Consider the following 57,505-nt stretch of genomic DNA (forward strand, 5'->3'; position numbering starts at 1 on the left):
CGCGACGACTCGGCAGGAGACCCCACCGGCTAGACGCATCGAACGTTCCCACCGGCACACCGCACACCAGCACGCACCCGATCACCAGCACGCACCACTGAAGCACCACGGAGGCACATGTTCACCGGAATCATCGAAGGACTCGGCACCGTCGAGGCTATCGAGTACACAAACGATTCGGCCGCGATCACTATCGACGCGGGCGAACTCGTCGCCGACCTCGACCTCGGCGGATCCCTCGCCGTCAACGGGGTCTGTCTGACCTCGACACGGAGGGCCACCTCGGCGACGCCCGGTCATTTCACCGCCGAGGTGATGGGCGAGACCCTGCGCCTGACGGGACTCGGCACCCTGACCACGGGAGACCGGGTCAACCTCGAGCGCTGTACGCCCGCCTCGGGGCGCTTCGACGGCCACGTCGTCCAGGGCCACGTCGACGGGCGCGGCGAACTCCTCGACCGCATCGACCGATCAGACTGGTCGACGCTGCGCATCGCGATCCCCGCCGAGCTCGCCCCGCTGACCGCGGTCAAGGGCTCCATCGCCCTCAACGGAGTGTCCCTGACTCTGACCGCGGTGTCCGAACCCAGCGAATCGGCGTCCTGGGTCGAGGTCGGCCTCATCCCGGCCACCCTCGCCCACACGACCTTCGGCGAACTCGAGGTCGGCGCGGCTGTGAACGTCGAGGTCGATGTGCTCGCGAAGTACACCGCGCGCCTCCTGTCCTTCCGCGTCGGCGACGGCGCCCAGACCGACTCCGGGGTCCCCGCCGACCCCGGCCCCACCTCGGCGAACTCATCAGCGCCGACGCACAACCGCACACAGCAAGGAGCCGATCATGACTGACTCAGTCGCTCACGCCAGCCGCCTCGACCCGATCGCGGAGGCGATTGCCGCCTTCGCCGCGGGCAGGCCCATCCTCGTCGTCGACGACGAGGACCGGGAGAACGAAGGCGACCTCATCATGGCCGCCGAATTCGCCGATGCGGACACGATGGGATTCTTCGTCCGGCACACCTCGGGCGTCATCTGCGCCCCGATGACCGGCGACCGTGCCGCCGCCCTGCGGCTGCCGCCGATGGTCGTCGACAACGAAGATCCCAAGGGCACCGCGTACACCGTCAGCTGCGATGCCGTGGGAGTGACGACCGGGATCAGCGCCGCCGAACGCGCGCAGACCGGCCGGGTGCTCGCCGCCGCCGACCCGGACTCGGCGGCGATCTCGCGGCCCGGTCACATCTTCCCGCTCATCGCGAAGGACGGCGGTGTCCGCGAACGTCCCGGCCACACCGAGGCGGGAGTGGAATTCGCACGCCTGGCCGGTGCTCAGCCGGTGGCCATGATCGGCGAGGTGGTCTACGACGACGGATCGATGATGCGCTTCGACGCGGTCCGCGACTTCGCCGATGCCCATGGGCTGGTCATGGTCTCGATCGAACAGCTCATCGCGTATCTGGAGGAGCGGGATGCGCGCGGCGAGTCCGCGGGCGCAGCCGGCGAGTCTGCGGCTTCGGGCGGCGATCCCCTGAATGCGACGGAGGAGGTTCCTCTGCCGTCGGAGCACGGGAGCCTGCGGGCGCGCGCATTCACGATCGACGGGCACGACCACCTCGGCGTGTTCGCGGGTTCCCTCGATTCGGATCCGGCAGGCCCAGCTCCGCTCGTGCGGGTGCATTCGGAGTGCCTGACCGGGGATGTGTTCGGTTCGCACCGGTGCGACTGCGGGGAGCAGCTCGACCGGGCGCTCAAGCTCATCACCGAGCAGAGCGGGGCGGTCATCTATCTCACCGGGCATGAGGGGCGGGGGATCGGGCTGAGCAATAAGCTGCGCGCCTACGCTCTGCAGGATCAGGGGCGGGACACCGTGGATGCGAATCTCGACCTCGGGTTCACCGATGACGCCCGCGACTACCGGGCCGCCGCGTCGATTCTGCGCTCGCTCGGGCTCACGCGCATCCGCCTGCTGACGAACAACCCGGCGAAGACCGCGGCGTTGGAGGAACTGGGCATCACGGTCGAGGCGGTCGTGCCGCTCGAGGTCGCCGCCCGCCCGGAGAACACCCACTACCTGGCGACGAAGCGCGAACGCATGCACCATGCGCTGACCCTGCCGTCGGTCACGGGGACGCCTGCTTCGGGTACGGCAGTTCCAGGTGCGCCGGTTCCGGGTGCGGAGTCCTCCGAGGCAGTCTCCCCTGGAGCCGTCGCCAGCTGAGGCGGCTGCTCATCTTCCGGTCGCTCGCCACTTCTGCGCGCGCCGTTTCTGCGCACGCCGCTTCTGCGCGCACAGCCGCACGGACTCGCATCGACGACACCTCCGCGCACTGCCCATTCTTACAACGGACGCATTCGGCCCACCCGAATCGCCACAACCGGCTCTTCTGAGCCCTGAACAAAGGACACCATCATGGCCCATTCCGGAGCACCCGAACTCACCGTCGATGCCGCCGACCTACGCGTCGCCATCGTCGCCGCTTCCTGGCACACCCAGATCATGGACGGACTCGTCGACGGGGCTCAACGCGCCGCCGCCGAGGCCGGTGCCGACGCCACCCTCGTCCGCGTGCCCGGCAGCTTCGAACTGCCCGTCGCCGCGGCCCGGCTGGCCCCGCACTTCGACGCGGTCGTCGCTCTCGGCGTCGTCATCCGTGGCGGCACCCCGCACTTCGACTATGTCTGCCAGGCAGCCACCGACGGCCTCAACCGAGTGGCCATCGACTCCGGCAAACCCGTGGGCTTCGGCGTGCTCACCTGCGATGACGAACAGCAGGGGCTCGACCGCGCCGGGCTGGAAGGCTCGCAGGAGGACAAAGGCCACGAGGCGATGACCGCGGCGCTGGTCACCGCGCAGGCGCTGGCCCCGTACCCGCGAGGCTGAGGCTCGTTCGCCTGAGCTGAGTGGAGCTCCCCGCGCCAGGCTGAGCTGAGCTGAGAGGGCCGATCCGCCCTCTCAGCGCAACAAGTGGGTACAGAATGCCACTTTGGACCCCCAAATTGGCATTCTGTACCCACTTGTTGCTCTTTGGAACCGTCAAGCGGACTGACTGCGGTGAGGAAGCTCTGCCTCCGCACCTCGGCCCTCAGCCGACCGCCGGCTCAGCTTCAGAAGAGCTGGCGGAGGTTCGTGCGGGCGAGGTCGATGAGTTCATCGCCCTTGCCCGAGAGCACCGTGCGGATGGCGTAGAGGGCGAAGCCCTTGGCCTGCTCGACCGTGATCGACGGGGGCATCGACAGCTCCTGACGTTCCGTGACGACGTCGAGGACCGCGGGCCCGTCATAGGCGAGGAATTCCTTGACGACCTTCGGCAGGTCCTTGGACTTCTCGACACGGAAGCCCTTGATTCCGACCGCCTCGGCGATGGTGGAGAAGTCGGGGTTCTTCAGGTCCGTGCCGAAGGTGACGAAGCCGGCGGCCTTCATCTCGAGCTCGACGAAGTTGAGCGAGGAGTTGTTGTACACGACCGTCTTCACCGGCAGCTTGTTCTGGGTGAGCGTGATGAGCTCGCCCAGCAGCATCGTCAGCCCGCCGTCGCCGGCGAGCGCGATGGTCTGCCGATCCTCGAAGGCCGCCTGCACACCGACGCTCTGGGACAGGGCGTTCGCCATGGAGCCGTGGCTGAAGGAGCCGATGAGGCGGCGCTTGCCGTTCATCGTCAGGTAGCGGGCCGCCCACACCACGGGGGATCCGACATCGGGGACGAAGACCGCATCGTCATCAGCCATCTCGTCGATGAGTCGAGTGAGGTACTGCGGGTGGATCGTCCGCTTCGACGGTGTGGCCAGTTCGTCGAGATCCTTGCGGGTCTTCTGATAGTGCTTGGTCAGCGCCTTGAGATGTGTGCTGCTGCGGTTGGGCTTGATCTGCGGCAGCAGAACCTCGACGGTGTCGGCGACCGTCCCGACGAGCGGAATGTCGACCTTCGTGCGACGACCGATCTGAGAGCCGCGCACATCGACCTGGATAACGGTCGCGTCCTCGGGGTAGAACTGCTGGTAAGGCAGGTCGGTGCCGAGCATGAGGAGCGTGTCGCAGTCCTTGAGCGCGGCATAGCCGGAGGAGAATCCGAGCAGCCCGGTCATACCCACGTCATAGGGATTGTCGTATTCGACGAACTCCTTGCCGCGCAGCGAATGGACGATCGGCGCCTGCAGCTTCTTGGCGATGGCGAGCAATTCATCATGGGCGCCCTCGGTGCCGGCACCGGCGAGGATGGTCGTCTTCTTGCCTTTGTTCAGAGCCTTCGCCGCAGCCTCGATCTGGGAGTCGGCGGGGGTCATGTGCGACGGGTAGGCCCTGACCACCTCGGCGGCGGCATCGATCTCACTCAATCCGACGTCACCGGGGATCACGAGGACGGCGACGCCGCGCTTCTCGACGGCTTCACGCATGGCGATGCGCAGCAGACGAGGCATCTGCTCCGCCGACGCGACGTTTTCGACGTAGACGCTGCATTCGCGGAACAGCTCCGTCGGGTGGGTCTCCTGGAAGTAGTTCGAACCGACCTCGTCGCTGGGGATCTGTGCGGCGATGGCGAGCACAGGAACCCGTGAACGCTGAGCGTCGAAGAGGCCGTTGATGAGGTGCAGGTTGCCGGGCCCGCAGCTGCCCGCGCAGACCGCGAGTTCGCCGGTCAGGGCGGCCTCACCGCTGGCTGCGAAGGACGCAGCCTCCTCGTGGCGGACGTGGACCCATTCGAGCTGAGGGTTGACCCGCAACGCATCGGTGAAGCCGTTGAGCGAGTCTCCGGGGACTCCGTAGACCCGCTTGACTCCGCTGGATACGAGAGTATCGACGATGTTTCTGGCGACGGTGGGCATGTCATTCCTTCCGTTGAAACACGAGCGCCGGGGCGCTGCCACGGATCCCGGCAGGGGCTGCCCGCGATGGGGCCTTGACCTCGCCTTCAGTCTAGCCCCGCACACCCGCACCGAGGCTGTCCGATTCCTCACGCTTGCGTGCGGGAATACGCGGGAGCAACCTCACCGAGGTGGCCCGTCGGAACGTCCGCACCTGCACTCGATCAGTGCCGAAGAACATGACAAGCGATTTTCCATGTCTCCGAAACGCGTAAAGAATCCGGCAGATTCTTTACACGTTCAGCCGATGCGGCCACGGACTTGTCAGATCTGAGCGCGCTTTCACGTCCGCGCGGACAGCAGCGTCGCCAGGGTGAGCAGTCCTGCCATGGCCACCGCCATCAGCGGGTATCCGCCGAGCACTCCGGCCAACGCCGGACCCGCCACCGGGGCCAGTGCAGTGCCCGCGGTGATCGGTGCGACGAAGACGCCGTTGATGGCCCCGTAGTTCTCCGTGCCCCACCGGTCGGAGACCGCCGTGGCCTGCAGCAGCGTCATACATCCGCGCACTCCCCCGGTGACCATGGCGATGCCGATGAGCAGCCAGACCGGTCCCGGGATGAAGGCGAGCAGCCACAGTCCCACCGCGCCGGAAGCGAAGAGGATGACGGTGCGTGTGCGCGTCGAAGTGTGCCTCTCGAGGTTCGGGTACCCGAAGCGTCCGGCCACCTGTCCGAAGCCGACGAGTCCGAGTGCGAGGGCGGCGAGGCTGTAGCCGGCCCCGCGTTCGATGATGAGCGGGATGATGTTGATCGTCACCGCGAAGAGGGTGAACGTTGCGATCGCCACGGCGATCTGGAGGGTGATGAAGCGGGGATGGCGGGTGACCGTGCGCAGCTGGGTCCGGCTCGGTCGCTCGGCGCGTCCGGCAGCCTCGTCGGTCCATGTCCGGTTGAGGAAGAACAGGTGCATCGGCAGCGCCAGGACAGCGAGCAGCCCGGCGAGGACCGCATAGGTCCCCCGCCAGCCGAGTGCATCGATGAGCCAGGCGATGATCGGGGCGAACACCGTCGAGGCGAGCCCGCCGACGAGCGTGATCGTCGTCAGCGGCTTCGTCCGTTCCTCTCCATACCATCGAGTGATGATGGCGAAGGCCGGCGGGTAGAGAGTCGCGGCCTGAGCGAAGCCGGCGAGGACCCAGGCGGCGAAGAAGACGGGGAGGTTCGGGGCGATTGCGACGAGCCCGAGTGCGGCGACCCCGACGAGCGTGCCCGTGCCCATGATCAGCCGCGGGCCACGGTCGTCGAGCATCCGCCCGACCGTCGGTCCCATGAGCGCGGAGACGATGAGGCCGAGCGTCAGTGCGGCCGTGACCGTCGTGTGGCTCCACCCCATGTCCGCCGAGATCGGCGTGACCGCGACCGGCAGCGAATAGTAGAGCAGGCCCCAGCAGACCAACTCGGCCAGGCACAGCGCAGCCAGTCCCCCGCGTGGCCTATCGGTGATCATCGGATCCTTCGCCGAGGTGGCCCTGCGTGTCCGTGGACCCATCGTCGCGTTCACCGCGGTCGCGTTCCTCCTCGCCGAGGTGGCCCTCCGTCGCGTCGCCGGCAGCGGTCCGCAGCCGGCCCAATGCCGTCTCCCAGGGAATGCGTTCCTGTTCGAGGCGGACGTCGCCTTCGGTGCGGAGACGATCGAGTGTGCGGGCTTCGCTGCCGGTCAGCTGCGCGAACGTTCCTGTGTGCGGCTTCGGTTCGGGCACCCACAGGTCTGCGTGTGCGAGCAGGGACGCTTCGTCCATGAGCACGGATTCGACTCCGGGCAGGCGGCTGCGCAGGCGGTTGAGGATCGCGAAGCCGTGTGAGTCGAGGTCACCCCAGTAGAGGACGCGGGCGACGGCGATCCAGTCGAGTCGGGTCACCTGGTCGACGGCGTAGCCGGAGCCGTGGACGGCGACGGCCGAGGGCCAGGCCGGCATGGCGAGCACCGATTCGAGGTTTTCGAAGACGAAGACCAGCTTCGGGGCCAGAGGCAGGCCGCTCAGCTGCGAAATCGGTGCGGTGATGTCGTCGAGAACGCCGGTCGGCGCGGGGGCGGCAGTGGTGTCTGAGTCAGCGGCGGCCTCGCCAGATCCCGCGCCGGAGACCAACGCCGGGTCGAGGATGCGCAGCCGCAGTCGCGGTTCGGCGTCGAGGACACTCACCGCATCGGCGTGCCCGATCCCGGCCAGGAGCGCGATGACGAGGCTGCGGTGGCTCTCGAACCATTTCGAGTCGACGCCGCGGATCGGCAGCTGCCGTGGCCGCAGCGAACCGAGCCGGTGGGTTCGCAACCAGTCGACGACGGCGATGACGGTGGCGAAGGACGCGTCGCTGAGCCCGAGAATCCGCTTCGCCTGCGACCGGACGGCCGCAGCGAGCGCCTCGCCGACCAATTCCCCGTCACCGTCCCGACTCGCATCGACGTCCCGACCCGCATAGTCGTCCCGATCCGCGTCGCCGGCACGTCTTCCGCCGACCTCCCCAAACCGCTGTCGGATCGCGGCGGCGCGGTCACGCAGTCTCCGCCAGTCTCGGGCGGTGTCGCCGCCGGCGAAGGCGGCCACCACGTCGGGGGTGGTCAACCGAAGTCGGATGGGGACGCGTTGGCGACCGACCCGGGCCCAGTTGCGCTCCTCCCAGTCGATCTCGAGTCCCGAGGTCGGGATTCCGACGGACTGCGTCTCGCTGGCATTCGCCTCGGCGGCCGTCGTCGTGACAGCGTTCGCCTCGGCGGCCCTCGCCGAAGCTGCCCCAGCCTCCACGGCCCGCCAGCTCGCGGCCCAGTCGGCGGCGGCAGCCTGATCGGTCAGAACCTGCTTCTCCGTCGGCGGATGGAGGGCGATCTCGACTCGCACCTCAGCGACCGCCTCCGCCGCCCACTCAGCCATCGACGAGGTCAGTCGCTTGCGCGCCTTCGCTCTGGCCTCGGCGACGGAGAGCATGGTCATCGGCCCTCAGGCTCCTCGAATTCGTCCCACACCATCGTCGAGGTCAGGGTCTTCTGTCGGCTCGGGTTCTCGATCGAGGTCGCCGCTCCCACATAGGGTTCGATCGTCTGCAGCAGTTTCTGCGGGGTGGCGAGCACCATGTGGAACCCGAACTCGATGAAGATGTCGAGCGCCATCCGCGTGTACCGGGTGTCGGCCTTGTCGAAGGCTTCGTCGAGGATGATCGTGCCGTACTTCGAGATCGCCTCGTCCGGGTCCGCCAGCTGATAGCGCAGGGCCGCGGCCAGACAGAAGATCACGAGCTTCTGCTGCTGCCCACCGGACATCGCCGCGCCCGAATCGTAGGTCGCGTGTGCCCGCCCGTGGTCGTCGATCTCCTCGGCGAGGAAAGACACATGCAGTCGCGTGTCGAGGCACTGGGTCTTCCACACCTTGTCGACGTGCTCGCTCGAGGCGAATCGGCGCATCACCTCGGCCAACGTGTCGTACTTCCTCTCCGCGGTGACCATATCGTCGTCACCCCAGCTGCCGGCGGCGACGAAGCGCAGGTCGGCGATGAAGGCGTTGACGGTCTCCGACCTGCGGGTCTTGACCTTGAGCCGCAGATACCGGTCCTCGTCGAACTGCGACCGCAGCAGGGATGAGTTGATCGGGGCGACCCGGTCTTCGATCTCGCGCGGGGCCGCGTGGATCTCGTTGAGCAGCTCGCCGATGAGGTCGCGTGAGCGCTGCTGGAGGAGCTCCCGGAACCGGTTCTCGTGATCGGGCAGACCGTGCGCTTCGATCTCATCGAGCATCGCGAGATACGCTCGCCGATCGTCGACCTCGGCCGTGAGCTGGGAGGACACCGACGGCCATGCGGCCTTGAACTCCGCTGCCAACCGAGTCACGGACTGACCGGCCCGGCTCGCTTCGGCCTGTGCCCGGTCCTTCTCCTCCTGCAGAGTCTGCGAGACCTGCTGCCCCACCTCGGCGAGGTTCTCCCGTTTGATGCTGCGTTGGATCTTCCGGAACCGTGCATCCAATTCCTCGCCGAGGTGGCCGTCGACCTCCGCGATGCGACCGGCGTTGACGTCGTCCTCGATCCGGGTGATGCCCGAGCGCAGGCCCGTCGATTCCTCGTTGGCCCGGCGCAGGGCGTAGTCGGCCTCGGAACGTGCGGTCTCGGCGGCGTCCTTGGTCGTCTTCGCCTCGCGTTCGACACCGATCGCCTGCTGCAGGTCACCGTCGGCGTCTTCGAGTTCGGCCAACTGGCGTTCGAGTGTCGCGACCTTCTCGGCCGCACCGGCCCGGTCGACGTCGCGCCAGGCCTGTTCGCGGATACCGGCGAGGATGCCGCGGCGGCGGTGGGCCTGCGCGGTCTCGGCGTCAGCGGCGGCGACGACCTGTTCGGCTTCCGCCAGCTCGCCTTGCGCTTCCTTGAGCGATTCGATGAGGGCTTCGAGCTTGGCTTCCCGGTCGCCGAGGACCCATTGGCTGCGGTCGTCGATGCGACGGCGGTCGTCCTTCTCATACCGCGTGCGTGAGGTCTTGATCTGGCCTTTGACGGTGACGGCGCGGGGGTGGTCGTCGAGTTCGTCGGGGTCGTCGACGCACGCGAAGTCGAAGCGTTCGGACAGGGTGGACCTCACCCAGTCCCCGAACCCGGTGTCGGACACGTGGACCTTGTTGACCAGGGATCTCTCACTGCCGACGGGACGGGGGCCAGGCACGGTGTGTGGGATCTCCTCGAACACGAGGCGTCCGCGGATGTGGTGGGCGTCGACCCAGGTCCGCACGGCAGAGAGGTTCTCGGATCGGACGAGGACAGTCAGCGCCATGGGACGGAGTACACGTTCGATCGCTCCGGTCCATCGCGCCTGGTCGGGGTCGACCTCGATGAGTTCGGCGGCGAAGGGCAGGGACTTCTCGCTCAGTCCGGTGCCGGCGGCGAGTTCGGAGCGGATCGCCATGAGGTTGTTCGGCACGGTCGAGCCTGAGCGCCGCAGGGATTCGATCTCGCCTTCGAGTTCGCGGACTCGGGCGCGGGCCTGGGAGAACCGGTCGTGGTCGGCGTGGCTGGGTCCGGTGACCTGAGTGTCGTCGTCGAGGCTGGCGGCGATCTGGGCCTGGAGTTCGGCGAATTCCGCGGCTGTGGTCGGGGCGGAGTCGATGCCGGCCTGTTCGAGTTGGCGGGCCAGTGACGCCCAACGTTCGGCGATGGCGCGGCGCTCGGTCTCCGCGGTGTCGATGCGCTGCTGGAGATGTTCGGCCTCCGACCCGCCGAGTTCGAGGGTGGCTCGTCTGGCGAGGTCGTATTCGTCGACGGCGGCGGCGTAATCGCGCCCGGCCCGGTCGGCGGTGACTTCGAGTTCGACGATCCGTCTCGTCAGTGCCGAGAGGTCGGTGCGGAGGATGTCGAGTTCGCGGCGCTTCTGGTAGGGCAGCAGGGATTCGCTCAGCGCGATCGACTTCGCGGCAATGTCGTTGGCGGTTTCGAAGCTCGCGGCGGCCTCACGCAGATGCAGCAGGTGGTCGCGCTGTTTGCGCAATTGGACGACGTGGTCGTGGGCGTCCTTGAGGTCGCCGAACTGGGCGACGGCAGTGTCGGCGAGGTCGAAGGTCGCCGGGGTCTCGAGCATGTGGTCGCGGAAGAGCCGGTCGAGGCTGTCGAGACTCTTGGCCGACTGGGTCTTGTGCAGCAGCTGGAGGGCGGACTCGTCGGCCATGCCGAAGGTCTTGCGCATCCGTGCGTAGAACTTTCCGTGATGTCCATTGGAGGTGACCACGGCATCGGGCCGATCGGCCTTGAGTCTGCGGGTTTCGAGCCCGGAGCGGGCGTAGTGCTGGAGTTCGGCGAGGTCGAGTTCGCCGCGTTCCCACACGCAGGCGTCGGAGAGGTCGGTCGTCTTCGTACCCGATCCCTTGATGAAGAAGAGCCGGGCCAGGGACAGCGGGCGGTCGGTGCCGTTGTCGTAGCGGAGGATGATGCCCGACCAGGTGGCACGGGGACGCAGGTATTTGCTGACGACCCGGTCTTCCTCGGTGTCGGCGGTCCGGGTCCAGGCGCCGCGGACGTAGCTGACGAGGCTGCGCTGATCGAGCCTGGCTCCTGCGGTCTGGGCGGCGACGTTGAAGCGCAGCCACTTGTCCGGGGTGAGCACGGCGGCGATGCCGTCGAGGAGGGAGGACTTGCCGGACCCGGAGGGTCCGGTGATGAGGTGGCCTTTGTGGGAGACGGGGATGCGGTGGATATCGGAGTCGAAGGTGCCCCAGTTCGCGATCTGGATCTCGCTCAGCCGCCACTGGCTGCCGACGTCGGGACGGTTCGCCCCGCGGGCGCGCGCCTGATCGGCCACGAAGGCCGCATCGAGTGGGAAGAGTGCCTCGGTCACGCGTCGTCCTCCTCGGCGTCGGTCTTCGTGTCGGAGTCCGAGTCCGACTCGGTGACTGCCTCATCCTCGGCGCCAGCGCCATCATCAGCACCGGCACCCGTATCAGCGACGCCGTCGCCGAGATCCTCGCTGACATCGGTCTCACCTGCGGCGATGCGTTCGTAGACGTCGATGAGCTCACGCACGCGGTCCTCGTCGATGAGGAACTTCACCATCGGGGAGATCTCGAACCGATCTTCACCGGCCTTGTGCAGCACGCGCAGCCGGTTGCTCATCCGCGACCACGCGCCGTTGAGGTTGCGTTGGAACGTCGATTCATCGCCGGTGCGGTAGATCGCGAGCCTTTCATAGACCTCGTCGCGGTCGACGATGACGCGCTTCTCTCCGGGCGCGGCAAGCAGCAGCTGCCGCAGCACGAGGAGCATGGCCGTGTCGAGGAAGGTCAGCCGTTCGCTGCGTACCGCGGCGGGAGCGTCGATCTCGTCGGTGACGATCTTGCGGGTGAACGCGAACTCGTCGACGCGGTCGATGACGAGGTCGAGGAACAGGTCGTGCAGGCGCGAGCGGACGAGCCCTTCATCGGCCACGAGCGCCGCCCACAGCTGCGGGCTCTGCACTCCGGAGACGTAGGGGCCCTTGAGCAGCTCGAGCAGCACGCGCCGGGTCCGCTCCCCCAGAGTCCCGGTGTCACCGGACCACAGCCCGGACGGGTTGTGGTCGGCACCGTCCCCGAAAGATTCGCTCGCCGAGGCGGCTCCCACCTCGGTGGAGGTCCTGCCGTCACCGGCCGGTGAGGTCGGGTGGGCACCGTCGCCGGCGGTCGCCTCGGTGGTGGGTTCGACGTGGTCGGTGGGGCTCATAGGGTGATGCCTTCGATGAAGTAGTGGCGGCGGATCGCGGCGGTGCGGGCGATGCCGTCGATGCCGGACCAGGTGAGGATTTCGCGGTTGTCGTGATCGACGTGGCCGTACGTGCTGGCCAGGGACAACAGCCCGACGACGCTCGCGAGGCCCTGGGTGGCGGGGAAGGTTTCGAGCACCTCGGCGACGGAGGCTTCGTGGGCGGAGGTGACGACGGAGTTGATGTTCTCGGTGAGCTCGGCGAAGTCGATCTCGGATTCGCGGGCGACGGCGATGAGTTCGGCGAAGTCGATCTCGGAGTCGGCGGCCTCGCCGAGTTCGTCGCCGGCGTTGAACTCCTCGGGGTCGTGGAGGATGACCTCTCCGACGCTGCCGAGGGACACGCTCGAGAGTTCGAGGTCGATGCCGACCTCGTCGTAGGGCTTGAGTTCCTGTGACACCGGTGCCGCTGCGGCCAGGCCCTCTTGGAGGAGGGTGCGCATGACCCGGTCGCGCTGGAATTCGTGGGAATGGACGTAGCGGCGCAGGCCGCGGGCGAATTCGGTGAGGATGTCGGAGACCTCGTGGGAGCCGTCTTTCATCTGCCGCATCAGCGTGCGCAGGGAGCGACGGGTGGACAGGTCCAGGGCGGCGGAGAAGTCGCGGTCGAGGATGGCGGCGATGTCGTCGTCGAAGGCCGCGGACTGTTCGGGGTCGCGGACGAGGGCGGAGAATGCGGAGAACGTGCGGCCTTCGTCGGAGGATTCGATGAGGTCGACGCCGCGGAAGACTTCGTCGAGGACCTGGGATTGGGAGTCCTCGGCGGCGAGGATCGAGATCCGCAGCTCCTGGTTGAGGTCTTCGAAGCGGGCGCGCACGCGGGCGAAGTCGGCGGGTAGCCCCTGTGCCTGCTGCAGGATGTCGTTCACGCGTTCGTTCGCTCGCCTCCGGTCGAGGACGACGGAGCGGGGGTCGCCGCGGCGGACGCGGGCGATCTCGGCGTCGATGCGGTCGCGTTCGGCGCGCAGGGACGCAAGCCTGCGGGAGCTGTCGGGGTCGGTGTCGATGGCCAGTTGGTGCACGGATTGGGCGAGGCTGACCAGCCGGGATTCTGTCGCGGTCTGCGGTGGGGTGCGCAGCTGTTCGAGCATGCGGATGGCGTCGAAGCCGGCGGCGGAGAGTTCGTAGGTCTCGCCCCTCGCCCCGGTGGCGGGTCTGCGGACGAGGATCTCGGCCCGTCGCCAGTCGTCGCAGTACGCCTTCGCGGTGCGCAGCGAGAGGTCGAAATGGTCACGGAGCTCTTCGAGATCGGCGTCGATGCTCTCATGCAGGTCGTCGGTGTTCACCCGGGTACCGGGACGGCCCAGGTGGGCGTCGAGGGTTCCGGCCATGACGGCGAGGTTGTCGGCCCGGAGCATGCGCAGAGTGGCATTCGACTCGAGCAGTCGCCGGTAGGCGAGCGCGGAAGACAGGGCGGACATAGGAACTATTCTCAATGCCCGGGCGGGTGCGCGCCAATTCCCGGTCACTCGGCCCGCGCCGTGTTCAGGTCAAGGCATCCCTCTCGTCAGTCCATCGCGTTCTCCTCGTCGGCCCGTCGCCTGCCTCTCGTCAGTCCATTGCATCCCTCCCGCCGAAGGTCACGGGGTCGACGGGGCGATCCTTCCTCGGCATCTTCGCGACGACGAGGCAGTAGGACTCGAGAACGAGATCATGGAGCAGGTCGGAGTCGAACCGCTCCCCCGGCTCTTGTCCATTCCCATCCTCGTCGTCGGGCTCGTCCGCCGCTTCCCCTTCACTTCCGTCGTCCCCGCCGCCTGCCACGGTGATCCAGTGCTTCTTGTTCATGTGATAGCCCGGAGTGATCTCGGCATAGGCGTCTCGGAGCACCTCACCGTCGAGGGGATCGATCTTGAGATTGATGCTGGGGATCCCGCGCAGCCGAAAGGCCATCATGAACATCTTCCCGCGCACCTTGTACACGGTGTTCTCCGGCCCGAAGGGATGGTCGATCTCGACAGAGGGGTACTGCATGGCCTGCTCATGGGCCAGACGGAGCACGGTATCGGGATCCATGCGTGGAGGTTAGCAGACGGCTGTGACATGAGAACTGACGTTAGACTCGAATCATGCCTGAGACCTCTTCGCAGACCGCCCCTCACCTGCTGTTGGCCGCCCTCGGCGGAACGATCGCCTCGACTGCCAATGCCGCAGGTGGGGTTGCCCCTGCCCTCGGCGGCGCCGAGATCGCCGCGGCCGCTGGGCTCGATCAGGTGTGGCCGAATCTGCAGGCCGATTTCACGCAGGTCGCTCAGGTCTCGAGTGCGAATGTCACCCTCGAGATGCTCTTCGACGTCGTCGAGCTCGCCCGCACGAGCTCGGCCGACGGCATCGTACTCACGCAGGGCACCGACACCCTCGAGGAGTCGGCTTTCGGGCTCTGGCTGCTCAATGATTCGGGCACCCACATCGCCGTCACCGGGGCGATGCGCAATCCGACCCTGCCCGGTGCCGATGGTCCGGCGAACGTCCGTGCTGCTGCGCTCACCGCCCTGTCCGAGCAGGTCGCAGGTCTGCCGGCCACGCTCGTGTTCAATGACGAAGTCCACGATCCGAGGTTCGTCACGAAGTCGCACACCACCTCGACGGCGGCGTTCTCCTCCGGGCCCGTGCTCGGCGCGATCGGCTGGCTGAGCGAGGACGACCTCCACCTTCCTCACGCCCCGGGCGCCGTGCAGTCGCCCTTCGCGGGACTGACCCGTCCGGAACGTTTGGCGACGGTCGCCCTCGCCGAGGTGGGGATGGGTGAGCCGACAGAGACCCTTGATCTCTTCGCCGGGTCCGACTTCGCCGGTGCCGTGCTCTCGGGCGTCGGCGGCGGACATGTCCCCGCCGAGCTGCTGCCTGCAGTGGCCCGATTGGCCGAGTCGATGCCCGTCGTACTCGCTTCCCGCACCGGCTCGGGTGCCAGCCTGCACCGAACCTACGGTTACCCCGGCGGCGAGATCGGTCTGATCGAGACCGGACTCGTACCCGCCGGGATACTCGATGCCCGCAAGGCTCGCATCGTGCTCACTCTGGCGCTGAGCTTCGGCCTGACCCCCGCCGAGGTGTTCGCCCACTTCGGGTAGTCAGCGGGATTCGGCTCCTCAGATCGGACGGGTCGAGCCGCGAACGACGAGTTCGGGGGTGAATTCTCGATCGTGGTGCTCATGGGAAACAGAAGCGTTCTCCTGCAGCAGCGTCTCGACCGCCGTCCGCCCCAGCAGCTCGGCCGGCTGTCGCACGGAGGTCAGTGGGACGATCGTCGAGAACGCGTAGTCGATGTCGTCGTAACCGACGATCGCGATGTCGTCGGGGATCCTCAGATCGCTGAACATGAGCACCGCCTGCATGAAGCCGACGGCGAGCAGGTCGTTGGCACAGAAGACCGCATCGGGTCGTTCGCCATCGGGCAGAGCAACGACCTTCTCTCCCGCATTCCGACCGGCCAGGATGGTCAGCTCCTCGGTGCCGAACACCGGCAGCTCGAGCCCTGATTCCTCCGCACGCCCTCGAGCTCCGAGCAAGCGGTCAGCGACCTGCGGCAGCGATTGCGGCCCCCCGATGAAGGCCGGGCGCGTGCAGCCGCCGGCAAGGATGTGGTCGAGCGCCATCCGACCTCCGGCGACGTTGTCCACAGTCACCGACGACAGTGCGTAGCCTCTCGAGGCACGGTCGACGAGCATGACGGGCGTCCCCCGACCGGCGACGGATTCGAGCTGGGACAGATCGGAGCCGGTCGGCGTCACAAGCAGGCCGTTGACCCGCTGTTCAGCGAACAGGTCGACATACTTCGATTCCCGTACCTCATCGGTTCCCGAATCACCGATGAGCAATGACAGTCCCGCCTCATCACACGCCTGTCTGGCGCCATGCGCAACCGAAGCGAAGAACGGATTGGACGTGTCGAGCACGACGAGCCCCAAACTGCTGCTGTGGCCGGACCTCAGCTGCCTCGCTGCGGCATTGCGAACGAAGCCGAGTTCATCGATCGCCTCATTGACCTTCCGGGCGGTCGACGCCGCCACCCTTGACGAGCCATTGACCACATGGGACACGGTTCCGACGGAGACTCCGGCGCGATCGGCGACCTCACGCATACTCACTTTCGCCATGAGCCTCCTTCGAAACCGGCACCCGGGCTGACAGTCACCACGGGCAGGAACATGTCTCATTGTGCCCGATACCGGCGGCACAAGCCCTGCATCAGTCACCGCCTTGATGTGATCAGGACGACATGCTAGTGTTCCCAACAACAATATTGAAACGTTTCAATTCATCGTCGGCAACGCAGAGTCGCGAACCCGATCAATCCCGGAGGAACCTATGAGGGACACAACGACGTCGTCCAAATGGAAGGCCACGGTCGCCGTGGCCATGTCGAACTACATCGAGGCCGGTTCGATCATCGCGATCGCCACGAGCATGAGCCTGTGGCAGACCGAGTTCGGCCTCGACAGCATGGCCGTCGGCCTGCTCAGCGCCTTGAGCGCCAATGCGTTCGGCGCTGCCATCGGTGCCGCCATCGGCGGACCGCTCTGCGACCGCTACGGCCGCAAGTTCATCTACACCTATGACCTTCTGCTGTACATGTTCGGCACGCTGTTCGCGATCTTCGCTCTCAACTTCACCTCGCTCCTCATCGGCTTCGTCCTCACCGGAATCGCCGTCGGAGCCGGCGTCACCGCCGCATGGACCTACATCGCCGAAGAGGCTCCCGACGGTCGTCGCGCCGGTCACGTCGGTGTGGCCCAGCTCGCCTGGTCCATCGGGCCGATGATCGGCTTCCTGCTCGCTGCACTGCTCGAGCCCATGGGCCTGCTGGGTTCGCGCATCATCTTCGCCCATCTCTTCGTCATCGCGTTCATCACTTGGTGGGTCCGTCGCGGTTTGGCCGAGTCGCGCCGGTGGACGGAGAAGAATGCGAATCCCAACAGCGTCAGCACTTACCGCGGTTTCTTCGAAATGTTCGCCAACAAGAAGAATCTCACCGCTCTCCTCTTCCTCATCGGTGTCTACGGGCTCTGGAACACCGTGGCCGGGCAGGCCGGCATCTTCCAGCCACGCATCTACGAAGCCACCGGACTCACCGATGCCCGCTCCCAATACCTCCTGCAGGTCCTCGTCTGGGGCCTGACCAGTGCCGCAACGTTCTTCGGCTTCATGCGCTACGGGGACAAGGTCTCCCGCAAGTGGCTCTACGGCTTCGGCGCCGGACTCGGCGTCATCGCATGGGCCGTTCTCATCTACGGACCGGCCGGCTGGTTTTCGCTGCTGACCTTCGCCATCGGCTGGGGCATCTCCTCGGGTATCGGCGCTCAGGCCTTCTACGGACTGTGGGCGGCCGAACTCTTCGCCACCCGCTACCGGGCCTCCGCACAGGGCTTCATGTTCATGACCGTGCGCGTCATGGTCGGCGTCCTCTCCCTGTGGTTCCCCCTCATGCTCGAGAAGACCGGCATCCATGGTGTCGGCGTCCTCATCCTCGGCCTACTCATCGCGGCCCTGCTCATCGGCATGATCTGGGCACCGAAGACGCAGAACAAGACCCTCGAAGAGATCGAGATCGAACGCTACGGACGACTTCTCGATGCTGATCACGCCACCGAGGTGGCCGAAGGCAATATTCGTCCCGACGGCACCCCTGCGGTCAGGGAGCCCTGAGATGGAACGTGTGTGCTTCCGCATGCAGGTCGACCCCGCCCGTCTCGCTGACTACATCGCCGCCCACCGAGCAGTGTGGCCGGAGATGCTCGAGGCCCTCGAAGAGACAGGATGGCGCAACTACTCTCTGTTCGCCGATCCGACAGGCATGGTCATCGGCTACCTCGAGACCGACGACTACGAAGCAGCCCAGAAGGGCATGGAGCTCACGGAGATCAATGCCGCCTGGCAGGAGTCGATGTCTCCGTACTTCGCTGCCGGAGGATCCTTCGACGCAGGCCCCGAACAGCTGCGCGAGGTCTTCCACCTCGAGGATCAACTCACCAAGTACTCAGCACCTCAGCAACAGTAAGGAACCGTGACTCCCATGAGCACACCCCGCACCTTCTCCGATATCACCGACCAGCTTGCCGCGCAGGCGATCGAGCTGCCGTCGTGGGCGTTCGGCAACTCCGGCACCCGGTTCAAGGTCTTCGGCACCCCGGGCACCCCACGGGACCCGTTCGAGAAGATCGCCGACGCCGCCAAGGTCGACGAACTCACCGGCCTCGCCCCACAGGTGGCACTGCACATCCCTTGGGACCTCTGCGACTTCGACGAACTGGCCACGCACGCAGAGGATCTCGGGGTCCGACTCGGCACCGTCAACTCGAACACCTTCCAGGACGATGACTTCAAGTTCGGCGCACTGACTCATGAAGACCAGGCGATCCGGACGAAGGCGATCGATCATCATCTCGAATGCATCGATGTCATGGACCGCACAGGCTCGCGCGATCTCAAGATCTGGCTGGCAGAGGGCTCGAACTATCCTGGCCAGGCTGATATGCGGGGTCGCCAGGACCGACTCCACGACTCGCTGACCAGGATCTACGACCGCCTCGGCGACGAACAGCGGCTGGTACTCGAGTACAAGTTCTTCGAACCGTCGTTCTACCACACGGATGTCCCCGACTGGGGTACGAGCTATGCCCAAGTGGCCGCCCTCGGCGAGAAGGCGATGGTCTGCCTCGACACCGGACATCACGCGCCGGGAACGAACATCGAGTTCATCGTCATGCAGCTGCTGCGGCTGGGCAAGCTCGGCTCCTTCGACTTCAATTCGCGGTTCTATGCCGATGACGACCTCATGGTCGGTGCCGCCGATCCGTTCCAGCTCTTCCGCATCATCCACGAGGTGATCCGCGGCGGGGGCCTCAACAACCCGAACGTCGCGTTCATGCTCGACCAGTGCCACAACGTGGAGAACAAGATCGAAGGCCAGATCCGGTCGGTGCTCAACGTTCAGGAGATGACCGCCCGGGCACTCCTCATCGACACCGAGGCACTGCAGGAGGCTCAGAGGGCCGGTGATGTCATCACTGCCAACGACATCTTCATGGATGCTTTCTACACCGACGTTCGCCCGGATCTGGCGGAGTGGAGAGTCTCCCGCGGTCTGCCCGCCGACCCGATCCGCGCCTTCCGCGATTCCGGCTACCAGCAGCAGATCGCCGCCGACCGCGTCGGCGGAACCCAGGCCGGCTGGGGCGCCTGATCCAAAACACACCGGGGTGCCCCGGACGATTCCTGGGCACCCCGCCAGCAGCCCCTCCCCCACCCGCCATTCACTTCGCCATTCGCACCATCCTCCGAGGAGAACCATGACCAACCCGACAGTGAACGAACTCATCGCCCGCTCGAACTCACTGGGGGCCGACCGCCGCAACACGAACTTTGCCGGCGGCAACACCTCTGCCAAGGGCACCGACCTCGACCCGGTGACCGGTGAGAAAGTCGAACTGCTGTGGGTCAAGGGCTCGGGCGGCGATCTCGGCACGCTCACCCCCGAAGGCTTGGCGGTTCTCCGACTCGACCGACTGCGGGCTATGGAGACCACCTACCCGGGCATCGAGCGGGAAGACGAAATGGTCGCGGCCTTCGACTACACCCTGCACGGCAAGGGTGGGGCAGCACCCTCGATCGACACCGCGATGCATGGTCTCGTCGACGCCGCACATGTCGACCACCTCCATCCGGATTCGGGCATCGCGATCGCCACCGCCGCCGACGGCGAGGCGCTGACGCAGAGCATCTTCGGCGACCGGGTCGTGTGGGTGCCCTGGCGTCGGCCCGGCTTCCAGCTCGGCCTCGACATCGCCGCGATCCGCAAGGAGAACCCGCAGGCCATCGGCACCATCCTCGGTGGTCACGGGATCACGGCATGGGGAGCAACCTCGGCGGAATCCGAGGAGAACTCACGCTGGATCATCGACACTGCGGCACGCTACATCGAGGAGCACGGCCGCCCCGACCCCTTCGGCCCGGTCCGGCCGGACTACGCCGGCCTGCCGACCGACGAGCGCCGGGTCAAAGCGGCCGCACTCGCGCCGCACCTGCGCAGGCTCGCCTCGGCGGATAAGACCATGGTCGGTCACTTCACCGACGATCCCGCCGTGCTCGAGTTCCTCGCCGGCGACAAGCTCAACGCCCTCGCCGAACTCGGCACGAGCTGCCCCGACCATTTCCTGCGCACGAAGGTCAAACCGCTGGTCGTCGATCTGCCCGCGGCCACCTCGGTCGACGACATCATCGCAGCGCTCCCCGGCCTGCACGAGGCCTACCGAGCCGATTACCAGGCCTATTACGATCGCCACGCGGAACCGGATTCCCCGGCCATGCGGGGAGCCGACCCAGCCATCATCCTCGTCCCCGGCGTCGGCATGTTCTCCTACGGCGCGGACAAGCAGACCGCACGAGTGGCAGGGGAGTTCTATATCAACGCCATCAATGTCATGCGCGGGGCTGAAGCCCTGTCGTCCTATGCTCCGATCTCCGAAGCCGAGAAGTTCCGCATCGAGTACTGGGCGTTGGAAGAGGCGAAGCTCAAGCGGAAGCCAGCACCGAAGCCCATGGCCTCTCGCGTCGCCTTCGTCACCGGTGCCGCTTCGGGCATCGGCAAGGCGATCGCCACACGATTGGCCTCCGAAGGCGCCTGCGTCGTCATCGCCGATCTCGACCGTGACAAGGCCGAGGCTGCCGCCGCGGAGCTCGGTTCCTCCGATGTCGCCATCGGTGTCGCCGCCGACGTCTCCGACGAGGCGGGGGTGCAGTCGGCTCTCGCCGAGGCGGTGCTCGCGTTCGGAGGAATCGACCTCGTCGTCAACAACGCCGGACTGTCTCTGTCGAAGTCGCTGTTCGACACGACTGAGGCCGATTGGGACCTCCAGCACGACGTCATGGCCAAGGGCTCGTTCCTCGTGTCGAAGAACGCTGCGCGGATCCTCGTCGACCAGGGCCTCGGCGGCGACATCGTCTACATCTCCTCGAAGAACTCGGTGTTCGCAGGGCCGAACAACATCGCCTACTCGGCGACGAAGGCCGACCAGGCCCATCAAGTGCGTCTGCTCGCCGCCGAGCTCGGCGAACACGGCATCCGCGTCAACGGGATCAACCCCGATGGAGTCGTCCGCGGATCCGGCATCTTCGCCGGAGGCTGGGGTGCTCAGCGAGCAAAGACGTATGGAGTCGAGGAGAAGGATCTGGGGAAGTTCTACGCCCAGCGCACCATCCTCGGTCGTGAGGTCGTTCCGGAGAACGTCGCAAATGCCGTCTTCGCTCTGTGCACCGACGATTTCTCGCACACGACCGGTCTGCACGTGCCCGTCGACGCCGGCGTCGCCGCCGCCTTCCTGCGGTGATGTCGGGCTCAACCGTGGACAGGCCCACTGGACTCACGCTCGCGGCCGTCGACCTCGGCGCCACGAGTGGTCGCGTCATCCTCGGCGGGGTCACAGACGGTGTGCTGCAGATGAAGCACGTCGCGCGGTTCCCGAATGCGCCGCAGATGGTGGGCGAGAGTCTGCATTGGAACATCCAATCTCTCTTCGCTGGCCTGAGCGACGGCTTGCGAGAGGCGATCAGCGCGAGTCCGGGTCTCGCCAGCATCGGCATCGACTCGTGGGCCGTCGACTACGGGCTGCTGTGGGACGGAAGACTGCTCGGCATCCCGCATCACTATCGGGACGGAAGGAACCTGCGCGGTGTCGAAATCGTCCATGACAGCATGGGACCAGCAGAACTCTTTGCCCACAACGGCCTCCAGCATCTGGATTTCAACACCGTCTTCCAGTTCGCGGTCGAAGCGGAAGACGGGTTCCTCGACCTCGCCGACCGCGCCCTGCTCATCCCCGACCTCATCGCCTTCTGGCTCACCGATCAGATGCGAACGGAGCTGACGAATGCCTCGACCACAGGTCTGCTCTCGGTGACGGATGGCACCTGGGATGTCGACCTGATGAATCGGCTCGAACTGCCCTGTGGCCTACTGCCCGAACTCGTCTCCCCCGGCGAGCGCCTCGGTGAACTCACCGAGCCGGTCGCGGAGCGTCTCGGCGCTCGCGCACCGATCCAGGTCACGGCCGTCGGCAGCCATGACACCGCCTCGGCGGTGGTGGCCGTTCCGATGGAGGGGCCGAACTGCGCATTCATCTCCAGTGGGACCTGGTCCCTGGTCGGTCTCGAGATCGACGTTCCCGTCGTGACCGAAGAAGCCCGACTGGCGAACTTCACGAACGAAGGCGGCGTCGACGGCACGGTCCGGTTCCTCAAGAATGTCTCGGGACTGTGGCTGCTGAGCGAATCGATGCGTCAGTGGGAGCAGGATGCCACTGACGCCCAGCGCAGCTCAAACCTCGAGACTCTGCTCGCCGAGGCGGCCGAAGTCGAGGCACCGGTGGCCGTCTTCGATCCGTCCGACGACCGTTTCACCCCACCCGGGGATATGCCCAGCCGCATCCGCGATTGGTGTGTCGAACACGGTCAGGAGCCACCGCGCACCCGAGCCGAGGTGGTCCGTTCGATCCTCGAATCGCTCGCCACCGCCTATGCCTCGACGATCTCGACTGCCGAAGAACTGACCGGCAGAACGGTCGAGACGATCCACGTCGTCGGCGGAGGGTCACAGAATTCACTGCTGTGCCGACTGACCGCCGAGCGTACCGGGTGCCGCGTCATCGCCGGCCCTGTTGAAGCGACTGCGATCGGCAACCTGCTCGTCCAGGCCCGGGCGGTCGGCCAGGTCTCAGAGGACGCCTCCCTAGCTGATCTGCGACAGATCGTTCGGAATTCGTTCCCGGTCGTCGAATACTCGCCGTCCTGAAATCGGCAGCTGATGTGTTCGCTAGCCGCCTTCAGTTTGCAAGAATTCTTCGATTGAAGGAAGCAGTTGAGGAATCTCGTACCGCAGAGTTGACCACACAAACCCATAGTCGATTTCGCCATACTCGTGCGCAGTCACGTTTCGCATGCCGATGATCCGATGAATGTTCGGTACTTGGTCTGCCAGCTCAGGTTGAGCACCACGAAACTTCTTCAACGCTTCTCCGAGGAGCTCCAACTGTCTCTCGACAGCAGAGCGAACCAACAGATTCTCGGCGAATGACTCGAGGTCGGATATCCCGGAAACGAACCCTGTCATAGCGTTCATCGACGCAACTGCGTCCCACAGCCAGGCTCTTGAGTCAGGCTACAAAGACATCGCGAGCACTGCTCAGTGCGGACTGCTTGAAGTAGGGGTTGCGCATGGAACGGCCCACGACCAAGTCCACATTTCGACCTAGTAGGTCGGTCAGCCCTTCACGCAGACCGAAATAGTCGCTGAAGAGATTCGTGTGTTCGGGTAGAAAATCAACGATGAAGTCGACGTCGCTCGAAGCCGGGTCGAATTCGCCTGTTACCGCTGAGCCGAAGATCCGCAATCGAGCGACACCGTACTCGCGGCATAGTTCAGCCACGGCGTCGGCATCGATCTCGATTGCGGATTCCATACGACTATTTTCTCACTTCGGCATAAGAACCGACAGCCTCAGCTTTCGGCACCCACCGCGACGACCATCTTGCCGAAGTTGCCGCCGGTGAGCAGGTCGTTGAAGTACTCGGGGGCCTTCTCGAGTCCCGGGCGGATGTCCTCGCGGAACCGCACCTTACCCTCCTTGAGCCAGCCGCTCATATCGGTGAGGAACTGACCGGTGAGCCGTTCGGCGAATTCGAACTGGATGAAGCCGCGGACCAGCAGCGACTTCGTGAGGATCTGACCCATGAGCGCACCCGAACGGTCGGGCCCCTCTGGCAGGGAGGTGAGGTTGTAGTTGGCCACGAGCCCGCAGACGGGAACGCGACCGTAGGTGTTCATCCTCGGCAACACGGCGTTGAAGACGTCTCCGCCGACGTTCTCGAAGTAGACGTCGATGCCCTGCGGGACCGCATCTTTCAGTTCCTGCTTGAGGTTGCCCGAACGATGGTCGAGGGCCACGTCGAAACCGAGTTCCTTCAGGTGCGCGACCTTCTCCGGCCCGCCGGCGATGCCGACCGCGGTCGCACCCTTGATCTTCGCGATCTGACCGACGACCGAACCGACGGGTCCGGTGGCGGCGGCCACGGCCACTGTCTCGCCTTCCTTCGGCTGACCGATCTCAAGGAGGCCCGCGTACGCGGTGAATCCGGGCATGCCGAGCACACCGAGGTGGGTGGAGATCGGTGCGAGCTCCGGGTCGATCTTGCGCAGATGTCCGGTCGACTCGACCGAGTACTCCTGCCATCCGCCGTAGCCGAGGACGATGTCGCCGACGGCGAAGTCGGGCGAGTTCGATTCGACCACCTCGGCGACGGTCGCGCCGACCATGACATCGCCGACCTCGACGGGCTTGGCGTAGGACTTCGCGTCCGACATCCGACCGCGCATGTACGGATCGAGCGAGAGGTAGAGGGTGCGCAGCAGGACCTGACCCTCACCCGGGGTAGGTACGGGCACCTCGTCGAGGAGGTAGTTCTCGGCCGTGGGCGCGCCCACGGGACGGGAGTTCAGGCGAACCCTGTGATTGGTCGTCATCAGGCTGTTTCCTTTCATCGGATGATCCGTGTCATCGACACGTCGGCGTCATCGGAACTGTCTGTCATAGCAACCATTCGGGATCGATCGATGTTCCTGATCGAACGATTTTTCTGGCCCAGACTTTTCGTCCGTCCCATTCACGAGCCCGCGCGCCACCGTCTCCCACTGCGGGTCGAAGGCCCACGCAAAATCGCCGAGGTGGTCGAGCAGCTCCGCACCATTGGCGCGGATGATCTCCGACCACTCGGACGGCCAGGCCCCGAAGTTCGCGGCCGCGGCGAGTTCATCGACATCCTTGAATACCGCCCCGGTGACGTCGAACCCGCCGTCAGGAGTGTGCAGCGGCAGCGAGGAGACGGGAAAGGTGATGTCGAGGATGTGGTCGCTGGTGAACAGGGCATCATCGGTTCTCATGTGCGTGGCTTCGAGATTGACGTACCACTCGGCACGCACCGAGTTGCCACCGCCGGACACTGCACCTCCGGGAGCAGCAGCCTCGTCGTCCTTGAGCAGCACCCACACGGAGAACGGCACCTGCGGCGGAACGATCTTCAGTACTCCGCGTCCGTGCCAGGTCCCGTCGACGTTGATCCGGGTCGGTGCCTCGGCGGGTGGCCGGAACCGTGCGGCCAACGGGACGTCGTGCGGATTCGCGTCCTCCCATCCGACGATCCGGGTCTCCTGAGTCGGCGTGCCGCCGGATAGCCACAGGACGAGACTCTCGGGCCCATCGGCGATGACACGCATCGGTCGGGCCACCTCGGCGAGGTCGCGGTCGAAGTCGAACCGACGAAACGTCCAGGTCACGGTCTCACCGGGTGCCCGAAACGGCCCCTGGCCGACGGGCCTGACCTGCGCGGGAGCGGTGACCGGATAAGGATCGCGCAAGCTCATGCGGGCAGTCTATGCCGCGGTCATGCACGCCCGCTGAGGGCCGATGTCCGTTCCGCCTGCCCCCGGAACCGGCATCCTCGCTCTGCCCTGCCTGGGCATACCGCCCGCCTGACCGTGCCCAGCCACGTCATAGAGTGGGGCCATGAACGACTCCGATGATGCAGCTTCAGCGATGACCGCTCCCCCGCGATCGGATGCGGAGATCCCCGCCTATCTCAACGAGCTCGACCTGCCGGGACTCGCCGACATCCACGTTCACTTCCTGCCGCAGAACGTACTCGACAAGGTGTGGGCGTATTTCGACAATGCCGAGGCCAACTACGGTCAGCCCTGGCCGATCCACTACCGGTACGACACTGACACCCGCCTGCGCATCGTCCGTGACCTGGGCATTCGCGCGATCCCGGCGCTGACCTACCCGCATAAACCCGGCATGGCCGCCTGGCTGAATGACTGGAACGCCGAGTTCGCCGCCGCCCATTCCGACGTCATCCACTGCGGGACCCTCTACGCCGAACCCGAAGCCGCCGACTACGTCCCCGCCGCTTTGGCCGCTGGTGCGAAGCTGTTCAAAGTCCACATCCAGGTGGGCGGATTCTCCCCCGATGACCGGGTGCTCGACCCTGCCTGGCGGGCCCTCAAAGAGGCGCAGGTGCCGATCGTCATCCACGCGGGTTCGCGTCCGCTGCCGGGTGAGTTCACCGGCCCCGAGGCGGTCGCGCACGTGCTCGAGCGCTTCCCGACGCTGCGGTTCGTCATCGCCCACATGGGCATGCCGGAGTACGACGAGTTCGCCGACCTCGCCGAAACCTACGAGGGCGTTCACCTGGACACGACGATGTACGTCTCGGGATATTTCCAATCGCCCGCCGAGGTGGCCCCCACCTACCGTGAACGTTTGGCCGGTCTGCAGGACAAGATCATCCTCGGCTCGGATTTCCCGAACATCCCCTACCCGTATGCCGACCAGATCTCCGGCCTGGCCGGGCTCGGACTCGGCGACGAGTGGATGCGTTCGGTGCTGTGGCGCAACGGGGCGCGGGTGCTCGGACTCGACGGCTAGGACACGGAGAGCCGCGGCGAGGATTCAGCCTTCGCGGGGCACTCGCTCGGCCCCGATGACTCCCTCCAGTATGTCCTCGTCGATCGGGGAACCTCGGCGGATGACGCTGATCTGCCCGGTCGATTCGAGGATCACACACGCGACCTCATCACGATTGCGGATGCCGGCCGAGCGCAGCTTCGCGACCACCTCGTCGCGGTCGACGTGGGACTTCGCGAGGTTGTGAGTGAGCATCTCAGGACCTGCCATGAGGACGACGGCCGGGGAGTTGACGACGCCGCGGATCAGCCCGAATCGGCGTCCCGCTCCGGTCACTGCCTGCAGGATGAGCAGCGTTGCCAGTGCCAGCGCTCCACCGACCAGGGTCGGGGTGTCGCCGAGGATGGACCGGCCGATGATCGCTCCGATCGCGATGATCGAAGCCAGGTCGAAACTCGACAGGTTCGCCAGGGTCCGCTGGCCGAAGACGCGCAGGAGCAGAATGATGCCGAAGTAGAAAGCAACGCACGAGGCGACGACCCTGACCGCATCGACCCAGTCGAGTCCGTATTCCATCCAATCCATGAAGAACCTCCGGGATGGATGATACCGCCACCGAGGCGGCCGAGCCGGGACTCAGAGCGTACGAAGCCAATCGTCGAGGGTGACGTCGGAGCGCCTCGGCGATGATGGGAAGAGTCCGTCGCGGGAGGCCGGACAGGTCAGGGGGAGCTGTGACCTCTCAGACGCCGCACGGGCGGACCCATGATGAGCCCGCCCGTGCGCCGGTCGCTTCTCGCTTCTCAGTTCTGGTTGACCGTGACTGTGCCAGTGTCGGCTGTGGCTGAGATCGGCACCAGCGTCTTGTCCTCGTCGTCCTTCGGGTCCTCGGACACATCGTATTTCTTCAGATCCGAGGCCAGATCGACGGATCCATCGGTCGACTTCGCATTGATCCGGTAAACGAAGTCCTCGTCGCCCTTTTCGTTCGCGAGCTTGAGGTTCGGCAGCCGCAGCTCGATCGATCCTTCCTCGGTCTTCGCGCTGATGCCGCCGGATGGGATCGCCTCGTCGGTGAAGGCGAGATCGAGTGTGCCCGTCGAGGTGACCGCATCGAGGTGGTCGGTGACGGTGAGGTCCTCGCCGTCGATGGCCCCGACTCCGGTCTTGGCCTCGACGGTCTCGAAGGTGCCTTCGAGCGAGGTCGCACCCCAGTCGGTCGAGGTGCGGATCCGGTCGGCCGAGCCGCTGACGGTCAAAGCCCCGCCATCGGTGTCGGCGCTGATCTCGGCGAAGTCGCCATCGACGTCGAAGGTGCCGTAGTTGCTGTCGAGGCTGAGCTTGAGGTCGCGGGCCACCTCGGTGGGGACGGTGACGGTGATCCGGGTGTTCTCGAGCTTCCGGTCCTCGTCCAGACCCACCTCGGCGACGCCACCGCGCGAGTCGACCGTGAGGTCCGGAGCAGCGTCGCGGGGGCCGGTGGCGCGGAGCTCGACGGTGGGATCGGCGTCATCGTCGGTGCGGACGTCGACGGAGGCCCCCATCGCCAAGCTGACCTTGAGCTCCTTCATCGTCTCCGGCAGCGGCTGCGAGGATTCGAGCTTGCCGTAGTGCAGGCGGGAGGCTCCATGGGCGGCGGTGACGATCACGGGGATGAGGAGGACGATGGCGGCGAGGACGATCAGCACCGTGCGCAGACCGAGTCGGGCGGATTCGCTGATGCGGACTGTGGCAGGCATTCTAGGCTCCGAGGAATGTGAGGACGGCGAGGACGCGTCGGTTGTCCGAGGTGTCGGCGGTGAGGCCGAACTTCGTGAACACCGAGCTGATGTGCTTCTCAACGGCTCCGGCGCTGAGGTAGAGGGTGCGGGCGATCGCGGCGTTGGATTTGCCTTCGGCCATGAGCTGGAGGACTTCGATCTCACGGGGGCTCAGGGTCGACAGGCCGTCCTTCTTGCGGGTGCGCACGAGGATCTGGGAGACGACCTCGGGGTCGAGGACGGTGCCGCCGGAGGCGACCTCGTCGACGGCTGCGAGGAAGTCCTCGACGTCGGCGACGCGGTCCTTGAGGAGGTAGCCGAATCCGCCGGTGTTCTCGGCGATGAGTTCCGAGGCGTACTGCTCCTCGACGTACTGGCTGAAGACGAGGACCTTGACGTCGGGGTTCTGCTTGCGGATGAGGACCGCGGCGCGGATGCCTTCGTCGGTGAACGTCGGAGGCATGCGCACGTCGATGACGGCGAGGTCCGGCGGATCGTTGTGGACGACGGCGAGGAGTTCGCTGGCGTCGGCGACGGCGGCGATGACCTCATGTCCGGCGTCGGCGAGGAGTCGTTCGAGTCCGGCCCGCAGGACGGCAGAGTCTTCAGCGATTACGATGCGCATGGCACCTCCACAACTATGGTTGTCGGCCCACCTGCGGGGCTGGTCAGGTTCAGTGTGCCACGAGCCGCTTCGACGCGGTCGATGAGACCGGCGATGCCGGTGTGCCGTCCGGTCCGGTCGACGCGGGCCCCGCCCTGACCGTTGTCGGTGACGACGATCTGGACGCCGGTGTCGATCGGCGCGATGAACACGCTGGCCTTGGTGGCGCCCGAGTGTTTGGCGACGTTCGTCAGGCATTCGGCGACGACGAAGTAGGACACGGCTTCGGCTTCCCGTCCGATCCGTCCCTCGAGGCGGACGTCGACGTCGACGGGGATAGTCGAGCGTCCCGCGAGCGCGGAGACGGCGGCGTCGAGTCCGCGGTCGGTGAGCACCGCCGGGTGGATGCCGCGGGCGAGCTGGCGCAGTTCGGTGACGATGCCCTTGGCCTCGGTGTGGGCTTCGGAGACGAGTTCCTTCGCACGTTCGGGGTCGGTGTCGATCTTCGACTTCGCCATCCCCAGGGTCATGGTCAGCGCGACGAGGCGGGGCTGGGCTCCGTCGTGGAGGTCGCGTTCGATGCGCAGGCGTTCGGCGGCGGCCGCCTCGATGCCGGCCATGCGTGCCCGGTCGAGTTCGGTCACCTCGGCCTGGAGTGCGACGGTGCGGGCCGGGGCCAGCAGCGCCCGGTCGAGAGCACGGTCGAGGAGCGGGGCGAACCACAGGATCGCGAGCGAGCTGGCGAGGACGATGACCGAGCCGATGGCGACGCCGATGCGGGCCGGCCCGTCGATGGACTCACCGACGAAGAAGGTGTTGACTCCGGCAGGGTTGATGGCGGAGAAGATGCCGAGCAGGGATCCGCAGATGCCGGCGAGTGTGCCGCCGACGATGATCGCTCCCAACAGCATCTTGATGTAGTGGTGGGCGGTCGAGCGCCAGAAGGCACCGGATTTCACCTGCAGCCAGCGGTTGTGGAGGAAGCGGCCGAAGCCGGGTTCGCGGTTGCTGCTTTCGATCTTCGGGACGGGGATCCTGTCCGTGTAGATGAGTTCGGCGCGGTAGCGTTCGACGACGTTCGCGCCCTGCTGGACGAGGACCCACACGAGCAGCGCGAGCACGCCGAGGCCGAGGGCGAAGATGCCGCCGATGCCGGTGAACAGCAGGCCGAGCGGGATCCACGCCCAGATCACGGCGAGGACGGCCGAGAGGACGAGGTTCGCGACCCCGATGAATCCCGTCGGGCGCTTGGGCCACGTGATGGGGCCGTCGGCGGGGATCTCGGTGACGTCGTCCCGACTCAGCGGCAGTGAGCCGGTAACCGGTGCGTAGGCGACCGGTTCGGTGCGCTGTCTTCCTCGCCGAGGTGGCCGTGGAGGTGGCATCGGAGGCTGCCCCTGGCGCGGTGGCTGGGGTTGGCGCGGTTGCTGGGGTTGCCTGGGTTGTTGGGGCTGACGCGGCTGCTGGGGTTGCTGCGGCTGCTGGGGTTGCTGCGGCTGACCGGGTTGCGGGGGTTGGCCGGGCTGGTGGGGCTGCTGTCCGGCGGGGCTGTAAGAGGCCGGGGTTGAGGGGTAGGTGCGAGGACCGGAGTGGCTGGGTGTCGCCGCGTAGTTCGGCGGTGCGGGGTGGGCCGTCGGAGCCTGAGCGTATTGCCTGGTCGGGTGCTGGGGGTTCTGCGGCTGTTCGTACCCCTGTGGCTGCTGCGGGTACTGACGAGTCGCACCGGTGGCGAACGGCACGTCGAGATCGAGAGGCTTGGTCCGGAACTCTCCGGCCTGACTGGCCGCAGGTTCATCGATCTCAGATGTCGGCGGGGCGTTGACGATCGCCTCGGCGCTGATGGATTCTTCGCGTTCACCGGCGCTGGGGGCCGCCTCGGTGTCGGGGGTCTGAGGCTCCACCGGATCGGTGCCGTGCGACTCCTGATCCTGTGGGTTCTCGGGGGTCTTCTCACTCATAGCAATAACGCTACGGGAGTGACGTCGCGGCCAACAGCACGAAGACCTCCGACCCCGCGTCGGGTTTTCCCCCACGGCAGTGACCGTCCCCACTGCCGTGGAGTGAATGCCTCCCACCATCCAACACCGTTTGCGACGAAACATACCGGCGCCGGCTATTTGCGCCGCTACCGACGCATCACACCACTGCAACGGTAGGACGAGCCGCTGCCGGTGCCTCTCGTTCCGAGCCGTCTGCTGAATCGGCATCGTCGGCAGCGGCCCCGTCGGCCGAAGCCGCACCGCCGCCGACAGCGCCCGCCGTCGCGTCGAGAGCCTGCGCGAGGTCGGCGAGGATGTCGTCGATGTCTTCGATGCCCACGGACAAGCGGATGAACGCCCCGTCGATGCTCAGTTCGCAGTCGGCGACGGCCAGGTGCGTCATCGTCGCCGGGTGGTCGATGAGCGACTCCACGCCCCCGAGAGACTCGGCCAGAGTGATCAGCCGAGTGCTCTTCACCAGCGTCAGCGCACGCTCCTCGGTGTCGGTGCGCAGGGAGACCACTCCCCCGAACCCGTTCATCTGTGCCTTCGCGACCTCGTGGCCCGGATGGGAGGGCAGTCCGGGGTAGACCACCTCGGCGATCTCGTCGCGGGTCTCGAGCCATTCGGCCACGGCCTGCGCGTTCTCACAATGCGCCTTCATCCGCACCGGCAGGGTCTTGATCCCGCGCCTGGTCAGCCACGCGTCGAAAGGGGAGATCCCCAGGCTCACCGACGCCAGGTGGCTCTCGAGACGCTCGACCACCTCGGCGGCGCGGGCGCAGGTGGTGCCGTCACCGGCGAGCACGGCTCCGCCGATGACATCGGAGTGGCCGTTGATGAACTTCGTCGTCGAGTGGATGACGAGATCGGCGCCGAGGTCGAGCGGGCGCTGCAGGATCGGGGTCGCAAACGTCGAATCGACGGCCAGCAGCGCATTCGCCTCGTGCGCGAGCCGAGCGGTCTCGGCGATGTCGACGATGTCGAGGCCGGGATTGCTCGGCGTCTCGACCCACACGATCGCGGTCTTCTCGCTGATCGCCGTCGCCAGAGCAGCCGTATCGGTGAGGTCGACGGTGCGGATGCCCACACCCCAGCGTTCGTACTCGTTCTTCAGCAGTCGGTACGTGCCGCCGTAGACGTCGCGGGGAATGATGATCTCATCGCCGGGTCCCAGCAGCGCCGAGAACACCGCCACCTCGGCAGACGTGCCCGAGTTGACCGCGGCCGCGAACGTCGCGTTCTCGAGTTCGCACAGCGCCTCTTCGAGGTCGCTGCGGTTCGGGGTGCCCGTGCGCGCGTAGTCGAATCCGGCGCGGGTGTTGCCCGGGGTGTCCATCATGAAGGTCGAGGTCTGGAAGATCGGGGCCACAACCGAACCGGTGTGCGACTCGGGCATGGCTCCCGAATGCACCGATCGGGTCGAGATTCCGGCGGGTGTGGTGGGTTCGATGCTGTGTGAACTCACGGCGGATCCTTCCTTCACTGATGGTCACCGCTGCTTCCGCGGTGACCATCAGTGTGATCCGCCGACAGCCGTGCATGCGCGCCCGGTGACGCGCACTGTCACCGCATGTCATATGTCGTTGATCATCGTCATTTTTCGACGCGGAAGGTCATCATCCCTCGCCGAGGCGGCTCATCGCCCCGGACTTTCGTTGCCCGATCGTGGCCCGATAGTCGTCCGTTCCTCGCCGAGGCGGCTCGCCATTCCCGTGTGACCGATCCTCCGTCCCGTGTGACCGATTCCGGAGTGGCGCGACGGATCACCCGGCGAGGAGCTCCCGACGGTCGGACCCTGCCGACACGGCGTCGAGAATCGCCGAGGCGATGCGCTCGTTGTCCGCGAACACCGGCGCACCCGTATGCGGACGGGTGAAGGCCTCGGCCGTCGATCCGGAGACCGCAGGGCCGATCAGGAACAGATCCGACTGCGACCGACCGTCGGCGTCGAGCGCGTGGCCCGCCTCGTCCGTGCGCAGCTTCGCATGGGCGGTGTCCTCGAGGAGCAGCGCTCCGGTCGAGCGGAGTGATTCGAGAACCGGATCGGCGGCCTTCTCCGCACTCTGCCGGGCCAATCGCGCATCGACGAAGTGGGTGAAGGTCTTCGGCTCGGGGTGTGCAGCGGATCGGGCGGTGTACCCGGTTTCGTCGGCTGCGATGCTCAGGCCCGGACCGAGGAAGCGGACGAGTCCCGCTTCGTGGAGGGCGAGGATCTGCTTGACCCGGATGGGTGGTGGTCCGCTGCCGATATAGGAGAACAGCGAATGGAAGCGGCCTTCGACGAATTCCGTGCGATGACTGTGGCTGACCCTGCCGACCCGCACGAGCATTCGGATTGAGACATAGGACTTGACCAGGGCGTCGAACACCGCGAGGTCGGCCGAGTGGTGGACGTCGGCGCTGCGGCGCAGGTGGTCCTCGATGTGACGACGCACCCTGGTCTCGGCGCTGGAGTGAGCCGCGCAGCTCAGGTTCTCCAGGGGCCGGTCGAGGCGGGACAGGTCGAACAGGTCCGCCGGGTCGGTGATGATCTCCCGCGCCGAGGCGGCGATCGTCGCGAATCCGGCACGTTCTCTCACCGCATCGGCCCGACTGGGCTGGCTCGTCTCACCATTCCATGGCTCGTCTGTGCCATGTAGGCCCGAGAGCACCCGCTTCGCGGCGTCATCGATGATCTCGAGCAGTTCGGGAGCATCGATCCCCCGCTTCCACAGCACGTGGGCGTAATGGGCGTAGGTGAGTTCGAGTTCGAACAGGGGCCCGAGCACCGTCGTGAAATCGATGTGGTGCCCCGCTCCGTCGAGTCGGTCCTGCCTCAGGTAACGCAGTTCGACCGCGGGCGCGCCGGGGATGTCGGCTCGACTGTAGCCGAGCTTCGGACTGTAGGACACTCCCCGCGAGGACCCGACCCACAGCACGGGTTCGCGGCCCGAGGGCACGTAACGAAGCCGCGGACCGTCGTCGACGAACTCTCCTCTGCGGCCTTCGGTGACCATGACCATGAAGTCGAGGAATGCGAGCCCGAAGCCGCGGGTGAGCACCTCCGCGCCGGCGGGGATGCCGCTGAAGTCGAGGTCGGCGGTGTATCCGGGACCCTGGTAGTACAGCCCAGTGCTCGCCGAGGCTGCCGACCGCGAGTCATCGTCGATCCCAGCCGCAGAGTCCGCCGGCACCGCGGCGGAGTCCGGCGCCCAGGCAGTTGCTCGGGCCGCGAGGTCCGCGTCGTCGACGGCCGGGTGCATGTCGAGATGCCCCTGCGCCGAGACGAGGACGCGGGTGTCGATGACCGTTCCGGTCGCGGTCGTGACCACGAAACCGCGGTCGTCATCACGGCGTCGGACCGCCTCGGCGCGGGTGCGATGGATGTGCACCTCCGCCTCGAGACGGGTCAGGGCGGACTCGAAGGCCGCCGCCAGATAGTGCCCCTGGACCCGGCGACTGGCGAACGACTGGGAGTCGAGCGCGGCCGTCTCGTCCCCGAGCCCGGCGGCGACGAGCCTCTCCTGTCCGGGCCCGTGGATCCATTCGTGCAGGGTCGGTCCCGTGATGCCGGGGCGGAGCAGGCGGCAGGACTCATCGGGGAAGATCGTGATGTCTTCGGTGCGTGAGTTCATCCACAGATGCGGCGACTGTTCGGTTCGCCAGATCCGCCCGGCACCGGGCGGGAACGGATCGATCAGGTGGATGCGCAGGCCCGAGCCGGCGTCCGCGGTCGCAGCGATCGCGAGCAGGATGCCCAGGGTCTTCGGGCCCGCGCCGATGAACGTGAGGTCGGCGCGATGACGACCCGACCCCGGCGCCGTCGACGCACCGCCGCCGGACGTGAGGTCCGCCGACTCCGGCCGCTCACGCATCGACATCGGCATAGAGGCTTGCTGCCGGGGCGAGACCGAGGCGGGTGCGCAGGTCGCTCGGCTCGGCCCCGTCGTGTCGTGCCGCAGCAGCCTCCGGGGTCTCGCGCAGCCCCGCCGCATGCAGGGCGGGGAGGATCTCGGAGACGAGGCGGACGCTGAAGTCGAGTTGGTTCTCCGCGGACGCGCTCAGCAGCACCCCAGCGGCGCCGCGGCCGGTGAGGATGCGCACGGATCCGATGAGCTCGGCCACCTCGGCGCGGGTCGTCGGTGCCGGAAGGACGGTGAGCACCGGCACTCGTGAGTCGAGTTCGGTGCGCAGGTCCTCGAGCGAGATGCTGCCGGCCGCCTCGTCGACGAGGACGACGTCGGCTGCGGCACGGGCCGCCTCGTTGCCGGTCTCGGCACGCACGACGATCGGCGGGTGACCCTGCGGCGGGCGCGGCGTGATCGAGGGGCCGAGCACGGAGTAGTCGGAACCGGTCGAATCCTGCAGCTGCGCCTCGATGTAGTGGAGGCGGTCGCGGTCGATGTAACGGTCGGTGGCCCGGTCGCGGATGATCGCGTCGTCGTCCCATGAATCCCAGAGGCGGCGGATGACGTCGATGACGGATGCGGCCTCGACCCAGGCCCCAGGAGCCGGGGCCGGTTCGCGGCGACCGAAGAGCGCCGCCTCGGCGGGGGTCGTCGAGATGCCCACGGCCAGTCCTGCACGGGCGCGGGCCGTGTAGTCCAGCGTCGCCGAGGCGGTGGCCAGGTGGAAGGGTTCGAGATGGGTGGCGCGGACCTCGGGGACGAGTCCCAGACGGCCGGTCAGCGGTCCGAGCCAGGAGGCGTACTCGAGCGCGTCGAATCCGGTGAAGTCATCGGTCACGAGGGCGAAGTCCGCATGGCCGTCGAGGGTCTTCGCGGTCGCCGGTCCGGTGGTCGGGTCGGGGGTCAGGGTGGTGGCGATATGCACGCTCATGAGGGGTTCCTGTCGGTCGTGATCGGAATGAGGGATTCGGCGGCGGCCGCCTCGGCGTGGGTGCATGACCGGGCGCGGACGGTCAGCTCCGAGTCGAACTGGTCGATGGCGTCGACGACGTCGCGTTCGACGGATTCGTCGATGCTCGGCGGGGTCGTGTCCGTGGCCGGGAGGATGTTGCTCGAGACGACGAAGCGTCCACGGCCGATCGAGCTCGCCCCGAGCGTGGCCAGCAGCGGTTTGAGGCCGTAGTCCAGCGCCAGGACGTGGGCGGGGGATCCGCCGGTGAGCAGCGGCAGCACGGGTTTGCCGTGCAGGGCATCCATCGGCAACAGGTCGATGAAGACCTTGAGCAGGCCGGTGTACGTGGCCTTGAACACCGGGGATCCGACGACGACGGCATCGGCGGCGGCGACAGTGGCCCGAGCCGAGGCGATGAGGCCGTCGCTCGCATCACCGGCGAGCAGCGGCCCGGCGGGCAGGTGACGAAGCTTGATGAACTCCGTGGGGTGGCCGTACTGGCCGAGCCTGCGGGCGATGAACTCGAGCAGCGCCTCGGTCTTCGATCCCTCCGAAGGGCTGGCCGAGAGGAGGACGACGCGTGACATGTCAGCCCACCTCCTTGAGTTCTGCGCCGGTGTGGGCGCTGCGGGCACGATTGCGGCTCTCCACCCAGTCCGCGGCCGGGCGGGCCGCGGGCAGTCCGATGTTCTCGCGCAGGGACCCGTCCGGATATTCGGTGCGGTAGACGCCGAGCTCCTGGAGTTCGGGCACGACCTTCGCCACCACCTCGTCGAGTCCGCCCGGGGTGAGGTGGGGGACGAGGATGAAGCCGTCGGCGGCCCTGGTGCGGACCGCCTCGGCGAGGTCGGCGGCGACCTGGGCCGGGGTGCCGACGTAGGAATGGCGGGTCGAGACCCTGATGACGAGTTCGCGGGCGGTGAGCTTCTCGGCCTCGGCGATCTGCCGCCAGGACGCGATCGTCGCTTCCGCGTCCTTAATGTGTTTGACCCGTCCCTGGGAGATCGACTCGGCTGCCGGCGGGACATCGGGCAGGGGGCCGTTCGGGTCGAAGGCGGAGAGGTCGCGGTCCCACACGCGTTCGAGGAACGCGATGGCTCCGGCCTCGCTGACCTGCTGAGCGGCGACCTCACGGGAACGCTCGGCCGCCTCGGCGGGGGTGTCGCCGAGGATGATGGAGACGCCCGGGTAGATCTTCAGGGAGTCCTCGGTCCGGCCGTAGCGGGCCAGCCGGGATTTCACGTCCGCGTAGAACCTCCGACCGGATTCGGGGTCGGAGTGGCGGGTGAAGATGACATCGGCCGAGCCGACGGCGAAGTCGCGGCCGGAGTCGGAGTCCCCGGCTTGGAAGACGACGGGGTGCCCGCCGGGAAGCGCGCCGGTGGGGAAGCGGCCGGAGATGTCGAAGAAGTCGCTGTCGTGTGTGAACGACCCGTCGCCGGCGGCGGTGTCCCAGAGTTTCCGGGCGACGTCGATGAAGTCCTCGGCACGGCGGTAGCGGTCAGCGTAGTCGAGGTAGCCGCCGCGGCGGAAGTTCGCACCAGTGAAGGCGTTGGAGGTGGTGACGATGTTCCATGCGGCGCGACCGTTCGAGAGGTGGTCGATGGTCGCCAGCCGGCGGGCGATGTCGAAGGGTTCGTTGAAGGTCGAGCTCAGTGTGCCCGCCAGGCCGATGTGCTTCGTGACGGCGGCGAGCGCGGAGAGCACGGCGGTGGTGTTCGGGCGGCCGACGACGTCGAGGTCGAAGATCTCGCCCTGGTGTTCGCGCAGGCGCAGGCCTTCGGCGAGGAAGAAGAAGTCGAAGAGTCCCGCCTCGGCGGTCTTCGCGAGGTGGGAGAACGAATCGAATTCGATGTGGCTGCCCGAGGCGGGGTCGGACCACACGGTCGTGTTGTTCACTCCCGGGAAGTGGGCGGCGAGGTGGACCTGCCGCGGCTGGCCGGGAATGCTGCCGGCGTGGTTGTCGATGCTGCGAGGCTTGTCAGTGCTGCGTCGTTGGTCGGTGCTGTGGAGGTCAGGCATGGTGCTCTCCTGTCGGGGTCGGGTCAATGAGGTGGTCGGTGGTCCGCACGGCCGAGTCGTCGAAGCAGGGCACGGCGTCGATGAGTGCCTTCGTGTAGTCATCGCGGCTCTCGTGGAGCACGCGGGCGGTCGGCCCGGATTCGACGACGCGGCCGTCCTTCATGACGATCACCTCGTCGGCGATCTGTTCGATGACGGCCAGGTCGTGGGAGATGAAGAGGTAGGCGACGCCGAGGCGGGCCTGCAGGTCGACGAGCAGCTGCAGGATCTGCGCCTGCACGCCCACGTCGAGTGCCGAGACGGGTTCGTCGAGGATGATCACCTCGGGATCGACGGCGAGCGCCCGGGCGATCGCGAGCCGCTGACGCTGTCCTCCCGAGAGCTCCCGCGGCGTGCGCCCCAGCAGCGAATGGTCGAGGGCGACGGAGTCGAGCAGCTCCCGCACCCGTGCGGGCCGATCGGCCCGAGCGACGATGCGGTGTCCGCGCAGCGGTTCGGTGAGGATCCGCTCGACGGTGTAGTGCGGATCGAGGGCAGCCGTCGAGTCCTGGTGCACGTAGCGGATGCGCCGACCGAGGTCCTTCCGACGATAGGCGGTCAGGTCCGTACCGTGGAGCGTGATCTCGCCGGCATCCGCGCGGTCGGCACCGAGCAGGATCCTCGCCGAGGTGGTCTTCCCCGACCCGGATTCGCCGACGATTCCCACCGTCGATCCGGCCCGCAGCGCGACGTCGAGTCCGGCGACGGCGGGATGATCCCCGCCGAAGTCCCGCACGATGCCGTCCCCGGCAAGGACCACCTCGGTGCCGGCGTGGGCAGCGTCTGCCCTGGTCGCAGAATCGGTCGAGATCGCCCCGGTGGCGGAGTCACCCGCAGCACCGGCGGGCACGATTCCGGGGCTCGGACTCAGCCGACCCCATCCGAGGTGCGGAGCCGCGGTGAGCAGCGCCTGCGTGTAGGCGTGCTGGGGCTCTGCCAGGACACGCTCGGTGGGTCCGGTCTCGACGATGCGGCCGGCCTGCATGACCAGCAGCTTCGCGGCGCGCTCCTTCGCGACTCCGAGGTCGTGGGTGATGAGCACGAGTGCGGTCCGCGATTCGGCGACGAGGCCGCTGAGCACGTCGAGGACCTGCTTGGCGACTGTGGCGTCGAGCGCCGAGGTGGGTTCGTCGGCGATGATGAGCGCCGGCCGGGCGGCGATCGCATTGGCGATGAGCACGCGCTGCCGCTGCCCGCCGGAGAGCTCGTGCGGATACCGCCGCCCATGGGTCTCCGGGTCGAGTCCCACGGCGGTGAGCACCTCGGCGATGCGGGGTCTGATCTGCGGTTTCGCATACCCGTTGACCGTCAGCGTCTCAGCCAGGGCGGAGGCGATCGTGCGCACCGGATTGAGCCCGGCACCCGCGTCCTGCGGCACATAGGCGATTCCCGTGCCGAGGATCCGCTGCCAGGTGCGCGGCTTCGCCCCGATGAGATCCTCGCCGAGGTGGCTCTGCGTTCTCGCGTCGACCTTCGTCCCGGCCGGGAGGAGTCCGGTCAGGGCGGCGGCCGTCGTCGATTTTCCGGACCCGGACTCTCCGACGATCGCGAGCGTGTCCCCGGGGGCCAGGCTGATGTCGACATCGGCGATCGCCGGGGCGGGCGCTCCGGGGTAGGTCACGCTCAGCCCCGCGACCTCGAGGACGTGTGGGCCCTGGGGCGGGCGCTTGGAGGTGGCGGCGGTCGTCGCGGTGCGGGTTTCGTCGTCGGTCGACTCGACGCGGTCGTCGTCGAGGAGCTCAGTGCCGGCACCGGCCGAGGGCCAGGCGAGGAGATCGGTGTTGATCATCGGAATTCCTTCTCGGAGTTGACGGCATGGGAGAGGCGGTTGGCGGCGAGCACCACTGCGGCGACGACGAGTCCGGGGAACGTCGTCATCCACCAGGCGGCGGCGAGGAAGTCACGCCCCTCGGAGACGAGCAGACCCCATTCGGGCTGCGGCGGCGGAGCACCGAAGCCGAGGAAGCTCAAGGCCGAGACGGCGAGCACCGCGGACCCGAACTCGAGCGCGAGCAGCGCCCCGATCGGGCCTCTGACCTGGGGCAGGATATGTCGAGCGAGGACCGATATGGCGGAGAGTCCGTCGGCGCGGGCGGCGCGGACGAATTCGGTCGACCGCCACCGGATCACCTCGGCGCGGGTGAGACGGGCGAACGAAGGCACTGCCGCGACGCCGACGGCCACGGCGACGTTGAGGGTGCCGAAGCCCAGCGCAGTGATCACGGCCATCGACAGCAGCAGACCGGGCACGGCCTGGAGGACGTCGACGGTGCGCATGAAGATCGCATCGAGCACCCCAGTGAAGAACCCGGAGAGCAGGCCGATGAGCACACCCGCACCGACCCCGATGAGCACGGCGGCGAGGCTGGCCGACAGCGTCTGCGCCGAACCGTGGACGGTGCGGGCGAAGACGTCACGGCCGAGTTGGTCGGTGCCGAAGATGCGCTCGGCACCAGGCGGCAGAAGCCGGTCGGCTGGGTTGCCGGTGAGCGGATCGACGCTGGTGAGCAGGGTGGGCCACAGGGCGGCGAGTGCCGCGAGACCGAGGACGATGATCGCGATGACCTCGACGATCCCGATCCTCAAGGCTCCCACCGCCGAGGTGAGGCGACGCAACCCGCCGGGGCGGACACCGCCGGCGGCCAGATCACTGCCGCCGGTGACGTGGTCGTCGTGGGCGAGGTTCGCGCCGGGCCCGGGAGGAGCCGTCCGGGAGTTCTTCTGCAGTTCGGTGGCCAGACTCATGCGCGCGCTCCTTCGATTCCGGTCGCCGTTGCCGTCGATCCAGCCGCTGCGGTCACTGCCGTCGACCCAGCCGGGCTGGCACCGGCGGACCCGTCCGCACGATCGGACGCCTCGGCGAGGGTGTTCCCGCTTGTCGATTCGAGCTTCCGGCGTGCGGCACGCAGCCGCGGATCGAGCAGCGGGTAGGTGAGGTCGGTGATGAGGTTGACGAGGACGAACACGGCCGCGGCGAAGAGGACGATGCCTTGGACGAGCGGGATGTCCTGTCCGGTCACAGCGGTCTGGGCGAGCCGACCGAGTCCCTGCCGGGAGAATACGTTCTCGACGACGACGGATCCGGCGAGCGCCTGCCCGAAGAGAACCCCGCCCATCGTCAGCGTCGGCAGCAGCGCCACGGGCAGGGCCTGGCGCAGCAGCAGTCGCAGGCGGGTGTAGCCCGAGGCGGTGTAGGTCGTGACGAAGGGTTGGATCCACGCGTTCTGCAGTGACCGGAAGAGGACCTGGGCGATGATCGCCGACAGTGGGATCGCCAGCGTCACGGCCGGCAGCACGATGGCGGCCGGGGTTCCGGTGCCCACAGCGGGGAAGAGCGGGATGCGGAAGGAGAAGACCTGCAGCAGCATGAGCCCGACCCAGAAGGTCGGCAGGGCGACGCCGAGTCCCGGCAGGGCGGCCAGGGTGTCACGCAGCCAGGGCCTGCGGGTCAGGGTCGCTGTCACAGCGATGACGGTCCCGATGATGAGTGCCAGTCCCAGGGCCAACGCGGCGAGTGCGAGCGTCGAGGGCAGGGCCGCCGCGATCGCCTCGGTGACGGGAGTGCCGGCCTGGATCGAGGTGCCGAAGTCGAGGCGGACGAGGTTGCCGAGGGCGAAGAGGTATTGGACGATGAGCGGCTGGTCGAGGTGGAATTCGGCTCTCAGGCGAGCCACCTCGGCGGGGTCGAAGCTCTGCAGCTCTCCCCCGGCGCCGAGCATCGTGATGACCGGATCACCGGGCAACCAGTAGAGGAGGAAGAAGCTCAAGCTGAACGCGATCCACAGGACGAGCAGTCCCTGGGCCAGTCGGGAGGCGAGGTAGCGCAGGTTCATCAGTGCTCACCGCCGAGCCAGGTGTCGTAGAGCTGGTAGCGCGACGAGGCTTCGAACGTGAAGTCGTGGACGTTCTTGCCCGTGCCGACGATGCCGGTGAGTTCGACGACCGGAATCGAGTAGCCCTCGTCGAGGATGAGCTTCGCGGCCTCGGTGAAGTCAGCTTTCCGTTCGTCCTCGTCCAGGGTCTCGGTGGTGCGGGCGAGGACCTTGTCGACCTCTCCGGGCTTGCGCGCGTTCGCGTTCTGCTCGTCCGCGCCGAAGTAGTTGCGGAGGATATCGGCGTCCGATCGGGTGAGGTTGCCGAACGTGAAGTCCTCTTTGCCTTCGGCCTGGAGGGCGGTGACCTCGGCGATCGTCTTCTTCTCCAGCTGGAGGTCGAAGCCGATCTCGCGCAGCTGCTGTTGGACGAGTTCGAGGAACGGTGCGTCCTGCCAGTAGGTCAGAGTCGTCTTGAGCTTCTTCCCGTCCTTGGCGCGGATGCCATCGGCGCCTTCCTTCCAGCCGGCGTCGTCGAGCAGCTTCTTCGCCCCGTCGGGATCGTAGGCGAGCAGGTCGGAGAGGTCTTCGTACTGTGGGGTCGATTTCGCCAGCACCGAGGTGGCCGGAGCCTGATGTTCGGAGACGACCGTTTTCAGCTGCTCCCGGTCGATGCCCTTGATCAGGGCCTTGCGCACCGCCTTGTCCGAGGCGATCGTGCCGGTGGCCTTCGGCACGAGGTTGTACACGACGCCCGGGTTGGCGCGGGAGACGATGTCGAGGCCTTGGGCCTCGAGGGTCTTCTCGTCCTGGGATTGCACGGAGGTGTCGACGTCGACCTGGCCGGACAGCAGCGAGCCGTTGCGCACCGAGGCTTCGGGGACAATCGAGAATTCGATGCCGTCGAGGTGGGCTGGCCCCTCGTGAGCAGCGAGCGACGACGGCCAGTCGTAGTCGTCGTTGCGTGTGAGCGAGATCGCCTTGTTGTGCTCAACCTTGTCGAGGGCGAAGGGGCCGGTGCCGACGAGGTCGTCTCCGGTGCAGCGCTGCTCTGCAGTCTGCTTGAGCGTCTTCGACGCGTAGAAGCCGAGATTCATCGTCGAGGTCGCCTGGAGGAACTGGGCGTTGGCCTTGTCGAAGGTGAACGTGACGGTCTGCTTGTCGGGAGTCGCGATCGACTTCAGCCCATCGAGGTAGGTCTGACCCAGGGAAGCCTTCGCCCCGAGGTCTTCGATCGCTTCGAAGTTCTCCTTCACCGAGGCGGAGGTGAAGTTGGTGTCGTCCTGGAACTTCACTCCGTCGCGGAGGTGGAAGGTGAAGGTCTTCGCGTCGTCGGAGACGTCCCAGGACTTCGCGAGCCAGGGCTTGATCTCCCCGGACTTCGGATCCTGATCGGTCAGCGAGTCGGTGATCTGGCGGGTGATGTTGAGTGTGACGTTCTGACCGGCCTGTTGGCCGTCGAGGCACGTCGGGTCGACGTCATAGGCGACCTTGAGTGTTCCGCCGTTCTGGGGCGTGACGTTGTCGCCATCGGCCGCCGCCGATCCGGAGCAGCCGGCGAGGAGGAGGGAGCCGGCCGCGAGTGCGGCGAGAGCGAAGCGGCTGCGGCGCCTGGGTGAGGTGATCGAGCCGGCGGCGGGAGAGGCGATGGTGGTCATGGGTGTCCTGAGTGGTATCGGAGGTGGATGTGGTGTCAGAGATGAGCGCGAGTATGCGTGAGCGAGCCGAGGCCGGCGCAGCAGCCGAGGCTGGCGCGAGCCGAGACGAAAATGTCCTCTTCTTCAGCAATGATTGCTCAACACGTCATCTGGACAATCGGATATTCGAGCGCCCGTGGACTCGAGTGCTGCAGGCAGGCCGCGCGTGGCGGCCGTCAGCCGGAGAGAGTGCGGAGAATCCGCTCGCAGCGAGCGTCATGCGGCGCAAGTCGCCGGGAAACTCAGCCTTTGAGGGGCCGAAACATCGGCATGAGCATGTGGCAATCAAGAGCTTCGAACCGTGCGGACAGCGCCCAGGTCTGTGAGTTCTTAAAAGCGATCATCATGCCCTCTGTTGAAGTGATGCCGTGTTTCGTTGACGATCATCACGGTATCAGTAATCCATATTGCTCAACAATACGGCGGCTCAGAATTCGTCATCCTCCGTCACATTCGAGGCCCGACCCGTACTGCAGGAGGCCGCCGCACACCCCCTCCCCCCGAAGGCTCACCTCCCCCTGAACTCAATGGCCGCCACCCCTCCCCAACAGCGAGCCGCTATGCAATACTTAGCTTCATGGTTAAGTATTCGGATCAGCTCGATGCGGTGCTGACAGCACTCGCGGATCCCACTCGCAGGACGGTGGTCGATCGCCTCGGTCGCGGTCCGGCGAGTGTCGGAGAGCTGGCAGAGCCGCTGGCGATCTCGCTCCCATCGTTCATGAAGCACGTGCGGACGCTTGAGAACTGCGGACTGATCCGGACGAAGAAGACCGGACGGGTTCGCACCTGCGTGCTCAATCGGGACCGACTGCGGCTGCTCGATTCGTGGCTGTCAGACCAGCGCCGCATCTGGGAGGAGAGCACGGACCGGCTCGAACACTTCGTCACGACCGGTTCCGCACCCGACACCACCGACGGCTCGCACACCACCGGCAACGCCAGCACCAGGACCAGCACCAGCGCCAGCACCAGCACCAGCACCAGCGAAAATGCTCCATCCGGCACCACCGACTTCGAGGAAGAATCATGACCGCTCGTCCCGCTCGCACCCGCCATCTCGACCCGGGGCTCGACCTCCAGATCGAATGGATCATCCGCGCACCGAAGGAGAAGATCTGGGCCGCCTGGACCACCCCGGACCAGCTGGCCCAGTGGTGGATACCAGCGCCGCTGACCCTGCGCGTCGATGCCCTCGAACTCTCTCCGGGAGGAGCCTTCTCCACTCGGATGAGCGACGACGGAACGAACTGGCACCCGCATGTCGACGCGGTGTTCCTCGTCGTCGAGGAGGGTCACCGTCTCGTGTTCACGAATGCAGTGAACAGCTCGTGGCATCCGGCTCTGCCCGACCCGGTGGCGATGACCACGGAGATCATCCTCGCCGACCACGCCGACGGCACTGACTACACGGCCGTGGTCCGGCACGGCAGTCCCGAGCAGCGGGCCCGCCACGAAGAGCTCGGCTTCTTCGACGGCTGGGGCACCGTCACCGACCAGCTGGCCGCCGCTGTGGAGTGATCGTTGCTCCTGGGACACGAGCGGCTCTCGAGCCAAGGCCGGCGGCAATGACGAGCGAGCCCATCAGCAGGGCGAGCGCGAGAACCGTCCAGATCAGCGGTGCGATTCCGACGAGCAGGGCGATGGCGATGCCGGCAGTCGCGGCAGCGACTGCGATTGCCGCACGAACCTGAGGAGTCAGCGTCCGAACCTCAGGAGTCACAGCTCGTACGTGAGGAGTCAGGCCGGCATCTCGCGGTGTTCCCACTCCGGCCGTGCCCGCATTCCCGCGCATCTCACAGATGATCCGGCCGATCCCTCGGCCCGCCGCAGCCAGTCCTCGTTCGGAGGGGAAGGGAATCCGCTCGGCCAGCATGGCAACAAGCGCCGAGAGTCCCATGACGACGAGCAGCCATGGCAACCTCGAAGCCCACCACCAGCCGGAACCGATGTCAGGCAGGACGAATCCGACCAGTCCCGGGAGTCCCCACACTGCCGGAATTCCCGACACCGTCTGCGCCAGAGCTCCGAGCCCGCCGATGAGGACGATGACCACACTCATGTGCCAGAGATAGACCTGCATTCCGAATCGATTGCCCCAGTCGATGACCCAACGCCAGATCTGCGCGCGAAGAATTCGGGGGCCGGGGGCCGCCTCGTCGATGGTGGTGCCGCTCTGCCCTCCAGAGACTGCGTTGTCATCGTCATGCCCACCACCCCCGTTGAGGGTGAGCATCCGGTTGAGCCGTGCGTGGACGAGCCGCAGCGCGCACATCTGGACCGCGCCGAGCAGGACCAGAGCACCGGTGGGCGGGTTGAGGTTGACGAGCATGTTGGGGCTGTAGACCCCGGCGGAGACGAGCCCGATCACGGTCAGCAGCGCGGTCACCAGCACCACCCACGTCCGCAGCCTGCGTACCGGACGTTCGAGCGCATCGGCGTAGACGAAGCCGAGCTGCTGGATGAGCGGCCACACGAGGACGAAGTTGAGATACCCGAGTCCGTGCACCCCGGTTGCCGCGACCACACCGTCGACGACGATGACGGCACCGGCCAGAACGGCGAGGGACCGCCTCGGCGATCGTTCGTGGAAATGCACAGCCAGGGGCACGAGCGCGGTGAGGCCGACGTAGACGGCGAGGAACCACAGCGGTTGGCCGATTCGGCGGCTCGCCTCGGCCAGCAGGCCGGCGGCGACGCCGAGTTCCGAAGCCACGGACAGACCGAGGCCGGTCAGCGCGATGAGCACGGTGACGGGGACGACGAGTCGACGCACTCGGGCGCGGAGGTAGTCGGCCCAGGTTCCGCCTCGGGCGCGGGTGCGGCGCCAGGCGATGATGCCCGCGCACCCGCCGATGACGAAAAACAAGGGCATGACCTGGAAGAACCAGGAGGCGACGGCGAATCCGGAGGTGTCGGACAACGCGACGGTGGGCACCACGGTGCCGTCGGGTCCGAGCACCGCTGCGCTCATCATCGAGTGGAGGACGATCACGACGATGAGACAGGCGAAGCGGACGAGGTCGATGGCCGGGTCCCGGCGGGGGCGGGCTGGGTCGAGTCCGGATACGGCGGCTGATTCGCCGATGCGGGAGCCGGGCCCGGCTGACGGGGTCGTGGCTGGTCCTGCCTCGTGAACTGGGCGCTCACGTGGTGCCGGGGGTTCAGTGAGTGTGAGTGACATGGTGGTCCTTCGTCCGAGTCGATCAGGTGCGATGACACCGAAGTTAGGAAGTGAATGTCTCCCGCCGCATCACGCCAGAGGGGCGTTCTCGACTCCGCCGACCGATACTTTCGGGTGATGCCGTCTGCCGGCCACCCGATACTCCCCCACCCGATACCCAGACTCCGATACCCGGCCGCCCATCACCCGACCGTCCGATACCCCGCAGACACGTGCGTGTGAGAATGGCAGCGAGCACGTCCGCCACCGGTCGAGACCAAGGAGAGACACCCATGACGATCGTCTTCGAGACGACGAGCCTGCCCATCATCGGCGCACCCATGGCCGGTGGGACGACGACGCCCGAACTCACCGAAGCCGTCGCTCGCGCCGGCGGGTTCCCGTTCGTCGCCGGCGGGTACCTCACCGCCGAGGCTCTCGCGTCGCTCATCGACCGTATACGTGAGACGACGAAGACCTTCGGCGTCAACCTCTTCGCCCCGAATCCCGTCCCGATCGATCGCGAGGCGTTCGACACCTTCGTCTCCGCCCTCGAACCGGCCGCGGCCGAACGAGGAGTCACTCTCAATCCCGAGCCCGTCGACGATGACGACCACTATGCGCAGAAGGTCGACTGGCTCATCGCACACCCCGTTCCCTTGGTGTCGACGACGTTCAACCTGCCCACCGCCGAGGTGGTCGACCGCCTCCATACCGTCGGCACCCAGGTGGTGGCGACCGTGACCACTGTGGAGGAAGCGCGCACCGCAGCCTCATACGGAGTCGACGGCCTCATCGTTCAAGGTCCGCGAGCCGGCGGGCACTCGGGAACCGCGGACCCGACTCGGGAGATCGAGGATCGGACGACCGTCGATCTCCTCTGCGATATCCTCGCCGAGGTGGCCCTGCCCGTGGCGGCGGGAGGCGGAGTCGACAGCGAGGACATGGTCGCCGAGCTCCTCGATGCGGGGGCGAGCGCCGTCGTCGTCGGGACCTTGCTGCTGCGCTCCGATGAGGCGGGGACTGCGCCCACGCACCGCGCCGCGCTGGCTGCCGACGAGTTCACGCAGACCCAGCTGACCAGGGCTTTCACAGGTCGCCCGGCCCGAACGTTGGTCAACGACTTCGTCCGTCAGTTCGATGGGGTCGCCGTGGATGCGTACCCAGCGGTACACCACCTGACGAAGGAGTTCCGCGCTGCGGCAAAGAAGGCAGACGACCCGCACGGCCTGCATCTGTGGGCCGGGACCGGTTACCGGAATGCGCGCGAAGGCTCGGCCGAGACGATCATCAAGGATCTCGGCTCACGCGTCACACGACCCTGATTCCGTTCTCGGCGAGAATCAGTCGCGCCCGCCCGTACTTCCGGTCTTCAGAGAGCTGAACCCATCGGTCGCCGAGGTCGTGCTCATCGACGAACCGACGGAACCGCCGGAAGGCCCCGGTCCCTTCGATCGCGAGCAGTCCGTTGTCCCGGGTCTGCGGATTGCGCAGACTGGAGACGAAGGCCTGCATGTCATTCCACGCGTCTTTGGTCTCTGCACGATCGAAGGAGATCCATCGGTCGGGATCGTCCTCGAAGTCGATATGGTCGTCACCGTATTCCACCAGGTACGCATCGATGACCTCTCCGCTCCTGAGGTCGATATAGCCTCCGGTCGACTCATCGAACTCCCCTTCGTGGACCAATGAGAGCATGTCGATGTCGATGGTCAGGTCGAGGCCGGGAACCTGTTGGTTCTGCAGTTTCGCCAGCAGCGCCTCGGCGAGTTCGCTGTCACCGGGAAAGCCGCGGAAGGTCAGGCGATTGATGACGGAGAGTGCAACCGTCCCGGCTTTCTCACGGTCACGCTCGAGTGCCATGGACAGCCCCTCGCCGAGCTGTTGGAGGATGCCGTCGATGTGCCTGCCGAGGAGTGCGGCGATGAGACGGTCGGCATCCTTCGTCGCTGTGGCGGCCCTGACCTCTCGGCCGTCGACGAGCGGCTGATCGTCCCCGTCAGGCCAGTTCCGCTGCAGCATCGGATCGGCGGGTTTCGGTTCGGGCGGGACCGGTTCCGTCCCATCGTCGATCGCCCATCGCCTGCCGTACTGGTCGGGCATCGCGCCCCACCCCCAATGAGCCACGAGGCGGTCGGGCACTTCCCCGAACATTGCGACCGGGTCGAACTGCCGGGTGCCCACGCTGCACCGGTGGACCCAGTTGTCACCGAGATCGAAGGTGAAGCTGAACTCGTCGCCGGGCGCCACCGTGCCTGCCACTGTCACTTGAGTGAAATCGAGTGCGTGCTGGAGCGGCCCGGTCTCATCGGCGCCGAATTCCTCGGCGCTCACTTCGTCCGTGAGCACCCTTCCGTCAGACAGGGTGAAGACAGAGAGATGACCCAAATCCCATCGGGCGAAAGCCGTATTGACCGCCTCGGCAAGGTCGGCGAAGGTATGCGACGGGCCTACTGCGAATGCCCTCCCCGGTCGCGGCCAGAGAGTGGTTCCTCTGCCGCCCAGAAGTTCGACCTCGATATCCAGCCATGTGTTCGCCATCGTTCAAGTATGCGTGCCGCAGTCTCTCGGAGCCAAGGGGCCACTTTCACCCGCGCCCCGGAGTCGCCCCGCCCCTTCAGCTCCCCGCGACGACCAACCCCGACTCGTACGCGGCGACGACGATCTGGGTGCGATCGCGCAGGCCCAGCTTCCCGAGGATCCGCGATACGTGCGTCTTCACCGTCTGCTCGGCGAGGAAGAGCTGCTCGGCCACCTCAGAGTTCGCGTGGCCCTTCGCGACCAGGGTCATCACGTCGATCTCCCGGTCCGTCAGCTGCCCGAGCACAGCGGTGTCCTTGGCCACGGTGGGACCGGCGACGTATTCGGCGATGAGCCGGCGCGTCACCGAGGGAGCGAGCAGCGACTCCCCGCCGGCGACGACCCGCACGGCGGTGATGAGATCCTCGGCGGTGGCGTCCTTGAGGAGGAATCCGCTGGCCCCCGCTCTCAGCGCGGAGAACACGTATTCGTCTGCATCGAACGTGGTGAGCATGATGACGCGCGGGTGTTCGCCGGGCATGGCGAAGATCGCGCGGGTGGCGTCGAGGCCGTTGAGGGTGGGCATGCGGATGTCCATGAGGATGACGTCGGGGTCGGTGCGGCGGACGAGGTCGACGACGGCCGCTCCGTCCTCCGCGCTGCCGACGACCTGCATGTCCGTCTGCGCGTCGAGCAGCGCCCCGAACCCTTGCCGGACCATCGCCTGATCGTCGACGATGGCCACCCGGATCGTCGTCGACGACGGTGGGGGCACACTCGCCGAGGCGGCTCCCCCGTACCCGTCCTGCGTTCCCTCAGATCCTGGCATGGTCCCAACCTACCCGAACCGCGGTCACAGTCACCCGCGAAACCTGCGGGAATACGGTCCCGGCGGCACCACATCCGCGATTTTCACCCTCAGGTAGCACCCCGGCCCGTGCTCTTTCACTCGTTCGTATGATGTGCTTCGGCAGACCTGCTCCTTAGCGTGACGCTCATGATCATCACCGCCATCGTCCTCGCCACCGCAGCAGCATTCTGCCTGGCCCTGGGCACACACTTCCAGCATCATGCTGTGGCCGTCATGGCCCCGGGCCTGCGTCGCCGAGCCACGTGGGTCACCGGCCTCGGACTCATGGGGCTGGTCACCGTGCTCAACGTCATCGCCCTCGGGCTCGGCCCGGTCTCGATCGTCCAGCCCATCGGCGCGGTCTCCCTCGTCTTCGCGGCCCTCATCGGCAGGCGGTTCTTCGGGCTCCGCCTCGGCGCCCCGCTGCTCATCAGCATCGCGGTCACCCTGTTCGGGGTGTTCTCGTTCGTGACCACCTCGGCGCGCCACTCCCACGACATCGTCTCCACCGACCAATCGGTGACATGGCTGCTCGCGGTGCTCATCGCCCTCAGCGTCTTCGCGGGCCTGTTCTCGATGAGCTCCGCCGGGCACATCCCGCGCGTGGTGATGACCGGCATCGTCTTCGGCACGGTCGCCGCGGCCACGCATGTGCTCGCCCGGTCGGTCGTCGTCGCCGGTCTGCCCGGACTCGATGCCTGGGGAGCACGGTGGTGGCTGCTGCTCGCAGCGGTGGGGGCAGCCTCGGCGGCGGGGTTCTGGCTCGTCCAGACCGCCTACGCCTGCGGTCCCGCCGAGACTGTGCTCGCCGGCCTCACCGTCATCGACCCGATCGTCGCGGTCATCATCGGTGCCGCGTTCTTCGGCGAATACGCAGGCCTCACCCCGCTGGCCGTCGCCGGGCTGCTCGTCTCCGCCGGCATCGGCGTCGGCGGCGTGTGGATGCTCTCCCGCTTCCACCCGAAGGTCCTCGATTCCCCCGGCCCCGCACGTGAAGCCGTACCGGCCCGCACACACCCATCGTCCCCAGCCGCACCTGCCCACCAAGGAGCCCAGTCATGAACAATTCCACTGCCCCGACAGATGTGACCTCCTCCGTCGATGGGCCCCACCCCACGACCCCGTACTCTGAAGAGGTGCCCCACCCAGCAGAGCCACAGCCGACAGGTCCGCCCGACGGACCCTCGGCGCTGACCCCTGCGGCCCGGGACCGGTCCTGGTGGGGTCGGCTTTGGCACAACCTCGGCCGCGATGCCGGGCTCATTGCGCCAGGCCTCATCATCTCCCTCATCGCGTTCCCGGTGCTCATCGCCTTGTTCTCCGTCTCGATCGCCACGGTGATCGTCTGGGTCGGTGTCCTCCTCCTGCCGCTGACGCTGACCGTCGCGCGCGCATTCGGCAGTCTCTCCCGCGCCCGTGCCCGTGCGTGGGGTGCTCCCATCGCCGAGGCGGCTCCCCGTCCCCGCGGACGCGGACTCCGCTGGTGGCTGGCTCCCTTAGGTGATGCTCGTGCCTGGTTGGATCTGCTCATCGAGGCCGTGTTCGCGCTGCCGGTCCGGCTCCTCACGTTCTCCGTCGCCGCGGTGTGGTTCTTCGGCGGACTCGGCGGTGCCACGTTCTTCTTCTGGGGTCGGTTCCTGCCCGAGGGAGGCGGGAATACGGTCGATTGGGTCGTCGCATGGGTGACGAACTCCCCCGTCACGGACCTCGGATTCTCGGCCGAGGCGACCTTCCAGCTCGTCGTCGGACTCATCCTTCTCCTCACCTTCCCTTTCATCCTCCATGCCATGGCTCTGCTCGAGATCGTGACGATCCGCGCGGCCCTGTCCGCCGACACGACCGAGGCGCACTCGAATTCCCACCCGGGCATCACCGCAGCGGTGGTCCCATCGTCACCGAACCCTGCCGTCTTCTCCTCGGCCACCGGCGGTCTGGGCTGGTTCTGGCTGATCGCAGGATTCGTCGGGGTCGTGCTCGTCGCGATCTCCTGGCCGGTGACGACGGTGCTCTACGGCGTGCCGACGGTCTTCGCGATGCTCATCGCCCTCGCCCTGAGCGTCGCCCTCGTCCTCGCCGTCCGCTGGCCCAACGTCGGGATCGGACTCGGACTCGCAGCTCAGATCGCGGGCATCGTGCTCACCTCGGGCACTTCGGGTGAGGTGTGGCCGTTCACCGTCACCTCGCTGCTGGCGCTCGTGTTCCTCCACCTCATCATCGGACTGCGGCAGAGCTGGATTCGGCTGGTGGCACTGTGGACACTCAGCGCCGTCATCGGGGTGCTCGCGCTCATCCTGCCGCACGCCGGCGGGTTCGCAGGCGCTTTGGCCAACGTCATCACCACGATGGCGATCGCCGCGGGTGCCGGGCTCATCGGCGTCATCGGCAACCTCCTCATCCAAGGTCTCCGTCAGCTCGAGACCGAACGTGAGCTCAGCGCCGCCGAACTGGCCAAGCGGCAGGAACTCGAGGAGCGCAACCGGATCGCGCAGGAACTCCACGATGTCGTCGCGCACAGCATGTCGGTCATCAGCGTGCAGGCGACGACGGCGAAATACCGGCTGCCCGAGCTCGATGAGCGCAGCCTCGGCGAATTCGATTCGATGGCCTCATCGGCCAGGCAGGCACTGACCGAGATGCGGGGCCTGCTCGCGATCCTCCGCGGCGGTCGGAACGCCGACCTCGCGCCGCAGCCGAGCCTCGAGGACATTCCCGCGCTCGTCGACGTCACCCGCGGATCGGGGGCCAGCGTCACGCTCGACTTCCCCGATGATGCACCCGTCCTCTCCCCGACGTCGAGCCTGACGGCCTTCCGCGTCGTTCAGGAGAGCCTGTCGAACGCTCTGCGCCATGCAGCCGGATCCTCCGTATCGGTCACCGTCGCCCAGGTCGGGCAGCGCCTGGAGATCACCGTGGTCAATGGCACCCCCGACGCCGAGGCGGCCACGGTCGCTGGAGCGAAGAGCCACCTCGGCGGAGGTTTCGGACTCAGGGGAATGCGGGAGCGCGTCGAAGCGCTGGGTGGGACCCTGCAGGTGGGACCGACCGACAATGGCGGGTTCGAGGTCAGAGCGTCGGTGCCTGCCGAATGAGAGCCATCGGGATGCAGGTGTTTTCGACCAAGGTATCCTGATAGCCGGTATCCCCTCCGGAAGGCTAGGTCACCGTGGCTGAATCATCCCCTCCTGAACACCTCTCTTCACCCCAGCAGCGCTCGTCCCCATCCGCGCAGGCGTCACTGTCGGAACGGCCGGCACCCACGCCGTCGGATCCTGCAGATGCATCGGCGGTGCGGGGCCCGTCCCATTTCGCCCGGGTGCTGCGGCGGACGATCGCCATCGTCATCGTCGTGGCCTTCGGCCTGGCCGCCGTCGGTGGAATCATCGTCATGCTTGGCGACGTCGAGTCCGAAGCGACGTTCCAGGTCATCGGCACGACTGCGGTGACAGGAGTATGCAGTGTCGCCGCATTCTGCGGGGCGACGCTCATCGGCCGCCGTGCACAATGGTTCGGCAGCGTCACAGTCCTGCTGGCGGTGCTCACTCTGGCGCTGAGTCTTCTGTTCCTCTGGGGCGATCCCTATGGGTGGACTGCTCCTGTGCCCGGCTCCGGAGGCACAATCGTCGGCGACGTGGCCGACCAACTTCTCGTGTCGTGCATACTCGTCACTGCCGTCGCTTCGGTCAGTGCCCTCATTCTGCTGCTGGTGCAGCGGTCTTGGGTTATGCAGGTCGGTCTGCCGATCACTCTCGGCCTCCTTGTCCTCGGCACCGCGCTGGTCCTCATCACGATCTGGGTGGAGGCCGCTTGGGAATACGACTGGCTGACCCGGCTCAACGGCATCGTCTGGATCCTCGCCGCGCTCGGCGTCGTCGTTGTCCCGCTGTCCTCGCTGCTGCTCAAGGCTGGGGCAAAACCGGCAGCGGTGAGCGCCGCGGCGACGGAGCCGGAGCCAGCCGACCCGACACTGTCGCCTTCGACCCTCGACCGCCTCGAAGCCGCTGCGCGAGCCGAGGGGATCACAGCCGACGAACTCGTGGATCGCCTGCTGACCGACGACTCGCCATCTGCTCCGGGCACCGCGTCATTGCCTGGCGACCCCGCGACCGAACAGGACACCCATCCTCGACACTGAGCCGCCTCGGCGACGGTGGTCGAGGACCACGAGGATGCCGACGATGATCGGGGCGGCGATCGACATGACGACCTCGATCGTCGGGGAGCTCGTCGCGTTGAGGTCAGCTCCGGCGAGGACACCGAGGCCGAACGCGAAGAGGTTGTTGACCACGTGGAACGCGATTCCGGCTTCGAGTCCGCCGGTGATGATGGTCAGCGTGCCGACGATGACGGCGAAGATGCCGACGTCGATGAGCCCGGGCAGGTCGTAGAGGTGGCCGAAGACGAACAGCGGCACGGGGATGAGCACGGCCCAGGCCGGGTGGCGCAGCCAGCTGCCGATGACGTTCATCGCCAGGCCGCGGAAGATGATCTCCTCGGCTGCGGCCTGGAACGGGACGAGGAGGATGAGCGCGACGAGCATGACGAGCACGTTGCGGTTCCACACGATTCCCGAGGTCAGGCCGCCGATCGCACCATCGGAGAAGAGGATCATGACGATTGCGCAGACCACCCACACGGACGCACTCAGCAGCAGATAGCGGGCGAGCCTGTTCCACCGGACGCCGCGGCCCAGTGAGATCATCGAGGAGAACCAGCGCCGGTAGATGCAGAACGTCGCGAGCTCCGCGGCCGGCCACATGAGGATGACGCTGAACAGGCCGAAGACGACGCCGGTCGGGGTGTTGAAGTCGACGAGACTCTCCGACCACGCATCGAAGTCGCCGCCGGCACCGAGGGAGACGAGCGCCCAGACGAAGAAGCCGCCGAACTCGGCGACCAGCGCCACCAGATAGAAGACTGCGGTCAGGACGACCACGAGGATCGGCTTGAACCATCGCTGGTTCGGCAGGTCGGCGAACTGCCGATGGTATCGCCGAGGCGGCTCGACGGGCGTGGCCGTGTGCGGGTCCGTGTCGGAGTCGGTCGAATCCAGACCGTTCGCGGACGGCTGGACTGCTTGATCAGAGAATGTGTGCGGGAGATTTCTCATGCCTCCACCCTCTCGAAAACGAGGACCGCCGACCATCGGCCAAGGGCATGACTCGTGTCATCCGATCGGGTGAAAGTCCACGTCAGAGCGCCTACGACCGGGCACCCGAGTCCACCCGGCCGAACACTTTTCATCCTTTCGGACGACAGCGCGGCCTCCTCCGCCCGGGTAGGGTCGAAGGGTGACTCCTCGCCCCGCCCGCCGCCCGCTCGCGCGTGCCCTCCTCTGGACCGGCATCGCCGCAGTCGTCGGTGTGCTCCTGCTCGTCGTCGTTGTCGGAATCGAATGGCCGACGGTGGAGGACGCGGGTTCGGCGACGGGTGCGCTCAATGCCGAACTCCTCATCCATATCGTCTTCGGACTCGTCGCCCTCGCCTGCCTGCCCATCGTCCTCTTCTTCGACGGGCGGCGGGTTCCACGCAAGCAGCTGCGTCCGAAGGTCCTCGCCGCGGAGAAGCTGCGCGAGTTCCTCACCGTCACCGGCCACGGCGGTGAGGAGTTCCTCGCCGCCGATGGGTCCGTCGAATCACTTCAGCGCCGCCCGGGAGGGTGGGTCCCCGTCACTGTCGGCATCATCGGGATCCTCATCGGCACGGTCAGCACGCTCGGTGCCTTCGCCGCCTCGGTCATGCTCATCTCTCTGTCGGCCAGACGCAGCTGGGCCCTCGACTTCGGAGCCCTCGCCGCGGCCGTCGCCGGGCAGACTGCCGCCTATGTCCTCACCCCGCAGACTGCGGGTGCCTTCGAAGTCCCGCTTTTCGTCACCAGCGGCGTCATCTTCGCCGTCATCGTCATCGTCGGCGTCATCTGCGGTGCCCGCGAGCAGGGCTTCGTCGACTCGGCCGCCCAGAACCTGCTGCGCGAACGCTCCCGACAGGATCGCGCCATCGCCGAGGTGCGTCGCGGCATCGCCCGCGACATGCACGATTCCCTGTCCCATCACCTCTCCGTCATCGCGATGTACTCCGGGGCCTTGTCGGTGCGGCAGGATCTCGACCCTGACGAAGTGCGCCAGAACGCCCGCCTCATCGCTGATGCCGCCCGTCGTTCCGGTGTCGAACTCCGCGAGGTGCTCACCATGCTGCGCAGCGACGATCAGGGCACGGTCATCGATCCCGACATCGACCGCCTCGTGGCCGGTCGCGGGGACACCGTCGAACTGCGGTACCTCGATCCTGTCGATTCCTCGATGCTCAAGCGGTGTGGGGCACTCGAGAGGACGACGGTCTACCGCTTCGTTCAGGAGGCGATCACGAACACGGTCAAGCATGCTCCCGGCCGGAAGGTGACCATCACGGTCGGCATCGATGCAGGCGACAGCACCCTCGAACTCGTGGCGAGCAATCCGTACACGGGCCTGGCCCCCGCTTTCCGCGCCGGCGCGCAGCAGCTCGTGTCCGGGTCCGGTCTGGGGCTGCTCGGACTGCGGGAGAGGATGGAGGCCATGGGCGGCGATCTCACGGTGACGACGACGCCCGAGTTCACCCTCCGCGCCCGCATCCCCACCACTCCGACCAAGGAGAGACCATGACGATCCGTGTCATCATCGCCGACGACGAATCGCTCATGCGTTCGGGGCTGAAGCTCCTCCTCGGCGCGGCGGACGACATCGAGGTCGTCGCCGAGGCGGCCGACGGCTCCGAAGCCATCGACCTCGCCCGCCGGCTGAGTCCCGACCTCGTGCTCATGGACATCCGGATGCCCGTCGTCGACGGACTCGAGGCCGCACAGACCCTGCTGAGCGACCCCGATCATCCGCAGGTGCTGATGCTCACCGCCTTCGGCACCGACGATTTCATCCACCGTGCCCTGCAGTCCGGGGCGGCCGGCTACATCCTCAAGGACACCCCGCCCGAGGACCTCATCAATGCCGTCCGCGCGGCTGCCGACGGCACCCGGACCCTGTCGACATCGGCCCTGGAGACCCTGATGACCTCCCGTCCGACCACCTCGGCGCCGGGTCCGGATCCGCTCGGATCCCTGTCGAGTCGGGAACGGGAGATCGCCGAGGCGGTCGCTAAGGGTTTGACGAACGCACAGGTGGCACGGGCGCTGTTCGTGTCGACGGCGACCGTGAAGACCCACCTTGCGCGCATCTTCGACAAGCTCGAGGTGAGCTCGCGAGTGCAGCTCGCGCTGTTGGTCAACGAGAAGAGGTGAAGCCGCCTCAGACGGACGCCGCCCGCTCGCATGCGTGCGAACGGGCGGACGGCAACCTCGATGAGGGTGTCAGGCGATCATTTCGGGGCCATGCGGATCGCGCCGTCGAGGCGGATGGTCTCACCGTTGAGCATCGGGTTGGCGATGATCGATTCGACGAGCTGAGCGTATTCGGTCGGCTTGCCCAGCCGAGCAGGATGGGGCACGGACTTGCCGAGGGATTCCTGCGCCTCGGCGGGCAGGCCGGCCATCATCGGGGTCTCGAAGATGCCGGGGGCGATCGTGACGACGCGGATGAGAGAAGCGGCGAGCTCGCGGGCCATCGGCAAGGTCACAGCGGCCACGGCGCCCTTCGACGCCGAATAGGCGATCTGACCGATCTGACCATCGAAAGCCGCGACCGAAGCGGTGTTGACGATGACTCCGCGCTCTTCGCCG

The 57,505-nt window shown here is 66.9% G+C and carries 49 protein-coding genes (2 of these 49 running past the window's edge); 19 read left to right on the forward strand and 30 right to left on the reverse strand.

Annotated elements, in window-relative coordinates; genetic code table 11:
* From ribD to ribH, 4 genes are all read left to right on the forward strand, one after another.
* Window positions 1-33, forward strand: partial view of a bifunctional diaminohydroxyphosphoribosylaminopyrimidine deaminase/5-amino-6-(5-phosphoribosylamino)uracil reductase RibD gene (ribD, locus tag HK401_RS12215; RefSeq protein WP_258234179.1) — the 3' portion only. The gene continues 1,065 nt to the left of window position 1, outside the view; 33 of the gene's 1,098 nt are visible here — the last part of the coding sequence; its start codon lies off the left edge, out of view; its stop codon occupies window positions 31-33.
* Window positions 34-117: 84 nt separating this feature from the next.
* Window positions 118-846: a riboflavin synthase gene (locus tag HK401_RS12220; protein ID WP_181274951.1), complete on the forward strand. Its 729-nt coding sequence runs from the start codon at window positions 118-120 to the stop codon at window positions 844-846.
* Window positions 839-2,215 (forward strand): GTP cyclohydrolase II, encoded by a 1,377-nt coding sequence (ribA, locus tag HK401_RS12225; protein ID WP_181274952.1) that lies wholly within the window; start codon window positions 839-841, stop codon window positions 2,213-2,215. Before HK401_RS12220 ends, ribA begins: the two co-directional genes overlap by 8 nt.
* Window positions 2,216-2,407: 192 nt before the next feature.
* A complete protein-coding gene (gene ribH / locus HK401_RS12230) occupies window positions 2,408-2,878 on the forward strand; it encodes a 6,7-dimethyl-8-ribityllumazine synthase (RefSeq protein WP_181274953.1) in 471 nt (156 codons plus the stop codon).
* 224 nt (window positions 2,879-3,102) lie between these two features.
* Here the strand turns inward: ribH and poxB are convergent, their stop codons facing one another.
* From poxB to HK401_RS12265, 7 genes are all read right to left on the reverse strand, one after another.
* On the reverse strand, window positions 3,103-4,818 hold the full coding sequence (gene poxB, locus HK401_RS12235) for a ubiquinone-dependent pyruvate dehydrogenase (protein WP_181274954.1): 1,716 nt from the start codon (window positions 4,816-4,818) through the stop codon (window positions 3,103-3,105).
* 321 nt (window positions 4,819-5,139) lie between these two features.
* Window positions 5,140-6,306, reverse strand: coding sequence for an MFS transporter (locus HK401_RS12240; protein ID WP_219921919.1), 1,167 nt, complete (start codon window positions 6,304-6,306; stop codon window positions 5,140-5,142).
* The gene (locus HK401_RS12245; protein ID WP_181274955.1) at window positions 6,293-7,786 is read right to left on the reverse strand and encodes a Wadjet anti-phage system protein JetD domain-containing protein; all 1,494 of its coding nucleotides are present in this window, start codon (window positions 7,784-7,786) and stop codon (window positions 6,293-6,295) included. Before HK401_RS12245 ends, HK401_RS12240 begins: the two co-directional genes overlap by 14 nt.
* A complete protein-coding gene (locus HK401_RS12250; RefSeq protein WP_181274956.1) occupies window positions 7,783-11,160 on the reverse strand; it encodes an ATP-binding protein in 3,378 nt (1,125 codons plus the stop codon). The genes HK401_RS12245 and HK401_RS12250 overlap by 4 nt, the downstream gene beginning before the upstream one ends.
* The gene (locus HK401_RS20740; protein ID WP_258234180.1) at window positions 11,157-12,020 is read right to left on the reverse strand and encodes a DUF4194 domain-containing protein; all 864 of its coding nucleotides are present in this window, start codon (window positions 12,018-12,020) and stop codon (window positions 11,157-11,159) included. The genes HK401_RS12250 and HK401_RS20740 overlap by 4 nt, the downstream gene beginning before the upstream one ends.
* Window positions 12,017-13,480 carry a DUF3375 domain-containing protein gene (locus tag HK401_RS12260; RefSeq protein ID WP_181274957.1) on the reverse strand — a complete coding sequence of 488 codons (1,464 nt, stop codon included), beginning with the start codon at window positions 13,478-13,480 and terminating at the stop codon, window positions 12,017-12,019. The genes HK401_RS20740 and HK401_RS12260 overlap by 4 nt, the downstream gene beginning before the upstream one ends.
* 130 nt (window positions 13,481-13,610) lie before the next feature.
* Window positions 13,611-14,075: an MmcQ/YjbR family DNA-binding protein gene (locus tag HK401_RS12265; protein WP_181274958.1), complete on the reverse strand. Its 465-nt coding sequence runs from the start codon at window positions 14,073-14,075 to the stop codon at window positions 13,611-13,613.
* A gap of 53 nt (window positions 14,076-14,128) precedes the next feature.
* Between HK401_RS12265 and HK401_RS12270 the strand changes: the two genes are divergently transcribed.
* On the forward strand, window positions 14,129-15,130 hold the full coding sequence (locus HK401_RS12270; protein ID WP_181274959.1) for an asparaginase: 1,002 nt from the start codon (window positions 14,129-14,131) through the stop codon (window positions 15,128-15,130).
* Between the two features lie 18 nt (window positions 15,131-15,148).
* On the opposite strand, the gene HK401_RS12275 is transcribed toward HK401_RS12270, so the two are convergent.
* Window positions 15,149-16,156, reverse strand: a complete 1,008-nt coding sequence (locus tag HK401_RS12275) for a LacI family DNA-binding transcriptional regulator (RefSeq protein WP_181274960.1) — start codon at window positions 16,154-16,156, stop codon at window positions 15,149-15,151.
* Between the two features lie 211 nt (window positions 16,157-16,367).
* On the opposite strand from HK401_RS12275, the gene HK401_RS12280 reads away from it, so the two are divergent.
* The 5 genes from HK401_RS12280 (at window position 16,368) to HK401_RS12300 (ending at window position 22,845) form a co-directional block, all read left to right on the forward strand.
* Window positions 16,368-17,705, forward strand: coding sequence for an MFS transporter (locus tag HK401_RS12280; RefSeq protein ID WP_219921920.1), 1,338 nt, complete (start codon window positions 16,368-16,370; stop codon window positions 17,703-17,705).
* Between the two features lies 1 nt (window position 17,706).
* Window positions 17,707-18,057, forward strand: coding sequence for an L-rhamnose mutarotase (locus HK401_RS12285; RefSeq protein WP_181274961.1), 351 nt, complete (start codon window positions 17,707-17,709; stop codon window positions 18,055-18,057).
* Window positions 18,058-18,072: 15 nt separating this feature from the next.
* Window positions 18,073-19,242, forward strand: a complete 1,170-nt coding sequence (gene rhaI / locus HK401_RS12290; RefSeq protein WP_181274962.1) for an L-rhamnose isomerase — start codon at window positions 18,073-18,075, stop codon at window positions 19,240-19,242.
* Between the two features lie 106 nt (window positions 19,243-19,348).
* Window positions 19,349-21,385 (forward strand): bifunctional aldolase/short-chain dehydrogenase, encoded by a 2,037-nt coding sequence (locus HK401_RS12295; protein WP_181274963.1) that lies wholly within the window; start codon window positions 19,349-19,351, stop codon window positions 21,383-21,385.
* Between the two features lie 14 nt (window positions 21,386-21,399).
* Window positions 21,400-22,845: a rhamnulokinase gene (locus HK401_RS12300; protein ID WP_309135980.1), complete on the forward strand. Its 1,446-nt coding sequence runs from the start codon at window positions 21,400-21,402 to the stop codon at window positions 22,843-22,845.
* A gap of 21 nt (window positions 22,846-22,866) precedes the next feature.
* Here HK401_RS12300 and HK401_RS12305 read toward each other — a convergent pair whose 3' ends face one another.
* The 4 genes from HK401_RS12305 to HK401_RS12320 are packed head-to-tail and all read right to left on the reverse strand — an operon-like array spanning window position 22,867 to window position 25,470.
* Window positions 22,867-23,172 carry a HepT-like ribonuclease domain-containing protein gene (locus HK401_RS12305; protein ID WP_181274965.1) on the reverse strand — a complete coding sequence of 102 codons (306 nt, stop codon included), beginning with the start codon at window positions 23,170-23,172 and terminating at the stop codon, window positions 22,867-22,869.
* Between the two features lie 34 nt (window positions 23,173-23,206).
* A complete protein-coding gene (locus HK401_RS12310; RefSeq protein ID WP_181274966.1) occupies window positions 23,207-23,512 on the reverse strand; it encodes a nucleotidyltransferase family protein in 306 nt (101 codons plus the stop codon).
* Between the two features lie 38 nt (window positions 23,513-23,550).
* The gene (curA, locus tag HK401_RS12315) at window positions 23,551-24,573 is read right to left on the reverse strand and encodes an NADPH-dependent curcumin/dihydrocurcumin reductase (protein WP_181274967.1); all 1,023 of its coding nucleotides are present in this window, start codon (window positions 24,571-24,573) and stop codon (window positions 23,551-23,553) included.
* A gap of 48 nt (window positions 24,574-24,621) precedes the next feature.
* The gene (locus HK401_RS12320) at window positions 24,622-25,470 is read right to left on the reverse strand and encodes a ribonuclease FAU-1 family protein (protein ID WP_181274968.1); all 849 of its coding nucleotides are present in this window, start codon (window positions 25,468-25,470) and stop codon (window positions 24,622-24,624) included.
* Between the two features lie 142 nt (window positions 25,471-25,612).
* Between HK401_RS12320 and HK401_RS12325 the strand changes: the two genes are divergently transcribed.
* Window positions 25,613-26,533, forward strand: a complete 921-nt coding sequence (locus tag HK401_RS12325) for an amidohydrolase family protein (protein ID WP_258234181.1) — start codon at window positions 25,613-25,615, stop codon at window positions 26,531-26,533.
* Window positions 26,534-26,557: 24 nt separating this feature from the next.
* Here the strand turns inward: HK401_RS12325 and HK401_RS12330 are convergent, their stop codons facing one another.
* The 13 genes from HK401_RS12330 to HK401_RS12390 form a co-directional block, all read right to left on the reverse strand.
* Window positions 26,558-27,097, reverse strand: a complete 540-nt coding sequence (locus HK401_RS12330) for a DUF421 domain-containing protein (protein ID WP_181274969.1) — start codon at window positions 27,095-27,097, stop codon at window positions 26,558-26,560.
* Window positions 27,098-27,315: 218 nt separating this feature from the next.
* Entirely contained in the window at window positions 27,316-28,251 is a 936-nt protein-coding gene (locus HK401_RS12335) for a DUF4097 family beta strand repeat-containing protein (RefSeq protein WP_181274970.1), read from the reverse strand.
* 1 nt (window position 28,252) lies between these two features.
* Window positions 28,253-28,897, reverse strand: coding sequence for a response regulator transcription factor (locus HK401_RS12340; protein ID WP_181274971.1), 645 nt, complete (start codon window positions 28,895-28,897; stop codon window positions 28,253-28,255).
* Window positions 28,885-30,834, reverse strand: a complete 1,950-nt coding sequence (locus HK401_RS12345; RefSeq protein WP_181274972.1) for a sensor histidine kinase — start codon at window positions 30,832-30,834, stop codon at window positions 28,885-28,887. Before HK401_RS12345 ends, HK401_RS12340 begins: the two co-directional genes overlap by 13 nt.
* Before the next feature lie 178 nt (window positions 30,835-31,012).
* Window positions 31,013-32,323, reverse strand: coding sequence for a trans-sulfuration enzyme family protein (locus tag HK401_RS12350; RefSeq protein WP_181274973.1), 1,311 nt, complete (start codon window positions 32,321-32,323; stop codon window positions 31,013-31,015).
* A 298-nt stretch (window positions 32,324-32,621) separates the two neighbouring features.
* Window positions 32,622-34,718, reverse strand: a complete 2,097-nt coding sequence (locus HK401_RS12355) for an FAD/NAD(P)-binding protein (RefSeq protein WP_181274974.1) — start codon at window positions 34,716-34,718, stop codon at window positions 32,622-32,624.
* Entirely contained in the window at window positions 34,705-35,676 is a 972-nt protein-coding gene (locus tag HK401_RS20470) for an LLM class flavin-dependent oxidoreductase (RefSeq protein ID WP_219921921.1), read from the reverse strand. The genes HK401_RS12355 and HK401_RS20470 overlap by 14 nt, the downstream gene beginning before the upstream one ends.
* A complete protein-coding gene (ssuE, locus tag HK401_RS12365) occupies window positions 35,673-36,284 on the reverse strand; it encodes an NADPH-dependent FMN reductase (RefSeq protein ID WP_181274975.1) in 612 nt (203 codons plus the stop codon). The genes HK401_RS20470 and ssuE overlap by 4 nt, the downstream gene beginning before the upstream one ends.
* A gap of 1 nt (window position 36,285) precedes the next feature.
* Window positions 36,286-37,719, reverse strand: a complete 1,434-nt coding sequence (locus HK401_RS12370; protein ID WP_219921922.1) for an NtaA/DmoA family FMN-dependent monooxygenase — start codon at window positions 37,717-37,719, stop codon at window positions 36,286-36,288.
* Entirely contained in the window at window positions 37,712-39,547 is a 1,836-nt protein-coding gene (locus HK401_RS12375; protein ID WP_181274976.1) for a dipeptide ABC transporter ATP-binding protein, read from the reverse strand. The genes HK401_RS12370 and HK401_RS12375 overlap by 8 nt, the downstream gene beginning before the upstream one ends.
* Window positions 39,544-40,503, reverse strand: coding sequence for an ABC transporter permease (locus HK401_RS12380; RefSeq protein WP_181274977.1), 960 nt, complete (start codon window positions 40,501-40,503; stop codon window positions 39,544-39,546). The genes HK401_RS12375 and HK401_RS12380 overlap by 4 nt, the downstream gene beginning before the upstream one ends.
* On the reverse strand, window positions 40,500-41,591 hold the full coding sequence (locus HK401_RS12385; RefSeq protein WP_181274978.1) for an ABC transporter permease: 1,092 nt from the start codon (window positions 41,589-41,591) through the stop codon (window positions 40,500-40,502). The genes HK401_RS12380 and HK401_RS12385 overlap by 4 nt, the downstream gene beginning before the upstream one ends.
* Window positions 41,591-43,228, reverse strand: a complete 1,638-nt coding sequence (locus tag HK401_RS12390; protein ID WP_181274979.1) for an ABC transporter substrate-binding protein — start codon at window positions 43,226-43,228, stop codon at window positions 41,591-41,593. The genes HK401_RS12385 and HK401_RS12390 overlap by 1 nt, the downstream gene beginning before the upstream one ends.
* A gap of 415 nt (window positions 43,229-43,643) precedes the next feature.
* On the opposite strand from HK401_RS12390, the gene HK401_RS12395 reads away from it, so the two are divergent.
* The gene (locus tag HK401_RS12395; protein WP_258234182.1) at window positions 43,644-44,300 is read left to right on the forward strand and encodes an ArsR/SmtB family transcription factor; all 657 of its coding nucleotides are present in this window, start codon (window positions 43,644-43,646) and stop codon (window positions 44,298-44,300) included.
* A complete protein-coding gene (locus HK401_RS12400; protein WP_181274980.1) occupies window positions 44,297-44,788 on the forward strand; it encodes an SRPBCC domain-containing protein in 492 nt (163 codons plus the stop codon). The genes HK401_RS12395 and HK401_RS12400 overlap by 4 nt, the downstream gene beginning before the upstream one ends.
* On the opposite strand, the gene HK401_RS12405 is transcribed toward HK401_RS12400, so the two are convergent.
* Entirely contained in the window at window positions 44,757-46,451 is a 1,695-nt protein-coding gene (locus HK401_RS12405) for an acyltransferase family protein (protein ID WP_181274981.1), read from the reverse strand. The genes HK401_RS12400 and HK401_RS12405 overlap by 32 nt on opposite strands.
* Before the next feature lie 272 nt (window positions 46,452-46,723).
* Between HK401_RS12405 and HK401_RS12410 the strand changes: the two genes are divergently transcribed.
* Complete coding sequence (locus HK401_RS12410) at window positions 46,724-47,755, forward strand: nitronate monooxygenase (RefSeq protein WP_181274982.1); 1,032 nt, start codon at window positions 46,724-46,726, stop codon at window positions 47,753-47,755.
* Here the strand turns inward: HK401_RS12410 and HK401_RS12415 are convergent.
* Together HK401_RS12415 and HK401_RS12420 are read right to left on the reverse strand one after the other, a co-directional pair.
* A complete protein-coding gene (locus HK401_RS12415) occupies window positions 47,742-48,971 on the reverse strand; it encodes a UPF0158 family protein (RefSeq protein ID WP_181274983.1) in 1,230 nt (409 codons plus the stop codon). The genes HK401_RS12410 and HK401_RS12415 overlap by 14 nt on opposite strands.
* A 76-nt stretch (window positions 48,972-49,047) precedes the next feature.
* Window positions 49,048-49,779, reverse strand: coding sequence for a response regulator (locus HK401_RS12420; RefSeq protein ID WP_258234183.1), 732 nt, complete (start codon window positions 49,777-49,779; stop codon window positions 49,048-49,050).
* Window positions 49,780-49,947: 168 nt separating this feature from the next.
* Between HK401_RS12420 and HK401_RS12425 the strand changes: the two genes are divergently transcribed.
* From HK401_RS12425 to HK401_RS12435, 3 genes are all read left to right on the forward strand, one after another.
* Window positions 49,948-50,862 carry a DMT family transporter gene (locus HK401_RS12425; RefSeq protein ID WP_181274984.1) on the forward strand — a complete coding sequence of 305 codons (915 nt, stop codon included), beginning with the start codon at window positions 49,948-49,950 and terminating at the stop codon, window positions 50,860-50,862.
* The gene (locus HK401_RS12430) at window positions 50,859-52,889 is read left to right on the forward strand and encodes a sensor histidine kinase (protein WP_181274985.1); all 2,031 of its coding nucleotides are present in this window, start codon (window positions 50,859-50,861) and stop codon (window positions 52,887-52,889) included. The genes HK401_RS12425 and HK401_RS12430 overlap by 4 nt, the downstream gene beginning before the upstream one ends.
* A 197-nt stretch (window positions 52,890-53,086) precedes the next feature.
* Window positions 53,087-53,932, forward strand: coding sequence for a hypothetical protein (locus HK401_RS12435; RefSeq protein ID WP_181274986.1), 846 nt, complete (start codon window positions 53,087-53,089; stop codon window positions 53,930-53,932).
* On the opposite strand, the gene HK401_RS12440 is transcribed toward HK401_RS12435, so the two are convergent.
* Window positions 53,882-54,907, reverse strand: coding sequence for a CPBP family intramembrane glutamic endopeptidase (locus tag HK401_RS12440; RefSeq protein ID WP_181274987.1), 1,026 nt, complete (start codon window positions 54,905-54,907; stop codon window positions 53,882-53,884). The two genes, HK401_RS12435 and HK401_RS12440, sit on opposite strands and share 51 nt — an antisense overlap.
* A 181-nt stretch (window positions 54,908-55,088) precedes the next feature.
* On the opposite strand from HK401_RS12440, the gene HK401_RS12445 reads away from it, so the two are divergent.
* Together HK401_RS12445 and HK401_RS12450 are read left to right on the forward strand one after the other, a co-directional pair.
* Window positions 55,089-56,438 carry a sensor histidine kinase gene (locus tag HK401_RS12445; RefSeq protein WP_181274988.1) on the forward strand — a complete coding sequence of 450 codons (1,350 nt, stop codon included), beginning with the start codon at window positions 55,089-55,091 and terminating at the stop codon, window positions 56,436-56,438.
* On the forward strand, window positions 56,435-57,067 hold the full coding sequence (locus tag HK401_RS12450) for a response regulator (protein ID WP_181274989.1): 633 nt from the start codon (window positions 56,435-56,437) through the stop codon (window positions 57,065-57,067). Before HK401_RS12445 ends, HK401_RS12450 begins: the two co-directional genes overlap by 4 nt.
* A gap of 77 nt (window positions 57,068-57,144) precedes the next feature.
* Here HK401_RS12450 and HK401_RS12455 read toward each other — a convergent pair whose 3' ends face one another.
* Window positions 57,145-57,505, reverse strand: partial view of an SDR family NAD(P)-dependent oxidoreductase gene (locus HK401_RS12455; RefSeq protein ID WP_181274990.1) — the 3' portion only. Its footprint extends 401 nt past the window's final position; 361 of the gene's 762 nt are visible here — the last part of the coding sequence; its start codon lies off the right edge, out of view; its stop codon occupies window positions 57,145-57,147.

Source organism: Brevibacterium oceani (assembly GCF_013623835.1).
GTDB lineage: Bacteria > Actinomycetota > Actinomycetes > Actinomycetales > Brevibacteriaceae > Brevibacterium > Brevibacterium oceani.

Excerpts from the sequence above, each read along its gene's own strand:
- HK401_RS12415 (WP_181274983.1), bottom strand. The coding sequence starts at position 48,971 with ATGGCGAACACATGGCTGGATATCGAGGTCGAACTTCTGGGCGGCAGA.
- HK401_RS12390 (WP_181274979.1), bottom strand. The coding sequence starts at position 43,228 with ATGACCACCATCGCCTCTCCCGCCGCCGGCTCGATCACCTCACCCAGG.
- ssuE (WP_181274975.1), bottom strand. The coding sequence starts at position 36,284 with ATGTCACGCGTCGTCCTCCTCTCGGCCAGCCCTTCGGAGGGATCGAAG.
- HK401_RS12355 (WP_181274974.1), bottom strand. The coding sequence starts at position 34,718 with ATGTCGATGCGTGAGCGGCCGGAGTCGGCGGACCTCACGTCCGGCGGC.
- HK401_RS12430 (WP_181274985.1), top strand. The coding sequence starts at position 50,859 with ATGAACAATTCCACTGCCCCGACAGATGTGACCTCCTCCGTCGATGGG.
- HK401_RS12245 (WP_181274955.1), bottom strand. The coding sequence starts at position 7,786 with ATGACCATGCTCTCCGTCGCCGAGGCCAGAGCGAAGGCGCGCAAGCGA.
- HK401_RS12330 (WP_181274969.1), bottom strand. The coding sequence starts at position 27,097 with ATGGATTGGATGGAATACGGACTCGACTGGGTCGATGCGGTCAGGGTC.
- HK401_RS12285 (WP_181274961.1), top strand. The coding sequence starts at position 17,707 with ATGGAACGTGTGTGCTTCCGCATGCAGGTCGACCCCGCCCGTCTCGCT.
- HK401_RS12305 (WP_181274965.1), bottom strand. The coding sequence starts at position 23,172 with ATGAACGCTATGACAGGGTTCGTTTCCGGGATATCCGACCTCGAGTCA.
- HK401_RS12310 (WP_181274966.1), bottom strand. The coding sequence starts at position 23,512 with ATGGAATCCGCAATCGAGATCGATGCCGACGCCGTGGCTGAACTATGC.
- HK401_RS20470 (WP_219921921.1), bottom strand. The coding sequence starts at position 35,676 with ATGAGCGTGCATATCGCCACCACCCTGACCCCCGACCCGACCACCGGA.
- poxB (WP_181274954.1), bottom strand. The coding sequence starts at position 4,818 with ATGCCCACCGTCGCCAGAAACATCGTCGATACTCTCGTATCCAGCGGA.
- HK401_RS12275 (WP_181274960.1), bottom strand. The coding sequence starts at position 16,156 with ATGGCGAAAGTGAGTATGCGTGAGGTCGCCGATCGCGCCGGAGTCTCC.
- ribA (WP_181274952.1), top strand. The coding sequence starts at position 839 with ATGACTGACTCAGTCGCTCACGCCAGCCGCCTCGACCCGATCGCGGAG.
- HK401_RS12385 (WP_181274978.1), bottom strand. The coding sequence starts at position 41,591 with ATGAACCTGCGCTACCTCGCCTCCCGACTGGCCCAGGGACTGCTCGTC.
- HK401_RS12320 (WP_181274968.1), bottom strand. The coding sequence starts at position 25,470 with ATGAGCTTGCGCGATCCTTATCCGGTCACCGCTCCCGCGCAGGTCAGG.
- HK401_RS12405 (WP_181274981.1), bottom strand. The coding sequence starts at position 46,451 with ATGTCACTCACACTCACTGAACCCCCGGCACCACGTGAGCGCCCAGTT.
- HK401_RS12220 (WP_181274951.1), top strand. The coding sequence starts at position 118 with ATGTTCACCGGAATCATCGAAGGACTCGGCACCGTCGAGGCTATCGAG.
- HK401_RS12440 (WP_181274987.1), bottom strand. The coding sequence starts at position 54,907 with ATGAGAAATCTCCCGCACACATTCTCTGATCAAGCAGTCCAGCCGTCC.
- HK401_RS12380 (WP_181274977.1), bottom strand. The coding sequence starts at position 40,503 with ATGAGTCTGGCCACCGAACTGCAGAAGAACTCCCGGACGGCTCCTCCC.
- HK401_RS12400 (WP_181274980.1), top strand. The coding sequence starts at position 44,297 with ATGACCGCTCGTCCCGCTCGCACCCGCCATCTCGACCCGGGGCTCGAC.
- HK401_RS12340 (WP_181274971.1), bottom strand. The coding sequence starts at position 28,897 with ATGCGCATCGTAATCGCTGAAGACTCTGCCGTCCTGCGGGCCGGACTC.
- HK401_RS12410 (WP_181274982.1), top strand. The coding sequence starts at position 46,724 with ATGACGATCGTCTTCGAGACGACGAGCCTGCCCATCATCGGCGCACCC.
- HK401_RS12325 (WP_258234181.1), top strand. The coding sequence starts at position 25,613 with ATGAACGACTCCGATGATGCAGCTTCAGCGATGACCGCTCCCCCGCGA.
- HK401_RS12425 (WP_181274984.1), top strand. The coding sequence starts at position 49,948 with ATGATCATCACCGCCATCGTCCTCGCCACCGCAGCAGCATTCTGCCTG.
- curA (WP_181274967.1), bottom strand. The coding sequence starts at position 24,573 with ATGACGACCAATCACAGGGTTCGCCTGAACTCCCGTCCCGTGGGCGCG.
- HK401_RS12265 (WP_181274958.1), bottom strand. The coding sequence starts at position 14,075 with ATGGATCCCGATACCGTGCTCCGTCTGGCCCATGAGCAGGCCATGCAG.
- rhaI (WP_181274962.1), top strand. The coding sequence starts at position 18,073 with ATGAGCACACCCCGCACCTTCTCCGATATCACCGACCAGCTTGCCGCG.
- HK401_RS12345 (WP_181274972.1), bottom strand. The coding sequence starts at position 30,834 with ATGAGTGAGAAGACCCCCGAGAACCCACAGGATCAGGAGTCGCACGGC.
- HK401_RS12375 (WP_181274976.1), bottom strand. The coding sequence starts at position 39,547 with ATGATCAACACCGATCTCCTCGCCTGGCCCTCGGCCGGTGCCGGCACT.
- ribH (WP_181274953.1), top strand. The coding sequence starts at position 2,408 with ATGGCCCATTCCGGAGCACCCGAACTCACCGTCGATGCCGCCGACCTA.
- HK401_RS20740 (WP_258234180.1), bottom strand. The coding sequence starts at position 12,020 with ATGAGCCCCACCGACCACGTCGAACCCACCACCGAGGCGACCGCCGGC.
- HK401_RS12260 (WP_181274957.1), bottom strand. The coding sequence starts at position 13,480 with ATGTCCGCCCTGTCTTCCGCGCTCGCCTACCGGCGACTGCTCGAGTCG.
- HK401_RS12335 (WP_181274970.1), bottom strand. The coding sequence starts at position 28,251 with ATGCCTGCCACAGTCCGCATCAGCGAATCCGCCCGACTCGGTCTGCGC.
- HK401_RS12295 (WP_181274963.1), top strand. The coding sequence starts at position 19,349 with ATGACCAACCCGACAGTGAACGAACTCATCGCCCGCTCGAACTCACTG.
- HK401_RS12420 (WP_258234183.1), bottom strand. The coding sequence starts at position 49,779 with ATGCCAGGATCTGAGGGAACGCAGGACGGGTACGGGGGAGCCGCCTCG.
- HK401_RS12270 (WP_181274959.1), top strand. The coding sequence starts at position 14,129 with ATGCCTGAGACCTCTTCGCAGACCGCCCCTCACCTGCTGTTGGCCGCC.
- HK401_RS12450 (WP_181274989.1), top strand. The coding sequence starts at position 56,435 with ATGACGATCCGTGTCATCATCGCCGACGACGAATCGCTCATGCGTTCG.
- HK401_RS12240 (WP_219921919.1), bottom strand. The coding sequence starts at position 6,306 with ATGATCACCGATAGGCCACGCGGGGGACTGGCTGCGCTGTGCCTGGCC.
- HK401_RS12280 (WP_219921920.1), top strand. The coding sequence starts at position 16,368 with ATGAGGGACACAACGACGTCGTCCAAATGGAAGGCCACGGTCGCCGTG.
- HK401_RS12370 (WP_219921922.1), bottom strand. The coding sequence starts at position 37,719 with ATGCCTGACCTCCACAGCACCGACCAACGACGCAGCACTGACAAGCCT.